Raw genomic sequence first — 53,935 nt, 5'->3', positions numbered from 1 at the left:
GCTCGCTGCCCGCTACAGCCTGCAGCGGCAGCGGTTCGCCGGTGAGGCCCGACACATCCACCGCCGAGGCTCCCTCCAGCACCACACCGTCCACCGGCACGCGATCGCCGGGCAGCAGCTGAACGCGATCACCGGGACGCAGGCCGCCCACCCGCACCGGCCGGGGCGGCCCCTCGCCCAACAGCAGCAAGGCGGTGTCGGGTTGCAGCTCGGCCAGCTCTTCGAGGGCGCGGCCCGTGCGGAAGCGGGCCCGTTCCTCCAGGAAGCGACCCAGCAGCACGAAGCCCAGCAGCATCACGGGCTCGTTGAAGAAGCAGGGCCAACCTCCTTGGGGCCAGAGAAAAGCCACCAGGCTGGCCAGATAGGCGCTCAGCACCCCCAGCCCCACCAGGGTGTCCATGCTGGGCAGCCCCGCCAAGGCCGCCTGGACGCCCCGCACCAGGATCGAGCGCCCCGGCCCGGCCAAGGCCAACGTGGCCACCAGGGCATGAATCCACAGGGCATCCAACCCGGTGCCGGGCAGATGGCCCAACCCCGAAACCAGCAGCAGCACCAGGGCTACCACCAGCTGGCGCCAGTGCTGCCACCAGGTTTGGGTCTGCAGCCGCTCCCGCCGCGACGACAACGCGCCATCGCTGGGGCGCAGCCGGGCCTCAAACCCCAGACCCGCCAGGGCCGCTAGCAAAGCGGCCTGGTCGGCCTCGGCGGAGGCGAGGTCAACCCAGGCCGTACGGGTGAGCAGGTTGACGCTGGCCTGGCGCACGCCGGGCTGATCGAGCAGCCGTTGTTCGACGGCCCGCACGCAGCCACCGCACTTCATGCCCTCTATTTCCAGCAGGAGGGGCTCCAGCGGGAGAGGTTCCAGCGGGAGAGGCTCCTGGAGCGGGGACAAGGCCTGAAGGGGTTAACGATCGGCTCACGTTAGGCAGATCCGCCAGGATGGGATCCACGCCGCTCACCGACGTCACCGTGCCCCGCAGCCAACGCAACGACAACTTCATCGACAAGAGCTTCACGGTGATGGCTGACCTGATCCTCAAGGTGCTGCCCACCAACCGGCGCGCCAAGGAGGCCTTCGCCTACTACCGCGATGGCATGAGCGCCCAGGCTGACGGCGAATACGCCGAGGCGCTGGAGAACTACGAGGAAGCCCTCAAACTCGAGGACGACCCCAACGACAAAGCCTTCATCCTCTACAACATGGCCCTGGTATTCGCCAGCAACGGCGAGCACGCCAAGGCCCTCGACTTCTACAGCCAGGCCCTGGATCTCAACAGCAAGATGCCCCAGGCCCTCAACAACATGGCGGTGATCCACCACCACCTGGGCTCGATCGCCGAGGAGCGCGGCGACGCCGATGAGGCCGACCGCTGCTTCGACCAGGCCGCCGACTTCTGGGGCAAGGCAATTCGCCTGGCCCCCAACAACTACATCGAAGCCCAGAACTGGCTCAAGACCAGCGGCCGCGGCAGCGTCGACGTGTATTTCTGAGACGCAAACCTGTATTCCCGAGGTCCAAACATCAAAATTCTGAACCAGCCAACTGGTAGCAAGCGTTGAACAGCGTCCAGAGCATTGAGTTACTTCAGATTGCCGTTCTTGCGGCTGCAAGCCTAATTTTTCTGTCCACAGCCTTGAACCACCGCAATCCCTGGCGCCTGTGGACACTCATGCTCGCCATGGCCTGCATGGCAGGCGCGTTGATGAACTCGACCCAGATCTGTACGATCAGCCAACTGTTGTGCTCATCACCCAGATCGGCCGCAAGGTGCTCTACCGCCTGACCATCGCCTCAGCCATTGGTCTTCTGATCGCTGCACTCCTCCGCGAATCGCAGGGTCTGAAAGCGCTGCTCAGACCGTCGCTGATCGGAAGCTGGATCGCAGCCATCGTGTTGATGGCCGTCGGCTCACTGTTTGAGAAGCAGGGTCTGATGCTGCTGGAAGAACTATTTGAGCTGGCTGGCCAGAGCCTTGTATTGCTTAGTGCCTGGCTGCACCGGAACGCCATGCTTCCATCCAGGGCCTAGAAGCAAGCTTGGTCTCAGTTCCGATCATCCGCCGGGTTCACCCCCAGCGCCGCCACCAGCGCTTCGGCCACGGCACCGGCCTCAAGCAGCTGCAGGCCCAGCCCAGCAGCCGCCTTGGCCAGGCCGGAGCCCTTGGGCACCACCGCCCGGGTGAAGCCCAGCCGGGCCGCCTCCTGCAGCCGCAGCTCCAGCTGCCCCACGGGCCGCAGCTGGCCGCCCAGGCCCAGCTCCCCCACCAGCACCGTGCCGGGCGGCAGGGTGAGATCGCGGTAGCTGGCCACCACCGCCGCGGCCACGCCCAGATCCGCCGCCGGCTCCTCCACCTCCAGTCCCCCGGCCACCGCCAGGTAGCAGTCGAAGCGCGACAGGGGCAGGCCCAGGTGCTTTTCCAGCACCGCCAGGATCTGGTGCAGGCGATTGGCGGCGATGCCGGTGGCACTGCGGCGCGGGCTGGCGTAGCTGGTGGTGCTCACCAGGGCCTGGAGCTCCACCACCAGGGGGCGGGTGCCCTCGCAGGCCACGATCGTGGCGGTGCCGGCACTGGGCTCGTCGCTGCCGAGAAACAGCTCGCTGGGATTGGTCACCTCGGCCAGACCCCGATCGCGCATCTCAAACACCCCCAGCTCGTGGGTGGCGCCGAAGCGGTTTTTGACGGCCCGCAGCAGCCGGTGGCTGGCGAAGCGGTCCCCCTCGAAGGTGAGCACCGCATCCACCAGGTGTTCGAGCACCTTGGGGCCCGCCAGGGCACCCTCTTTGGTCACGTGGCCCACCAGCAGCAGGGCCGTGTCCTGGCGCTTGGCGATGCGGGCCAGGGCGGCGGCACATTCCCGCACCTGGGACACCGAACCGGGGGCACTACCCAGTTCGGCATCGTGCAGGGCCTGGATGCTGTCAATGATCGCCACCGCGGGCCGCAGGGCCTCCAGCTCCTGCAGCACCAGCTCCAGGTCGGTTTCCGAGAGCAGCTGAAAATCGGCCCCTGCTTCGGGCTCGCCGCCTGCATCAGACTCGTTTGAGGCAACCTGGGCCAGCCGGCGCCAGCGCAGCTTCACCTGCTGGGCCGATTCCTCCGCACTCACATAGAGCACGGACGCCCGGCTGGCCATGGCGCGGGCGCTCTGCAGCAGCAAGGTGCTCTTGCCGATGCCCGGATCACCGCCCACCAGCACCAGCGACCCCGGCACCAGCCCGCCGCCCAGCACCCGATCCAGCTCGCCGTAGCCGCTGCTGAGCCGCTGCAAAGGCCGCTCCCCCACCGCCTGGATCGGCTCGGAGCGCCGCGGCTGGCCGGCGGCGGCCGCCAGCCCCGCGGACGACTCCGCCAACGGCCGGCGGCGCCGGCTATCGGCAGCCGGCGCCGCCTTCTGCTCCACCAGGGTGTTCCAGCTGCCACAGCTGGCGCACTTGCCAAAAAACTGGCGCGCCTGGGCCCCACAGCTGGTGCACACAAAAACGGAGCTGGGCTTGGCCACGGGCAGGGCTGCGAGGAAGGGCTGGGAAGAGGGGCTGTATGAAGAAAGGTGGCGTTGATTGAAAAGTTTGCCCCTCTGGCCTTTTCAGTAGGGGCTATCTGATGTAGCAGCCCGGCTGCAGTGATGACGGCTTCCGCCCCCTCCACCATCTCCGGAACCCACCACGGCAAAGAGACCATCCTGGTCGTCGATGACGAAGCCAGCATCCGGCGGATTCTGGAAACCCGGCTTTCGATGATCGGCTACCAGGTGGTCACCGCCAGCGATGGCGTCGAAGCCCTGGAGCTGTTCAAGACCACCCAGCCCGACCTGGTGGTGCTCGACGTGATGATGCCCAAGCTCGATGGCTACGGCGTCTGCCAGGAGCTGCGCAAGGAATCGGATGTGCCGATCGTGATGCTCACGGCCCTAGGCGATGTGGCCGACCGCATCACCGGCCTGGAACTCGGGGCCGACGACTATGTGGTGAAGCCCTTCAGCCCCAAGGAGCTGGAAGCCCGCATCCGCTGCGTGCTGCGCCGCGTGGAGAAGGAAGCCGTGGCCGGCATCCCCAATTCCGGCGTGATTGCCGTAGGCGACCTGCGGATCGACACCAACAAACGCCAGGTGTACCGAGGCGACGAGCGCATTCGGCTCACCGGCATGGAGTTCAGCCTGCTGGAGCTGCTGGTGAGCCGCAGTGGCGAACCCTTCAGCCGCGGCGAAATCCTCAAGGACGTCTGGGGCTACACCCCTGAGCGCCATGTGGACACCAGGGTCGTGGATGTCCATATCTCCCGGCTGCGCTCCAAACTGGAAGACGATCCGGCCAACCCCGAGCTGATCCTCACGGCTCGCGGCACCGGCTATCTGTTCCAACGCATCGTTGACGCCGTTGCCTCCGAAGGAACCTGACAAGCGCGCCAAGCCCAGTCGGGCCATCCGCCGGCTGGTGATCTGGTATCGCCGCAACGCGGCGGTCACCAGCCTGGTGGACACCGCCGCCACCGCCGCCACCTCTGCCGCCAGCACCGCCGGGAGCATGGCGGGGACGATGGCCGGCAGCATGGCCGGAGCAGCCGGGGCCGCCACCAGCGCGGCAGGTAGCATAGCCAACACGGTGCTGCAGCCGTTGGTGTTTGATCCGCTGCGGCGCCTGCAGCGGGGGCTGGGCGGACCCGATGAGGACAAACCGATCAACGACGCCGACCGCCTCTGGGTGGCCGTCGACGGCATGGGAGGCGACTACGCCCCCGGACCGATCCTGGAAGGCTGCCTGAGGGCGGTGGAGCTGCTGCCCCTGCGGGTGCGGTTCGTGGCCGAAACAGACCGGCTGGACGCCGCCATGGCCGAAATGGGCCTCCAGGAGCAGCTCGATGCGGCCGTGGCGAGAGGCCTGATCCAGCTAGTGCCGAGCGGCCCCTCGGTGGGCATGGACGAGGAGGCCACGGTGGTGCGCAAAAAGCGCGACGCCAGCATCAACATGGCCATGGACCTGGTCAAACAGGGCCAGGCCACCGCGGTCTACTCCGCCGGCAACTCCGGCGCCGTGATGGCGTCGGCAATCTTCCGGCTCGGCCGGCTCAAAAGCATCGATCGCCCGGCCATCGGCGCCCTGTTCCCCACCAAGGACACCGAACAACAGGTGCTGGTGCTGGATGTGGGCGCCAACATGGATTGCAAGCCCAGTTACCTGCACCAGTGGGCCCTGCTGGGTCACATCTACAGCCGCGATGTGCTGCAGGTGGCCCGCCCCCGCATCGGCCTGGTGAACATCGGCGAAGAGGAGTGCAAGGGCAACGAGCTCTGCCTGCGCACCTACCCGCTGCTGGCGGAGGAGCAGCGTTTTGACTTCGCCGGCAACTGCGAAGGCCGCGACATCCTTTCAGGCAACTTCGATGTGGTGGTGTGCGATGGCTTCACCGGCAACGTGCTGCTGAAATTCCTCGAGAGCGTCGGGAGTGTGCTGCTGGATGTGATCAAGGAGGAGCTGCCCCGGGGCCGCCGCGGCAAGGTGGGCTCAGCCTTTCTGATCAACAACCTGCGCCGCATCAAAAAGCGCCTCGACCACGCCGAGCACGGCGGCGCTCTGCTCCTGGGCGTTGACGGAGTGTGCGTGATCGGCCACGGCAGCAGCAAGGCCCTCTCGGTGCTGAGCGCCCTGCGCCTGGCCCACTCCGCCGCCAGCCATGGCGTGATGGCCAACCTGCATGCCCTCTGTACAGCTGTGGTTGACTGACCCCACTGTGGGCTGATCCCGGTGTCGCTCGGCGGAGTCAACACATCAGCGGGGCTGGGCGGCATGGCCCTGGTGGGCTCCGGCAGCGCCGTGCCGGCAGCCAGCATCAGCAATCAGCAACTCAGCGAGCGGGTTGACACCAACGACGACTGGATCCGCACCCGCACCGGCATCGGCGCCCGTCGGGTCGCCGGCCCTGGCGAATCCCTCACCTGCCTAGCCACCCGTGCCGCCCAGGCCGCCCTCGACCACGCCGGCTGGGCACCGGAGGATCTCGACCTGATCCTGCTGGCCACCTCCAGCCCCGACGATCTATTCGGCACGGCGCCGCGGGTGCAGGGGGCCCTGGGGGCCACCAACGCCGTGGCCTTTGATCTCACCGCTGCCTGCAGCGGCTTTCTGTTTGCGCTGATCACCGCTGGCCAATACCTGGGCAGCGGCGCGATGCGACGGGCCCTGGTGATTGGCGCCGACCAATTGAGCCGCTGGGTCGACTGGGACGACCGCACCACCTGCGTGCTCTTCGGTGATGGAGCCGCAGCGGTGGCCGTGGAGGCCTGCGCGGCGAGCGACACGGGCCTGCTGGGCTTCCGCATGCGCTCAGACGGCAGCCGCAATGCCTGCCTCACCCTGGCCCAGGTGAATCGGCATGCCCCCCTGCTCGGCGGTCTCACGGCCCAACAGGGCGGCTTCGCCCCGATCCAGATGAACGGGCAGGAGGTCTACAAATTCGCGGTGCGCGAAGTGCCGGCGATCCTCAGCGAGCTGCTGGAGGCCACCGGCACCGCCCCAGAGCAGCTCAACTGGCTGCTGTTGCACCAGGCCAACCAGCGCATCCTTGATGCGGTGGCCGACCGCTTCGCCATGCCCCATGCCCAGGTGCTCAGCAACCTGGCCCACTACGGCAACACCTCAGCCGCCACCATCCCGCTGATGCTGGATGAGGCGGTCAAAGACGGCCGGGTGCAGCCGGGCCATCTGCTGGCCAGCAGCGGCTTTGGCGCCGGCCTCAGCTGGGGCGCGGCCCTGCTGCGCTGGGGTGGGCCACAACCCTGACAAGGAGCGACGGGTGGCCGAGACCTAATCTCCAGCCGTCTTCCTCGGAGAGCGGCAGCATGGGCATTGCCTGGGTGTTTCCTGGCCAGGGCTCACAAAAAATCGGCATGGCTGAGGCCGTGCTGGAGCTTCCTGGAGCCCAGCAGCGCTTCGAGCAGGCGTCAGCCCTGCTGGGCCGCGACCTGCTGGCCATCTGCGCGGGCACGGCAGACGGGTCATCCGAGGGCGAGCCATCCGACCTCAACGACACCCGCAACACCCAGCCGGCCCTGTGCGTAATCGAAAGCCTGCTGGCTGATGGGCTCAAGGCCCAGGGGCGCACGGCCCAGGTGGTGGCAGGCCACAGCCTCGGCGAGCTGGTGGCTTTGCACGTGGCCGGGGTGTTTGACTTCGCCACCGGCCTGGCGCTGATGAAAACCCGCAGCACCTTGATGGCCGCCGCGGGCGGCGGCGCCATGACGGCCGTGATGGGCTTCGATCGCGGCGAGCTGGAGGCCCTGGTGGCCGCTAACGATGGCGTGGTGATCGCCAACGACAACAGCAGCGCCCAGGTGGTGCTCTCCGGCAGCCCGGAAGCGGTGGCGGCCGTGAGTGGCCAGCTCCAGTGCAAGCGGGCCATTCCCTTGGCGGTGAGCGGCGCCTTCCATTCCCCCTTCATGGCTGATGCAGCCGCCGCCTTTGCCGCCGAGCTGGAGGCGGTGCCCTTCGCCGATGCGGCGATCCCGGTGCTCAGCAACACCGATCCCACCCCGGAAACCAGCGGCCCAGCCCTCAAGGCCCGCCTGATTCACCAGATGACCACCGGCGTGCGCTGGCGCGAAACCATGGAGCAGTTCAGCGCCCTGGGCATCAGCACCGCTGTGGAGATCGGCCCCGGCGCCGTGCTCAGCGGGCTGATCAAGCGCAGCTGCGACGGCATCACCACCGCCCAGATCGGCGGCGGCGCTGACCTGGGGCTGGGAATCGGCCTGTGAATCGCCCTGTCGCTGCCGTTAGGCGGGCCCTGCGCCGCCGCAAACCGGCAGAGCCGCCGGCCCTGATCCGCACACCCCGGCCCAGCCTCACCTACCGGCTGATCAGCTACCTGCTGGTGTTTCCGGTGTACCGGTTGCTGTTCCGGGGCCGCACCGCTGGCAACGCCAACGTGCCGATGGAAGGCGCCTTGGTGGTGGTGGCCAACCACGGTTCTCACCTCGATCCACCGCTGCTGGGCCATGCCCTCGGCCGTCCCGTGGCTTTCATGGCCAAGGCTGAGCTGTTTCGGGTGCCGATCCTGGGGCCGATCATCCGCGCCTGCGGGGCCTATCCGGTGTCCCGCGGCGCCAGCGACCGCGAGGCGATCCGCACCGCCACCGACCGACTGCTGGAGGGTTGGGCCACCGGCGTGTTCATCGACGGCAGCCGCCAGAGCAACGGCCGGGTCAACGATCCCCAGGCCGGTGCAGCCCTGCTGGCAGCCCGGGCCGGTGTGCCCCTGCTGCCGGTGGCGATCATCAACAGCCACCGGGCTCTCGGCCCAGGCCAGAAGGGCGCCCGCCTGGTGCCGATCCACATCCGCATCGGCACGCCGATCCCACCACCCGCCTCGCGTCGCCGCCCCGACCTCGACGCCGCCACCGCCGCCTGCCAGGCCCAGATCAATGCCCTCCTGGATCAGGGCCTGATCAGCGGGCGGCAGCTGGCCCCAGGCCTGGAACGCGCTGCGTTGCCGCCCAGCTCTTGAGGTCGCGGCCACTCAGCACCCACAGGGCCGCCCGAAGCCCATCGCCCCAGATCTTGCGGCGCCCCTCAGGCTGACAGCGATCGGCGCAGTCGACGGACTCGGGCGTGAGGTGAATGCCGCGGCTGCCCGCCACAATCCGGCCCACCAGCAGGGCCCGATCCATGTGGTCGCTGCTGGTCACCAGCAGGGCATGACGGATGCGGGCGCGGCGAAGATCGTCCACCAGAGAGGTAAAGTTGGAGAGGGTGTCGCGGGCGCGGTAGTCGAGTTGCACCTGGCTGGGCGGCAGCCCCTGGCGTTGCTCAAACAACCAGCGGGCGTACTCAGGATTGCTGCCGCCACTCACCACCACCGGCAGGCCCTGACGGGCTGCCAGGGCCGCAGCCCGCTGCTCCCGCGCCACATCGCCGCCGAGCACCAGGATCATCTGGGGTGGCGGCGGGGCCGGCCTCCACCATCCGCGGGATAGCCAGATCAGGCCTCCCGCCAGCAGCAGCACCACCCCCACCCGGGGCCGGAGGAGCGGCCGACTGGAACGGCGGTGGCGCCGAGGCCGTTGGGGTGCTCGCCCCATCAGAGCCCGGCCACCGGCGAGGTGGGATAGAGCGGCAACACGGGCTGCCAGGGGGCCTCCAGACCCTGGACGTGGGCCCGCACGCTGAGCTCCAGCAGCTGCGCCACATCGTCGGGCAGCTGGGCGGCGGATGGCAGCTGCGGGCCCGGCGGCACGGGCGTGCCCGGGGCGAACAACCGCGGCGCCTCCAACTCGAGGCAGCCCGCCCCGGCACCGCCGGGCGCTGGGGCATAGAGGCCCGCCACCACACCGCGACGGGGCAGCTCCTGCACCAGCCAGGTGGGCTCCCTGATCCCCAGGCGCTGGGCCACCAGCAGAAAACTGCCCACCCCATCGAGGGGAAGCTGCAGCTGCTGGGCCAGGGTGCGGGCCAGCACCACGGTGAGCCGGGTGCCGGTGAAGCCCCCGGGCCCCGTGGCCACTGCCAGGCGGGTGAGCTGGGGCCACTGGTGGGCCGGCAACACCTGCTCGACGCAGCTGAGCAGCTGGTTGGAGAGGCCGCGACCGAGCGGGAAGGCACGCACCTCGCCGCCGCCCGAGCCAGCATCAAGCCAGCGCACCCCCACGCCGAGCACGTCGCTGGAACTGTGCAAAGCCAAGACAGCACCCATCAGCAGCACCTCATCGGGGCAGGGCAGCGCCCGGGCATAACCGCTGCCAGCGGCCGGCATCGCGCTGGAAGCTGGCGCAGGCCCGCACATCCCATTCCACGCCCACGCCGCCCTGGGGCAAATCCTGCACCTGGACGTGGATCCGCGGCTCCTCGGGCGTGAAATCGGGCTGGAGGGCAAGGTGGGGCACACCGTGCTGCCGCTCCACCGCGTGGTAGGCCTGACAGCGGTCGACCCAGTGGCAATCCACGCAGATGCACATGCTGCCCAGGCCGAGCCAGGCGCCCATTGTGACGGCTGACCGTTCTGCCGGCGAGGTGGCTCACCAGCTGTGGCAGCGCCTGCTGGCCGAGCCCTGGCCGCTGCCGCTGGCGGCGCTGCCACCAGGCACAGCCCTGGTGGGGGGCGCCATCCGGGATGCCCTGCTGGGCCGCCTCGCGCCCCAACCCGACCTCGACTTCGTGGTGGAGGGCGATGCCATCACCCTGGCCCGCCAGCTGGCCCGGCACCACGGCGGCAGCGCCGTGGTGCTCGATGCCGACCATGGCATCGCCCGGCTCGTGGTGAAGGGCTGGAACATCGACCTGGCCCAGCGGGACGGCGCGACCCTGGAGGCCGACCTGGGTCGCCGGGATTACACCGTCAATGCCATGGCCCTGCCCCTGCCCGCCGGCGCAGGCAGCCCAGCCGGCTTGGTGGATCCCACCGGTGGCCTCGCTCACCTGCAGCGCCACCAACTGGTGGCCGTGAGCGAAGCCAACCTGCTGGCCGACCCCCTGCGGCTGCTGCGGGGCATCCGCCTGGCCTGCAGCCTCGAGTTCAGCCTGGAGCCCACCAGCCAAGCCTGGATTGAGCGCCATGCGAGCCAGCTGAGCGCAGTGGCCGGCGAGCGGGTGCTGGCGGAGCTGGAGAAGCTGGCCGAGGCCCCCGCAGGAGAGCGGGGCTTGGTGCTCGCCCTGCGCTGCGGACTGGTGCAGGGCTGGCGCGCCGATGCCGCCGCCGCCCCGGCCTTGAGCGCCCTCAGCCAGGAGCAGGCGCAGCGGCAGGGGCTGCTGGACGCCGAAGTGGCCTGGGCCCTGCCGCTGGCGCGGCTCAGCGCCCTGCTACCCCCCGAGGCCCTGATGGCACTGCGCAGCAGCCGAAAGCTGCAGCAGCGCTGCCGGGCCCTGCGGCGCTGGCGTGGGGAACTGGAGGATGCCGGCGGCTGGACTGCGCTGGCGGAGCCCAACCGCGTGGCACTGCATCGGGACCTGGACGGCGATCTGCCCGCCCTGCTGTTGCTGCTGACCCAGCCCCCCGGCAACCTGTTGGAACGCTGGCGCAACCCCCACGATCCGCTGCTGCATCCACGCCCGCCGCTGGATGGCCGCCAACTCCAACAGCAGTTGGGGATCCCGGCCGGACCCGAGCTGGGGCGGCTGCTGGATCACCTCACCCTGGAGCGGGCCTTCGGCCGACTGGGAGACGGCCCGAAGGAGCGCTCCACGGCCCTGGCGGCAGCACAACGCTGGTGGATGCAGCAGAAAGGGAGCGACGGGCTGGACAGCCGGCGTGATTAACTTTCTGAGCAAAGGCGCATCGAGAGGCTTCTCCTCGCCTGCAGAAAGTTTTTCCTACCCCTTCCCCATGAGCATTCGCCTCTACGTCGGCAACCTGCCGCAGACCTTCGATGCCAAGGAGCTTGAGGCTCTGTTCAGCGCCGTGGGCGAAGGGGTGCGCTTCAAGGCCGTCAACGATCGTGACACAGGCGCTTGCCGTGGTTTCGGCTTTGCCAACGTTGACGATCAGAAGCTGGCCGACACCGTGATCGAGCAGCTCAACGGCAAGGATTTCGGCGGCAACGCCCTGCGGATCGAGGTCTCTGAGCGCAAGGACAGCCGCAGCGCAACCCCCAGCGAGCGCCGCAACGGCAGCGCTCCCACCGCAGCCCGCAAGGCCGTCAACAAGGTGGTGCATGCCGACAACGTCGATAGCGAAGCCCCCGATCCCCGCTGGGCCGGCGAACTGGCCAAGCTCAAGTCACTGCTGGCCAACCAAACGGCCGCAGTCTGACCACCCCCATCCCCTGGACCTGGCAAGACCACAGGATTCACTTGGTGGAGGCCGGCGATCCCGGCAACAGCACCAAGGTGCTGTTGATCCATGGCTTCGGCGCCTCCGTGGGTCACTGGCGTCACAACGTGCCGGCATTGGCGCGCCAGGCCCATGTTCTGGCGGTTGATCTGCTGGGCTTCGGTGCCAGTGACAAACCACGCTCCCGGCTGGCCGACGAACCCGAGCAGCCGGGCGCCGTGCAGTACAACTTCGACCTCTGGGGTCAGCTGGTGGCCGATCTGGTGCGCGAGCGGTTGCTTCCGCACGGGGCAGGTACAGCCCCACGCGTGCACCTGGTGGGCAACTCGATCGGCGCCATGGTTGCTCTGACGGCCGCCAGAGTGCTGTTGCGCGAGGGCACCCCACCGGCCCAGGTGGTGTTGATCGACTGCGCCCAGCGCACCCTCGACGACAAACGGGCCGCCCAACTCCCAGGCTGGGAGCGGGCCAGTCGCCCCCTGGTGAAAAGCCTGGTGCGGCAACGCTGGGTGATCGCCCCCCTGTTTCGCCTGCTGGCCAAGCCGGCTTTTATCCGCAGCGTGCTGGCGCGGGCCTACCCCAGCGGAGCCAACATTGACGACGCACTGGTGACCCTGCTGCATCGCCCCAGCACCGATCCCGGGGCCACCGAAAGCTTCCGAGGCTTCGTCAACCTGTTCAACGACCACCTGGCCCCGCAGCTGCTCGCCGATCTCACTGCCGCCGACCCACCAGTGCCGGTACGGATGCTCTGGGGCGAAGCCGACCCCTGGGAAGATCCCGCCGAAGCCAGCCGCTGGGCTGACAGCTTTGCCTGCATCCAAGAGCTGAACGTGCTGCCAGGGCTGGGCCACTGCCCCCACGATGAAGCGCCTGAGCAGGTGAATCCAATCCTGCTCAACTGGATTGGCCAAGCCTGATCAGCTCAGCGCGCCTGTGCGATCACAAACGACCGCGGCAGATCCAGAAATTTGCCTGAGGTGGGCACATAGGCCCGGTGGTTGAACACGTCGTAATCCAGTTCCTCGATCACATCGAGGATGCCGCGATACAGGCGCAGCGATGCCCAAACCGGCCAGCGGGCATCGGGCGCCAGCCAGCGCACGCCTGCCTCTGAACGGGCGAACCAGTCGCGGGCGCGGGCAAGCTGAAACCGCATCAATTCACGCCAGCTGTCGTTGAGGGTGCCGGCCATCAGCTCAGCCTCGCTGTAGCCGAAACGGGTGAGGTCCTCCTGGGGCAGATAGATGCGGCCGCGGCCGCGATCTTCACCCACATCGCGCAGGATGTTGGTGAGCTGATTGGCGATCCCCAGCGCCACAGCGGCCTCGCTGGTGTCGGGCCGCGCACTCCATGGAGCTGAGGTGTAGGCGGGGTCCACGCCCATTACCTCCTGGGTCATCAGGCCCACGGTGCCCGCAACCCGATAGCAATAAAGCTTGAGCTGCTCAAACGTGGCGTAGCGGCTGGTGGTGAGGTCCATCCGCATCCCCTCGATCATGTCGAGATAGGGCTGGATCGGTTGGGGGTAGCGCTCGATCGTGTCAACCATCACCCGATCCAGGCCATCCCGCACCTTGCCCGCGAACAGTTCCCGGGTGCGCCGCTCCCAGCTGTCCAACCGGGCCGCCAGCTCCTCCACCGGGCGAGCCATCGCCTCCGGGCTGTCCATCAGCTCATCCGTGCGGCGGCACCACACGTAAATCGCCCAGATCGCCCGCCGCTTGGGAGAGGGCATCAGCAGGGTGCCCAGATAAAAGGTTTTGGCCCACTCCGCCGTCTCGCGGCGGCAGGCCTCATAGGCCTCCTCCAGGTTTAGAACCGAGGAAACAACCACGCTCAGACCGCCACCGGGACCCCTGCCGCCGACTGGGCCACGGGGGACGTGGCGATCGCCTGGGCGCACTGCTTACCGCTGAGCACCGCTCCTTCCATCGACGCCAGGTAGCGCTGCATCGTATAGCAGCCGGCCAGAAAGAAGTTGGGGATTGGCGACGCCTGGTCGGGCCTGAGCTGCTGGCAACCCGGCACGGTTTTGTAAACCGACAGGGGCGTTTTCACCACGATCGACTTGCGCAGCTGGGCCTGGTTGTCTCCGGTGAAGTGCATCGGGAACAGGCGCTTCAGCTCCTCCATGGTGGCGGCCACGATTTCCTCATCGGGGCGACCGATCCAATCCTTGGCCGGGGCAAACACCAACTCCAACATGGAACGCTCAGGGTCTTCATATTCCTTGCAGGTGTTGCTCATGTCGGCATAAACGCTCAGCAGCGGGCTGCGGCTGAACAGCAGATGATCGATCTCGGTGAGCTTGCGGTCAAACCAGAGGTGGATGTTAATCACCGGCACACCATTGAGGCCATCGAGCTTCTTGAAATAAGGAATTTCCTTCCAGGGCTCGGGCAGCAGCAGCTTGAAGGGATCCACCGGCATGGCACTCACATAGGCATCCGCCGTGAGCGTGCGCGGCTCCTGGCCCTTGATGCCACCGATCTGGAACGCCTTCACGCTGCCGTCGGCATTGAGCTCGATCTGGCGCAGGGGGGCATTGAGGTGCACCTCCCCGCCACGGGCCTCGATGTAGTCGACGATCGGCTGGCACAGCCGCTGGGGCGGATTGCCATCGAGAAACGCCATCTTGGAGCCATCGCTCTCCTGCAGGAAGCGGTTGAGGGCAGTCAGCACCACCGTGCTGGAGATCTCCTCAGGATCGATGAAGTTCAGCGCCTTGGCCATGGCGATGAACACCTCGTCATTCACCCGCTCGGGGATGTTGTGCAGCCGCAGCCACTCGGTCCAGGAGTATTGATCGCACTCCTCCACGTACTGCTGACCGCGCAGCATCGCCGGCACGAGGCCGAGGCCGAAGGAGATCTTCTCGGGCCAGGTGAGCAAGTCGTTGTTGCCGAGGATCGCGGCCACCCCATTGAAAGGGGCTGGGATATCAGGAAAGTCGAAGCGGCTGTAGGTGCCGGGGGTTTCCTTCTGGTTGAAGATCATCGAGTGGCTCTTCCACTGCAGACGGTCTTCGATGTCCAGCTCCTTAAACAGCTGGCGCATGTTGCGGTAGGCGCCGAAAAAGATGTGCAGACCGGTCTCGTACCAGTCGCCGTCTTCGTCCTGCCAGGCCGCAACCTTGCCGCCCAGCACATCTCGAGCCTCCACCACCACCGGGGTGTGGCCGGCATCACAGAGGTATTTGGCACACGACAACCCGGCCAGTCCTGCTCCGGCGATGACGACGCGCATACCCATCCTTGAATCCAATGACAACCTTAAAGGGGGGCTTCCGACCTTCGCGGCCTGGAGGGTTTCTAGAGTTGGCTGATCGGGTGCCCGCAACTGCTTCCCCATGGCCGACTTAAGCCCTGCCGACCCTCTCACTGCTGCAGCTCCGAACGCAGAGACCCTGCTGAAGTCCACAACCCGTCACGTGCGGCTGTTCACAGCCCGGGTTGACAACGGCAATTTGGTGGCGGATCCCAGCCAGCTCACCATGGATGTGGATCCAGACAACGAATTCCTCTGGGACGCCCCGGTGCTGGCCAAGGTGCAGGAGCGCTTCCGGGAGCTGGTGGCAGCCCAGGCCGGCGCCGACCTCACGGAATACACCCTGCGCCAGATCGGCTCAGAGCTCGAAGGCCTGATCCGCCAGCTGCTGCAGGCCGGGGAGCTTCGCTACAACTCGGATGCCCGCGTGCTCAACTACTCCATGGGCCTGCCCCGCAGCACCGAAACCCTGTGAGCCGCTCCCGCCCGTCCGACTACGGCAATGGCCGCTCCGGCGGCAGTCGATCCAGCAGCGGTCGCTACGCCGAGGAGCGTTTTGACGACGACCGCTATGGCCCTGGGTCCTATGGGCGAGGAGAACCGCGGCGGCCAGCAGGGCGCAGCGGGGGTGGGGGCAAGGGCGCTCCAGGGGGCGGCCCCGGTGGCAACGGACCTGGTGGCAACGGCCCCTTTCAATTCAACGTAGGAACCCTGGCGATCCTGGCCGGCGTGCTGGTGGTGGGCATCGGCATCGGCACTGCGATCTCCAGCACCACCCAGGGCGACCAGGGCAACATCGCCAGCTCCCAGCAGCTCGACTTGGCTGTGCCCGATCCGGAATTCTGCAAGCAGTGGGGCGCCAGCGCCTTCGTGATGGACATCGAGCTCTACACGACCATGAACCCCAGCTCGAGTTTTGTGACCCAGCCGGCACTCAAGCCGGGCTGCGTGATCCGCCGGGAGAACTGGAGCGTGCTGCAGAAGGAAGGGGCCGTTACCGCCGAGCAGATGCGGCAGTGCAAGCAGCGGATGAACACCTTCGCCTACATCGGCTCGGTCAAGGACAAACCGATCGTGCGCTGCGTGTATCAGACCGACATCAGCGAGAACAAATTCCTCACCAAGGGCGTCGCTGACGACACCGTGGGCATCACCCCTGAAGCCGATCAGTTCTGAGTGGCAGCGGCAGGGGTCTCCTGCTGCAGCGGCCGGCGCAGGGGGCTATCGGGGCTGGCGAACACCGGCAGCACCTCCTTGCGGAAGGCATCGGCGGCCCGTGAGCAATAACGGGCCGGGTGGGTGATCAACTTCAACTGGCGGCGCACCAGCAGATCAGCCACCTGGGGGCGGTGCAGCGTGCCGGCCGAAAGCTCCCGCTCGATCGACACCACCGGCAGGAACGCAGCCCCCAAGCCCGACTGCACGGCGTTTTTGATCGCCTCAAAGGAGTTGAGCTCCATCTCGATCTTGAGGCGGCCCACATCGAGGCCGGAGCGGGCCAGCAGCTGGTCGACCATCTTGCGGGTCGTCGACTGGGCATCAAGACAGACAAAGCCCAGTCGGTAGAGGTCGTCCTTGGTGAGCTCGGGCAGGCGGGCCAGGGGGTGCTTCACCGGCAGCACCAGGGCCAGTTCGTCGCTGGCATAGGGCACCACCTGCAGCAGCTCACCGAGCTCGGTGGGCAGCTCGCCGCCGATGATGGCCAGATCAACCTGGCCATTGGCCACGCTCCAGCCCGTGCGACGGGTGCTGTGCACCTGCAGCTGCACGGCCACCTCCGGGTATTTCTGGCGGAACAGGCCAATCATCCGCGGCATCAGATAGGTGCCGGTGGTCTGGCTGGCGCCCACGATCAACGAGCCACCGCGAAGATTGTGCAGGTCTTCCAGGGCTCGACAGGCCTCCTGGCACTGGCTGAGGATCCGGTCGCAGTAGCTGAGCAGCAGGTGGCCGGCCTCGGTGAGCTGGGCCTTGCGCCCACCGCGATCAAACAGGCTGACGCTCAGCTGCTTCTCCAGGTTCTGGATCTGCAGACTCACCGCCGGCTGGGTGACGTACAAACTGTCGGCGGCCTTCTTGAAGCTGCCCTCCGAGGCGATAGCCCGCAGGATGCGGAGCTGATCAAGGGTGAAAGGCAGATCTGCCATCGGGTTGCCTGGGTGGGCCTGGGCCTGCCGGCTGGCGAGGAGAAAACTCTAGGGGGGAAGTTGGGCAGCGAGAATCAGAAACTTCACAACTCCCCACCCGGCCTGTGCCCCCCAGCTCTCTCCACAACAGCAGTTGGGTGATGCTCGGCCTGCTGCTGGCCTTCGCCGTGATCCACAGCGGGGGCGCCTCGCTGCGGGCCTGGGGCGTGGAGCGCATCGGTGAGCGGGCCTGGCGGCTGTTGTTTGCCGCCGTGAGCATTCCCTCGGCAGTGGTGGTAATCGGCTACTTCCTGGCCCACCGCTACGACGGCATCCGCCTCTGGAACCTGCAAGACCAGCCTTGGATCGTGCCGCTGGTGTGGACCGGCACCGCCATCAGCTTCCTGTTTCTGTATCCAGCCACCTACAACCTGCTGGAGATCCCGGCGGTGCTCAAACCCCAGGTGCGGCTCTACGCCACGGGAATCATCCGCATCAGCCGCCACCCCCAGGCCGTCGGACAGATCCTCTGGTGCGTCACCCACCTGCTCTGGATCGGCAGCAGCTTCATGGTGGCCACTTGCGCCGGCCTGATCGCCCACCACCTGTTTGCGGTGTGGAATGGCGACCGTCGCCTGGCCAACCGCTTCGGGGCTGCCTTCGAGGAACTCAAGGCCAGCACCTCGGTGCTTCCCTTCAAGGCCGTGCTCGATGGCCGCCAGCAGCTGGTGCTCTCCGAATTCCTGCGGCCGGCCCAGCTGGGCATCGGCATTGCCGTGGCGGTGTTCTGGTGGGCCCACCGCTACATCGGCCTTGGAGCCACCGCCTTCTCCCGGTCGGCCCTGGGCCACTGGCTGGCCTGAGGGTTGGCCTGATGGGCGCCCCCGCACAGGGCAGAGGCCCAACCTGAACGGCTGCCTACACTTCCCCCAACCAGCCTGCGCCGCATGCCGTCAGCCGCCGAACTCGCCTGGTTGATCCCGGTGCTGCCCCTGGCCGGAGCCTGTCTGACGGGCCTGGGGCTGATCAGCTTTAACCGCACCGTCAATCGGCTGCGCAAACCCGTGGCCTGGCTGCTGATCAGCTGCGTTGGCGCCGCGGCGGTGCTCAGCTATGCCGTGCTGGCCCAGCAGCTGGCCGGAGCCGGCCCCACCGAGGTGCTGTTCAACTGGGCCAGCGCCGGCACGTTCAACCTGCAGATGGGCTTCCGGGTGGATGCCCTCGGAGCGGTGATGCTGTCGCTGGTCACCACCATCGCCGTGCTGGTGATGGTCTATTCCGATGGCTACATGGCCCACGACAAGGGCTACGTGCGCTTCTTCACCTATCTGGCCCTGTTCAGCAGCTCGATGCTGGGCCTGGTGATCAGCCCCAACCTGCTGGAGATTTACGTGTTCTGGGAGCTGGTGGGCATGTGCTCCTACCTGCTCGTGGGCTTCTGGTACGACCGCGACGGCGCCGCCAATGCCGCCCAGAAAGCCTTCGTGGTGAACCGTGTGGGCGACTTCGGCCTACTGCTGGGGATCCTCGGCCTGTTCTGGGCCACCGGCAGCTTCGGCTTTGAAGAGATCGGCAGCCGGCTGCAGGAGGCCGTGGCCGGCGGCAGTCTCTCCAACGCTGCGGCAATCCTGCTGTGCCTGCTGGTGTTCATGGGCCCGATGGCCAAATCGGCCCAGTTCCCCCTGCATGTGTGGCTGCCCGATGCCATGGAGGGCCCGACGCCGATCTCAGCCCTGATCCACGCCGCCACGATGGTGGCCGCCGGCGTGTTCCTGGTGGCCCGGTTGCAGCCGGTGTACGAGCCCTTCCCGGCGGTGCAGGCCACGATTGCGGTGATTGGCACGATCACCCTGTTTCTGGGGGCCTCGATCGCCCTCACCCAGATGGACCTCAAGAAGGGGTTGGCCTACAGCACCGTCTCCCAGCTCGGTTACATGATGCTGGCGATGGGTTGCGGCGCCCCGGTGGCGGGCATGTTCCACCTCGTCACCCACGCCTTCTTCAAGGCGATGCTGTTTTTAGGCTCCGGCTCGGTGATCCACGCCATGGAAGAGGTGGTGGGCCATGAGCCGGTGCTGGCCCAGGACATGCGCCTGATGGGCGGCCTGCGCAAGTTCATGCCGATCACCAGCACCACCTTCTTCATCGGCTGCATTGCCATCAGCGGCATTCCGCCCTTGGCAGGCTTCTGGAGCAAGGACGAAATCCTGGGGGTGGCCTTCGGCCAGTTCCCGATCCTGTGGGTGGCCGGTTTCGTCACCGCCGGCATGACGGCGTTCTACATGTTCCGGCTGTACTTCCTCACCTTTGAGGGCGAGTTCCGCGGCGGCGACAAGGCGATGGCAGCCCAACTGATGGCGGCTGCCGGTAAAACCGCTGAGGACCACGGCGATGACCATGGCCACAGCGACGACCGTGGTCACAGCCAAGCCAAGCACCCCCACGAATCCGGCTGGCAGATGGCCATGCCCCTGGCGGTGCTGGCGGTGCCGTCGGCGCTGATCGGCCTGCTCGGCACCCCGTGGAACAGCCGCTTCGGCAATCTGCTGGATCCCCAGGAGGCCGCCGAAGTGGCCGAGCACTTCAGCTGGGGGGAGTTTCTGCCCCTCGCCGGAGCCTCGGTCGGCATCTCCGTGGCCGGCATCAGCGTGGCGGTGCTGGCCTACGCCCTGCACAAACTCGATCTGGGCACCGCGGTGGCGGCCCGCTTCCCGGCCGTCAACGCCTTCCTGGCCAACAAGTGGTATCTCGATGCCATCAACGACAAGTTGTTCGTGCAGGGCAGCCGAAAGCTGGCCCGCCAGGTGCTGGAGGTGGACTCGAAGGTGGTGGATGGGGTCGTCAACCTCACCGGCCTGGTGACCCTCGGCAGCGGCGAGGGTCTCAAGTACTTCGAAACCGGCCGGGCCCAGTTCTATGCCCTGATCGTGTTTGGCGGTGTCATCGCTCTGGTGGTGTTGTTCGGCTCGCTGGGCTGAGCGCAACCGCTCAGCCCAGCGAGCCGAACACCGCCGAGGGGCCGGCTCTCTAGCCAACCAGCACCCTCCCTCCAGCGCACAGAGCCCTCTCCCCCAGCTTTGCGCGCCCTTGGCCGTGCAGGCGGCGTGAGCGCGCAGCGCGTGACGCCAGCACGGCCAAGGGCGCGCAAAAAACCAACGGTCTGTGTGACTCCCCGCATCACAACAGGGACAGGCCGGCTGGAATTTCTACACTCCGCCAAACGGTGAGGCCTGGTTCGTGCCCTTCCCCTGGTTGAGCGCGTCGATCCTGTTCCCGATCGCCGCCGCCCTGCTCATCCCCTTCATTCCAGATGCCGGCGATGGCAAGCGTGTGCGCTGGTATGCCCTCGGCGTCGCACTGACCACCTTCCTGCTCACGGTGGGGGGCTACCTCAACGGCTACGACCCCTCGGTGGAGGGGCTGCAACTGGTGGAACGGGTGCAGTGGCTACCCAGCCTGGGTCTGGCCTGGTCGGTGGGGGCCGACGGCATCTCGATGCCGCTGATCTTGCTCACCAGCTTCATCACGGCCTTGGCGGCCCTGGCGGCCTGGCCGGTGACGTTCAAGCCGAAACTCTTCTTTTTCCTGCTGCTGGCCATGGATGGCGGCCAGATCGCGGTGTTCGCGGTGCAGGACATGCTGCTGTTCTTCCTGGCCTGGGAGCTGGAGCTGCTGCCGGTGTATCTGCTGCTGGCCATCTGGGGCGGCAAGAAGCGCCAGTACGCCGCCACCAAGTTCATCCTCTATACGGCCGGCAGCTCGCTGTTCATCCTGGTGGTGGGCCTGGCGATGGCCTTCTACGGCGGGGGCACTCCCAGCTTCGAGTACACGGTCCTGATGGCCAAGGACTTCTCGACGAAGTTCCAGCTCTTTGCCTATGCCGGCCTGCTGATCGCCTTCGGGGTGAAGCTGCCGATCGTGCCGCTGCACACCTGGCTTCCCGATGCCCACGGCGAGGCCACGGCGCCGGTGCACATGCTTCTGGCCGGCATCCTGCTCAAAATGGGCGGTTACGCCCTGCTGCGCTTCAACGTGCAGCTGCTGCCGGAAGGCCACGCCCAGTTTGCGCCGCTGCTGGTGGTGCTGGGGGTGGTGAACATCATCTATGCCGCGCTCACCTCGTTTGCCCAGCGCAACCTCAAACGCAAGATCGCCTACAGCTCGATCAGCCACATGGGCTTCGTGCTGATCGGCATCGGCAGCTTCAGTGCCCTCGGCACCAGCGGCGCCATGCTGCAGATGATCAGCCACGGCCTGATCGGGGCCAGCCTCTTCTTCCTGGTGGGCGCCACCTACGACCGCACCCACACCCTGCAGCTCGACGAGATGGGCGGCGTCGGCCAGACGATGCGCAAGATGTTTGCTCTCTGGACCATCTGCTCCCTGGCCTCCCTGGCCCTCCCAGGCATGAGCGGCTTCGTGAGCGAGCTGATGGTGTTCACCGGCTTCGTCACCAGTGAGGCCTATTCCCTCAGCTTCCGCATCGTCATGGCGGCGCTGGCGGCGGTGGGGGTGATCCTCACGCCGGTCTACCTGCTCTCGATGCTGCGGGAAATCTTCTTCGGCAAGGAAAACGCCGAGCTGGCATCCCACACCCACCTGGTGGATGCCGAACCGCGCGAGATCTACGTGGTGAGCTGCCTGCTGGTGCCGATCGTGGGCATCGGCCTCTATCCCCGGATCATGACCGACACCTACCGCGCCTCCATCGAAGCGCTGGTGCAACGGGAAACCACGGCGCTGGCCAAGGTGATCCAGCCCCCGCCGGGCGATCTGATCCGCCAGCCACTGCTGGTGGCCCCGCCCCTGCCGGCCTGACCCACCAACACCGGAGGGCGGTAACAAAACTGTGCAGATCGACGCCAGGACATGCCACCCCCGGCTGCCCTCCTTACGCTCCTGCTCAGCTCTGGAGCTCCGCGCCACCCGCCTCTCCACCGCGACGCCCCTGGGAGACCCCGCGATGAAACAGCTGAACTTCCTGCTGATCTTCAGCTTCGGCCTGGCCACGGTGATGTTCACCCTGGAAAACACGGCCCCCACCACGGTCCACTTCTTGCCCGGACTGAGCGGCACCCTGCCCTTGGCGGCGCTGCTGTTGCTGGTGGGCGGCGTCGGCGCTGCTGCCGCCTGGGTGTTTGCCGTGTGGACCGGCGTGGTGCGCAAGGTGGAAACACTGCAGAACCAGAGCGAATTTGCCGCCCAGCAGGTGCGGATCCAGGAGCTGGAAAACGACCTCCAGCGCTATCGGGCCACCGTCGATGCCCAATTAGGACTGTTGCCCGCCGCTGGCGAGAGCTCGGCTCCCAGTGATCCTGGCCAGGCTGAAGAGGCCGCCCGCAGCGAGTCGATGACGGTGTCGGTGAGCTGAAGGGCCCAGCCCAGCGCAGGCACCACCGGTAGTGGCCGGACGGCGCCGCTAGCCCGGTTCAGGCAATACCGGTAGCGTATCCATCATTCACATTGGATTGAAAGAGCGGATTGGCTGAAGGAGGCGCCAGGCTGGCCATCCGTCTGCTGCAAGACGCAGCGGAGCGGGGCGAACTCGACCCGTGGGACGTGGACGTGATCGCCGTGGTGGATGGCTTCCTCGACCAACTGCGCCAGCGCATCGAAGTGCCGCGCCTGGTGGCCGCGGCAGGGGCGAGCCGGGGCGGCAGCTACGAGCAGGATCTGGCCGAAACCAGCGAGGCCTTCCTGGCCGCTTCGGTGCTGGTGAGCCTCAAGGCCGAGGTGCTCGAGGCGGCCACCTTCCCGCCGGAACCCCTCGACGATCAGGACTTCGGCTTTGACTTCGACGCCGATGGCCAGGGCTGGCTGGTGAGCCCGGGGATGGAACTGCCGCAGCGTCCGGAACGGCACCTCTGGCGCCGCCCTGTGGCGCCCCCGCCCCTGCAGCGCCCCGTGACCCTGGGGGAGTTGATCCGCCAGCTGGAGGACATCGCCGAGCGGCTGGAGCAGGACGAGGGCCGCACCCGGCAGCGCCATCGCCCCAAGCGCTACAGCGAACGGGCCGCGATCGAACAGGTGGCCGCCCTGGCCCACCGCGAAAAACTGCCGGAAACCACCGCCGCGCTCAGCCAGTTCTTGCTCGGCTGGGAACCGGCCCATGACTGGGCTGCCTTCAACGACCTCGTGCAGGATTGGGCTGCCAACGTGGAGTCGCGGCGCGCCGATGCCGACTTAGACCGCGATCGGGTGGGCGTGTTCTGGGCCCTGCTGTTTCTCTGCCACCAGGGCAAGGTGGACCTCGACCAACAGGGTGGGCTGTTTGGGCCGCTGCGGCTCAGGCGCCTGCTTAGCGCCGGCGAAAGCCGCCAGCTGCCCCTCGTGCCAGAGATCGGGGCGGCGGAAACGCTGATGGCAGCCTGAGCAAGCCGACTAGGCTGGTTGCTCCGACCGATGTGAGCAAACGCCGATGAAGGCGATGATCCTGGCGGCCGGCAAGGGAACACGGGTGCGTCCCATCACGCACACCATTCCCAAGCCGATGATCCCCATCCTGCAGAAACCCGTGATGGAGTTTCTGCTGGAGCTGCTGCGGGAGCACGGCTTCACCGAGATCATGGTGAACGTCTCCCACCTCGCCGAGGAGATCGAAAACTACTTCCGCGATGGCCAGCGCTTCGGCGTGGAGATTGCCTACAGCTTCGAAGGTCGGATTGAAGATGGCGAGCTGATCGGCGACGCCCTGGGCTCAGCCGGAGGCCTCAAGAAGATTCAGAACTTCCAGCACTTCTTCGACGACACCTTTGTGGTGCTCTGCGGCGATGCCTTGATCGACCTGGATCTCAGCGAAGCGGTACGCCGCCACAAGGCCAAGGGAGCCATGGCCAGCCTGATCACCAAACGGGTCCCCAAAGACCAGGTGAGCAGCTACGGCGTGGTGGTCACCGACGACGACGGTCGGGTGCGCTCCTTCCAGGAAAAGCCGGCGGTGGATGAAGCCGCCAGCGACATGATCAACACCGGCATCTACATCTTTGAGCCCGAAGTGCTCGACTTTGTGCCGAGTGACCAGCCCTTCGACATCGGCTCCGACCTCTTCCCCAAGCTGGTGCAAGCAGGGGCGGCCTTCTACGCCCTGCCGATGGAGTTTGAGTGGGTGGATATCGGCAAGGTGCCCGACTATTGGCAGGCGATCCGCAGCGTGTTGCAGGGCCAGGTGCGCCAGGTGCAGATTCCGGGCAAGGAAGTGCGACCGGGGGTGTTTGCCGGCCTCAACGTGGCGGCTGACTGGGACCAGATCAAGGTGACCGGCCCCATCTATGTGGGCGGCATGACCCGCATCGAGAACGGTGCCACGATCATTGGCCCGGCGATGATCGGCCCCAACTGCCACATCTGCGAGGGAGCCACGATCGACAACTCGATCATCTTTGACTACTCGCGCATCGGAGCGGGGGTGCGGCTGGTGGAGAAGCTGGTGTTTGGCCGCTACTGCGTCGACCGCAACGGCGACCACTTCGACCTGCAGGAAGCGGCGCTCGACTGGCTGATCACCGACGTGCGCCGTCAGGACGTGGTGGCTCCTTCACCCCAGCAGAAGGCCATGGCCGAGCTGCTCGGCACCGACCTGGCCCTGAGCAACGCCAGCTAAGCAGGCTGCAGGGGGGCCAGGCCGGCCTGCTGCAGGATCGCCGGAATCTTTTCCTCGGCCTTGATGGCCATCAGGTGCACCCCCTGGGCGATCTGCAGATAGTCCGCCACCTGTTCCGCCGCAATCGCCACACCCTCAGCCGCCGGATCCGCCGCCGCAGCCAGCCTGTCGATCACGGCCTGGGGAATGTTGGCCCCTGGCACCACCCGGTTGATGAAGGCCGCATTGCGGGCCGACTTGAGCAGAAACACCCCGGCCAACACCGGCAGCTCCAAGGGGGCCGCGAGCTCGCCCACAAAGCGCTTGAGGGCTTCGGCGTCCATCACCATCTGGGTTTGCACGAAGCGCGCTCCAGCCTGCTTCTTTCGCGCCAGGCGGCTCTTGAGGCCACTCCAGCTGGGCGACTGGGGATCGGCCGCAGCACCGGCAAACAGGGCGGTGGGCCCATCGGGCAACAGTCCCTGCACCGGATCCTCGCCCGCGTTGAACTGCTGCACCAACTGCAGCAGCCGCACCGCCTCCAGCTCATTCACCGGACGGGCTCCAGGCTGATCCCCGGCCCGCACCGGATCACCGGTGAGACAGAGCACATTGCGCACACCCAGGGCATGGGCGCCCAGCAGATCGGCCTGCAGGGCAATGCGGTTGCGATCGCGGCAGGCCAGCTGCAGCACGGGCTCGATCCCCGCATCCAGCAGCAGTCGACACAGGGCCAGGCTGCTCATCCGCATCACGGCGCGGCTGCCGTCGGTGACGTTGACAGCATGCACCCAGCCCCGCAGGGCCCCAGCGGCCTCCAGGGCACGGGATGGGTCTGCGCCTCGAGGCGGCATCACCTCGGCGGTGAGGGCTGGTTCACCGCTGGCCAGGGCCTGTTGAAACAGCAAGCCAAACCGTTCTTCTCGGACCCATCATGGAACAACGCCCTGCCTACAGTGGGGTTCAGCCTGCGGCCTGGGCCAATGGATTCCGATCGCTCCACGGCTGGCTCACTGGGCCAGGGCCGCCATGACCTCTCGGAGCGGGAAATCGAAATCATCGAGCTGGTAGCCCAGGGGCTCACCAACCAGGAGATCGCCGCTACGCTCACCATCAGCAAGCGCACCGTGGACAACCACGTGAGCAACATTTTCACCAAAACCGGCGCCAAAAATCGCGTAGCCCTGCTGAATTGGGCCATGGATCACGGCAAGATCTGCCGGGATGGCTTCAATTGCTGCGCAATCGACGGCAGAAAGGCTCAGGCCAACTGACGGTTAGGCAGCCCGGGCCGCCTCCAAGGGAGTGGATCCATCATCGGCAAGCGCCGCCAGGCTGTAGCCATCAGTCCCGAGCCCGAACAACTCGGCATAGGCCAGGCAGTCGGCTTGATCACGCCCAGTAAAACGCAGCATGCCCTGGTTGTCGTAGAGACCGGTCACGCAGCGTCTTTGGAATTTCTTCGGATTTATCTTACGGCCTCAAGCAGCTCTCGCCGTTGAGCCTCAGGCCAATGGGCCAGGGGGGAGCGCGCCAGGGCCGCATTGCTGAGTTCGTGGCGGCCGGTCAGTTCACGGACGCACCAGGCAGGGGGCTCCAGCTCCACCAGGCTGCGCTCCCATGTGGCGGGCGCCAGCTCCACTTCTGCCACCACGAGCGGGGCATTCTCCGCCTCAAACACATCCAGCACCCACTCACCGCCAGGCAGATCCAGCCCGTAGCGCCACTTGCTGAGCCGCTGGGGAGCCAGGGCCAGCAGAGCCTCGGCATCGCCGGCGGGAATGGGGTACTCGAATTCGTGGCGCACCAGGCCCTCCGGCAACGCAACCGCCGCCGCGGGCAGCCCCCCTGGTCGCGCCTTGAGGGTGAGCCAGGCTCCTGCCACGGCGGGCACCCCACTGGCGCTGCGCACCCGCACGGTGACGCCATCGGCCGCCGCCACCAGGTAGCCCTGCTGCAGCCAGGCCTGCCAGCGGATGTGCTGGCGCCAGTCGTCACCCTGAACCAGAAAGCGCCGTTCGATTTCCAGGGCCATGGCACACCTCAGCAGGGGGCCTAATTGTGGGAGGGCTCGACAGCCGTAAGGCTGCCGGCCCAATGCAGCTTGTGGGTGAGGGTGCGGTAATACGACGGGCTCTGCTCCAGCAGCACCTGCAGTGCGGGATGGGGACTGCGCTCCACCACGGCCCGATCCCCCGGCTCCAGCACCGTGGCATGGGCGCCGTCTTTCCAGAGCTTCACCCGGCGGCTGGTTTCCCCCAGGGGCCACACCGAAAGCTGGGCCCGCGGCGGCACCACCACAGCGCGGCTGGAGAGGCTCATCGGGCAGATCGGATTGACCACGATCGCCTCGATACCGGGGTGGAGGATGGGCCCGCCAGCCGCCATCGAATAGCCGGTGGAGCCGGTGGGGGTGGCAATGATCAAGCCGTCGCCGCGGTATTGATCCACCACTTCGCCGTCGATCTCCAGCTCGAGCACGCAAGTGGGAGACACCTCATCGAGGCAGGGCCGAAAATAGAAATCGTTGAGGGCCAGGTGGGGGCCATCGGCCTGGTCCACCCCATCACCGCGGTCGATGTGGGCTTGCAGCATCATCCGGCGCTCAAGAGCAAACCGGTCGTTGCGCAGACGCTCCCAGAGGCTCTCCTCCTCCGACTTGCCGGCATCAGCGCTGAGGCGCAGGAAGCGGCGGTCGTGGGTCAGAAAACCCAGGTGGCCACCGACATTGAAGCTGAGGATCGGCACATCCAGGGGGGCCAAATGACGGGCGGCACCAAGCACGGTGCCATCACCGCCCAGCACCAGGGCCAGATCGGGCAGATGGGCTTCGGTGGCCAGCAGGCCGGGAAAGGGGTTGCGGGCCAGGCCACTGGAGGCCACCACCACATGCACCCCCTGGGCCGCCAGGTCTTCGGCGCAGCGCTTGGCCTGGCGATGGGCAGCCTGGCTGCCCGACCGTGAAATCAACCAGACCCTCTCAAGCCGCATCGGGGAAGGGCCGGGTTACCAACGCAGCAGATTGAAGCGCTCCATGTCAACCGTCTCCCGGTTGCGGTAGAGGGAGAGCAGGATTGCCAGACCCACAGCCGCCTCCGCCGCCGCCACGGTGATCACGAAGATGGCAAACACCTGACCGCGAATCAGCTGGCCATCGAGATAGCTGGAGAAGGCCATCAGATTGATGTTCACCGCATTGAGCATCAGCTCAATGCTCATCAACACCCGCACCGCATTGCGGCTGTTGATCAAACCCCAGACTCCCGTGCAGAACAACACGGCAGCCAGGGCCAGATAGGCCTGCAGGGGGATGGTGCTGGGAAGGGTGATCTCCATGGAGCTGGGGGGGATGAGCAGATGGGTCGGTGGGGACTGGATCAAGCAGACGGGGGATCAAACGCCCCCTCAACGGGGAGACTTTTCCAGCAGCAACGGAGTGCGCTCCTTCTCGATCAGGCCCTGATCCGCCGCTTCGCCGGTGATCACATCGCTGCTGAGCACATCGCGGCGCGCCAGCACGATCGCACCGATCATCGACATCAACAGCAGCACCGAGGCCAGCTCAAAGGGCAGCAGATAGTCGCTGAACAGGTGTTCGCCGATCCGGATGGTCGCCTCCTCACCAACCGGCTCGGGTCCAGGCAGGGCCCAGGGCGTGGTGAAGGCCACCCGGATCAGCAACACAAACAGACCACCGCAGACGGCGCCCGACAACAGACGACGCACCCCCAGGCCTGGAATGGCCGCGAGGTTTTCCTTCTTGTTCACGAGCATGATCGCGAACAGGATCAACACGTTGACAGCGCCCACATAGACGAGCACCTGGGCAGCTGCCACGAAGCTGGCATTGAGCAGCAGGTACAGACCCGCGACCGACAGAAACACCCCGCCCAGCAGAAAGGCGGAGTAGACGATGTTGGGCAGCAAAACCACCCCAAGGGCCCCGAGCACAAGCGTGGCGGAGAGGGCCACGAAACAGATCAGCTGGGTGGTGGAGGCGATGGTCATGACGCGTCTCCGCTGGGCTGGGAGGGAGCTTTGGGCTCGGCTTTCGGCAGGGTTTCGAGCACCTGCTCCGGCAGTTTGCCGGCGCGGGGGGCTGTGTCGGGCACGCCGTGGGGATCCATCACTCCCTTGGGCAGGTAGACCAACTCCCGCAATGGCACCACCGCAGGGTCGCTGGTCACGCTGGTGGGCAGACGACCCAAGGCAATGTTGTCGTAGTTGAGGCTGTGGCGGTCGAAGGTGGACAGCTCGTATTCCTCGGTCATCGATAGGCAGTTGGTGGGGCAGTACTCCACACAATTGCCGCAGAAGATGCACACCCCGAAATCGATCGAATAGTTGCGCAGCTCCTTCTTCTTGGTGGCCTTGTTCATCACCCAATCCACCACCGGCAGATTGATCGGGCAGACCCGCACACACACCTCGCAGGCGATGCACTTGTCGAATTCGTAGTGGATCCGGCCGCGGTAGCGCTCCGAGGGGATCAGCTTCTCGTAGGGGTACTGGACGGTGACCGGCCGGCGCCGTAGGTGGTCAAAGGTCACCGCCAGACCCTGGGTCATGTACTGGGCCGCACCCACAGCATCGCGGGTGTAGTCGCCGACTTTCTTGAGGAACCCAAACATGGAGCTGGCTCTGAGGGGGAATGCGGTCGGAGAGTGTCAGCCCATGATGGCTGGTCTGGAGTGGGGCCGGGCCGGAGGCCTGCCGAAACAGGGGGTCAACCGCCGAAGGCCATCGGGAAGGCGAGCTTGAGGGCCGCGGTGATCAGCAGGTTGACGAGGGCAATCGGCAGCAGAAACTTCCAGCCCAAGTCGAGCAGCTGGTCGATCCGCACCCGCGGTGTGGTCCAGCGCAGCAGGATGGCCAGAAACACCAGCAGGTAGGCCTTGAGCACGGTCATGACGATGCCCACGGAGCCGGTGATCAGCTGCACCAAGGGCGCATCGATCGGCTGACCCAGCCAACCGGCCAGCCACTCCACCGGAATCGGGAAGCCCCAGCCACCCAGGTAGAGCACCGACACCAGCAGGGCCGAGAGCACCAGGTTGATGTAGCTGCCCAGATAGAAGAGGGCGAACTTCATGCCGGAGTACTCGGTCTGGTAGCCAGCCACCAGCTCCTCTTCGGCCTCCGGTAGGTCGAAGGGAAGGCGCTCGCATTCAGCCAGGGCGCAGATCCAGAAGATCACGAAGCCCACCGGCTGGCGCCAGATGTTCCAGCTGAGGATGCCGGCCCCGGTCTGCTGGTTGACGATGTCAACGGTGCTGAGCGAGTTGCTCATCATCACCACCGCCAGCACGGCCAGGGCCAGGGGGATCTCGTAGCTGATCGACTGGGCAGCGGCTCGCAGGCCACCTAAAAGGGAGTACTTGTTGTTTGAGGCATAGCCGCTCATCAGCAGGCCGATCGGCTGAATGCTGCTGAGCGAGATCCACAGGAAAATGCCGATCCCCACGTTGCTGATCAGCAGGTGCTGCCCGAAGGGCACCACCAGCCAGCTGAGGATCACCGGGATCAGCACCAGCACTGGCCCCAGAGTGAACAGCAGGCCATCAGCCTTGGCCGGGATGATGTCTTCCTTGAAGACGAGCTTGATGCCGTCAGCGATCGGCTGCAGCACACCGAGGGCACCGGCATATTCCGGGCCGATGCGCTGCTGCACGGCGGCGGAGATCTTGCGCTCCAGCCACACGTTCACCAGCACACCCACCACAGCGGCGACCAGCACCAGCACCATCGGCAGCGGCAGCCAGAGCATGTGGGCCGCAGCCGGGCTCAGCCCTAGCCCTTGCAGGGCCTGCTCAAAGCTGGCTTCCAGATCCAGGCCTGGAGCCGTGTTGGTCAGCATGGCGGCAGCTCAGATGGGGGCAACTTAGCGGGCACCAATGGGCTGCCAGTCTCTCCCAGCCTCACCGGTATAAATCTGGGAGGGTCGATAGATGCGGTTGGCACCCAGCTGCTCCTTCCAATGGGCCAGCCAACCAGCTGTGCGGGCAATGGCGAAAATCGGCGTGAACAGGTCTTCCGGGATGCCGAGCTTGCGATACACCAGGCCTGAATAGAAGTCGACGTTGGGGAAGATGCCCTTGGGTCCCAGGCGCTGGGTGGCGGCCTCCTCGAGCTTGCGGGCCAGGTCGTACATCGGGTCGTGGCCGAAGCGATCGAACAGCTCCTCAGCCAGTTTCTGCAGGATCACGGCCCTGGGATCCTTGACCTTGTACTCACGGTGGCCGAAACCCATGATCTTCTGCTTGCCAGCGATCGCCCGATCCAGCCAGGGCTCCACCTGATCTTCCGTGCCGATGCTCTCCAGCATCTCCAGCACGTCTTCGTTGGCTCCGCCGTGCAGGGGGCCCGCCAGGGTGCCCACCGCCGAGGCCACCACGGCGTAGGGGTCGGTGAGGGTGCTGGCCGTCACCCGGGCGCTGAAGGTGCTGGCATTGAGGCTGTGCTCGGCGTGCAGGATCAGGCAGGCATCAAAGATGCGGGCCGCCAGGGGGTCGGGTTCCCGCTCCGTGAGCATGTAGAGAAAATTGGCCGCATAGGCCAGGTCGTCGCGGGGCTGGATCGGGTCCTGGCCCTTACGGATCAGCTGGAACGCCGCCACCATCGTCGGGATCTTGGCGATCAGCCGCACCACCGCCGAAACGATGTATTCGGGGTTGTCCAGAGCGCGCCTGGAATAAAAGAGCCCCAACGACGCCGCACTGCTCTGCAGGGCATCCATCGGATGTCCGCCTGAGGGGAAGCACTTCATCATGTCGCGGATGCGGAAGCTCACCCGCCGGTGCATCTGCACCTCGTGCTCAAACTCCCGCAACTGATCCGCCGTGGGCAGCTCACCCCAGATCAGCAGATAGGCCGTTTCCAGGAAGGTGCTCTGAGAGGCCAGCTCATCCACGCGGTAGCCGCGGTAGGTCAACACCCCCAGCTGGCCGTCGATGTCGCAGATCGACGACTGGGTGGCCGGCACCCCTTCCAACCCAGGGCGAAAAAGGCTCGGGGCCTGAGCTCCGCTTGCTGCCATGCGCGACGCGATCGATGCTGCGAACCTACGGCGACCGGCGCGACGACTGCCGTAGCCGCAGCAACCGAGGGCCGATCAGGGCCTCCAGGCGGGCACCAGCCGCCCCGAGCCTGATCAGCACGATGCCGGCCTTGCGGAGGGTGAGCGTGCCCGCCGGTACCCCCAGCAGGCTGGAGGCCAGGTGGCCCAGATCCGGCTCATGGCCCACCAGGCCCAACCGCCGCCAGGCGCCTGGCTGCAGCAGCGGCCGCGGATCGCCCCCTGGGGCCAGGCTGGCCTCCACCACGAAACCGGCGGCCAGGCCAGCTGCCACGCCCAGCTCCGCGGTCTGCACCGCCCGCCGCAGGGGACTGCTCAGCAGCTGATCGCAATCGAGCTGCAGCCGGTGCAGCTGCTCCGCCACCGCCGCCGTGCGGCGGATCCCCTCGGGCGTGAGGGCCCTCGCGCTATCCGGGAGGTCGGGGTGACGCTCCTCGGCCAGGCCATGGCGCCAAAGCAGCAGTTCGCGCTCAGCCAAAACCCAGGCGCGCCTTGAGGTGCACACCGGCTCCCCCGTCGGGGGGGGCATCTGGGGCCGCGGCGAGGCCGAGGCTGAGCCCCTGCACCCCCGGAGCCAGGGGATGGCCCGCCAAGCCCGAGAGCAGCTGCCAGGTGCTCCAGCGCTGCAACAGAGACCGGGCCCGCTCACCACCCATCGCCCATTGCAGCGGCGCCTGGGGCAGATCGAGAGCGGCAACTTGCTCCAGCCGCAACCGGGGAGGCTGGCGGGAGTCGCGCTGCTCCTGAAGCACCGCCAGGGTCTGCCCCCACCAAGCCAGGCGCCCCTGGCTGGAGCGGGCACCGGCCAGGCTCGCCTGGAGCTGGTCTGACTCGGCCCGCGTCGCACGACGACCGCCCTGCGGCGCCTCCAAGCGGGTCCAGACCCGAACGCTGGTGTCACCCTCCACAGGCAGGGGGGCAGCAATCAAGCCCTCAGCGGCCAGGGCCCCATCGAGCACGGCGGGATCGGGTTGGTCGGCGGCGGTGCCGAGCAACCAGCCCTGGCGGCTCTGGCTCCACAGCAGCGGGCCGGCATCGGCCGCCGCCACCTGCGCTGGCAAGGATCCCTCGGGCACCTGGAGCACCGCCGCCAGCAGCGGTTGCCAGAGCGCGGGCCAGGCCGCGGGCTGTTGCACGAGCGCCAGGCTGTCGGAAGGGGCCTGCAGGGCCTCCAGCAGGGCGGCACCGGTGGCAGCGCCTGCAGCGGGGACGGGCAGAAGAGCCTTGGGCTCAACATCCGGGCCGACCTGCAGCCAACCATCCAGCACCAGTGAGCGGCCATCGGGGCGCAGGCTGGCCACCAGCTCCTGCACGGCTCCCGGCGCCGTGAATGCAGGAGGCAGGCCCAGCCAGGACCCCAGGGCCTCCGGGCGGGCCGTGAGCAGGGCAGCACCCTGGCCCAGGCGCTGGACGGCCTGGCGGAAGCGGGGGCTGGCGGCCTGGTTGAGTTCGTCGATCTGGGACACGTCGAGGGCCTGCTCGAGCACGCCGCGGCCGGAGGCGATCAGCACCAGGTCGTCGTTGATCAGCGCGGTGGCGATCGGCACCGGCGTGGTGCCCACCAGGGCGCCGCGGCCACTGATCAGCCCCATGCCGCGGTAGCTACTGATCTGCAGATCGGTGCCGGCCAGGCTGCGGGTCTGCCAGAAGCGCTGCAGGAAGCGGCGGGCCCCATCGGCATCGCGGCTGCGCAGCGACAACAACCAACCATCGGGGGCCGCACCAGGCTCGGAGGCCAACAGGGCCAGGCCCAGTTCGCGGCCCAGCCAGGGGGCCAGCTCGCCGGGGTAATTCAGGCCTGCCGCCGCGAAGGCGCCGTCCCGCAGGCCTGCTACCGCCGCCACAGCCGCCCGCCGCTCGCGGGTGGGCGCCACCGCCCGGGCGTAGGCCACAGGTTGCTCCCCATCGGTGAGCAGGTAGAGGCTCAGCGCGGCCTGCCGGGGCACGAATCGGGCCGCCTGCGGCGGAACCAGGGCCTGATGCTGCAACTGCAACGGGGAGCGCTGCAGCACCAGCCACCAGCCGCCGGCCGCCAGGCTCAGCAACAGCAACGCTACCGCCAGCACGACCGCCAGAAACGGGCGGGCCTTCATGCGCCCCACGCAGGATGGGCCCATCTTGACCCCAACCCACCCCCCGTGCCCGAGATGCACCATCCAGACCGCCCCGAGGCCGGCACGCCGCAGACCATCCGGGCGCGCGAGCTGCAGGCCCGACTGGAGCAGGGCGAGCCGATCCAGCTGGTGGATGTGCGCGAAGACGCCGAACTGGAGTTGGCCCAACTGGCTTGCCCCGTGGTGCACCTCCCCCTGAGCCGCTCCGCCGACTGGATCGGCAACCTCCACCAGCTGCTCGACCGCGACCGCCCCGTGGCGGTGCTCTGCCATGCGGGCGTGCGCAGTTGGCACCTGGGCTGCTGGCTGATCCAGGAACACGGCTACGGCGCAGTGTGGAACGTTCAGGGGGGCATCGATGCCTGGAGCATCGAAGTGGATCCCGGCGTGCCCCGCTACTGAGACCAGCAGTGTCTGCCTACGATCGCCGCACCCCTGCAGCGTTCGCTTGCAGTCTCCGTCCCCCCGCCCCTTGCCTCTTCGGCAGCAGGAGGTGCTCCAGCTCGCCGTGCGGCACTACGTGGACACCATGGAACCGGTGGGCAGCCAAACCCTGGTGCGGCGCTTTGGGCTGCAAGCCAGTCCGGCGACAGTGCGCTCGGCGATGGGGGCCCTGGAGCAACGCGGCCTGCTCACCCAGCCCCACACCTCCGCCGGCCGGATCCCCAGCCAGCAGGGCTACCGCACCTATGTCGACCAGCTGCTGCCCGCCCCCGGCGCAGCGGCCCTGCAGCTCGAGCGAGAGCTCACCGGGCTGAGCCTGCAGTGGGCGGCCCTCGACGACCTGTTGCTGCACCTGAGCCGGCGCCTGGCCGATCTCACCGGCCTGCTCAGCCTGATCACCCGCCCCCAACGCCACCAACCCCAGCTGCAGGCGCTGCGGCTGGTGGCCAGTGGCGAGCGGTTGTTGGTGTTTCTGGTGGAGGGGGGCGCGACCGCCAGCAGCCTCAACCTGCGGCTGCCCGCCCAGGCCGTAGCCGAGCTGGCCGCCCTGGAGCGCTGGGTCAGCGCCCAGCTCCAGGGCGGGGCGATCGACTGGGGCACCTTGCCGTCCCATCTGCGCAGCAGCGGCGCCGTGCTGCGCCAGGCCTTGACCAGCCATGGGCAATCGCGGCAGCTGGAGGGTGAAAGCGCCGTCACCACTGGCCTGGCGGGCCTGCTGGCGCAACCGGAATTCAGCCAGACCCTCAGCCTGCGGCCCCTGGTGGAGCTGGTGGAGGATGCCCCCCAACAGCTCCTGCCCCAACCGGGCATCTGGATTGGCGCCGAGCATCCGCACCGGGCCCTGCATCAGTGCGCGGTGGTGCAGGCCGACTACCGCAGCGGCGATGGCGGCATCGGCCAGGTGGCCCTGGTGGGTCCGATGCGGATGGCCTATGCCACTGCCCGGGCCGCGGTGCAGTCGGTGGCCCAGGTGCTGGAACGGCTGTTGGGTTAGCCCCCCATCTGATCACCGAGCTTCTCGGCCACGGTGTTCACGTCCTTGTCGCCGCGACCCGACAGGTTGAGCACCACCTCGGTGCCGGGGGCCAGGGTGGGGCAGAGCTTCTCCAGCCAGGCGAAGGCGTGGGCCGTTTCCAGGGCCGGGATGATGCCCTCCAGGCGGCACAGAAGTTGCAGGGCCTCGAGGGCCTCCGCATCGGTGACGGCGCCGTATTCGGCGCGGCCGATGGTTTTCAGGTAGCTGTGCTCCGGGCCCACCCCGGGGTAATCGAGGCCGGCGCTGATCGAGTGGGCCTCCTGCACCTGGCCCTCCTCGTCCTGCAGCAACAGGCTCATGGCGCCGTGCAACACGCCCACCCGCCCCTCGGTGATGGTGGCGGCGTGGCGGCCGGTGGCCACACCATCGCCGGCCGCTTCCACGCCCACCAGCCGCACGGATGTGTCGGGCACGAAGGGGTGGAACAGACCCATGGCATTGGAGCCACCGCCCACGCAGGCCACCAGCACATCGGGATTGCGGCCGAAGGCCTCGTGGCACTGGCGCTTGGTTTCCTCACCGATCACGGCGTGGAAATCGCGCACCAGCATCGGGAAGGGGTGGGGGCCCGCCACCGAGCCGAGGATGTAGTGGGTGGTCTCCACGTTGGTCACCCAGTCGCGGATCGCCTCACTGGTGGCGTCCTTCAGGGTGGCGGTGCCGGCCGTCACGGGTTGCACCCTGGCCCCCAGCAGGCGCATGCGGAACACGTTGAGGGCCTGACGGCGCATGTCTTCGGCGCCCATGTACACCACGCAATCCAGGCCGAAGCGGGCGCACACGGTGGCGGTGGCCACGCCGTGCTGGCCGGCGCCGGTTTCGGCAATGATCCGCTTCTTGCCCATGCGCAGAGCCAGCAGCGCCTGCCCGAGGGCGTTGTTGATCTTGTGGGCACCGGTGTGGTTGAGGTCTTCGCGCTTCAGCCAGATGCGTGGGCCGCCCTCGGCGCGGCGGTAGTGCTCGCTGAGCCGCTCCGCTTCATAAAGAGGATTGGGCCGCCCCACATAGGTGCGCAAGAGGTGGTTGAGCCGGTCGGTGAAAGCCGGATCCTTCCAGGCCTCGGCAGCGGCCTGCTCCAGCTCCGCCAGGGCAGGGATCAGGGTTTCCGGCACGTACTGACCGCCAAACTGGCCATAGCGACCCAGGCCATTGGGGCGGGCGGCGAGCTCGAGGGCGGCGGGATCGGGGCCGGTAGCCGAAGACAGGCCGCCAGCAGACGACACGGGGGGGACGGTGCTGGTCACCAGCGGCGGAGCAAGATCAGTGCAGCGTAAGAAGCAGCCATGGCCAAGGGCGGCTGGCAGGAATTCAGCAAGCCGGAAAGCCTGCAACGCGCCGCGGCCGGCAGTGCCGCTGGCGGGCCCAACCCCAAGGCCCAGCAGCGGGTGCGGGTGCAGCGCACCAAGGCGGGCAAGGGCGGAAAACTGGTGACGGCGATCACCGGACTGGAGGCGCTGGAAGCCGAACTCAAGACCCTGCTCAAGCAGCTCAAGGCTGCCGCCGGCACGGGCGGCACCGTGAAAGACGGGGTGATTGAGCTCCAGGGCGACCAGGTGGCGCCGGCCCTGGCCGCCCTGGAGAAGGCCGGCTACCGACCCAAGCAGGCGGGAGGCTGAGCACTCGGGCCCGCGCCGGCAGCGGGGGATACTTGGCCAATCAGCCTGCAGCAGAGCGCGATGGCCGCCTCCCCAATCCCGCCAACGGTCCCCTACGGCGAACTCACCAACCAGGGAGCCTCCACCAACATCGCCTGGCACCACACCTCCGTGGACCGGGCTGCCAGGGCCGAGCAGCGGGGCCACCGCAGCGCCATTCTCTGGTTCACCGGCCTCAGCGGCGCCGGCAAGAGCACCCTGGCCAATGCCGTGAATTCGGCCCTGTTTGAGCGGGGGCTGGCCTGCTACGTGCTGGATGGCGACAACATCCGCCACGGCCTCTGCAAAGACCTGGGCTTCTCCGACGCCGACCGGGAGGAGAACATCCGCCGCATCGGCGAGGTCAGCAAGCTGTTTCTGGATGCGGGCGTGGTGGTGCTGACGGCGTTCGTGTCACCGTTCAAGGCCGACCGTGACAAGGCCCGTGACCTGGTGGACGCCGGCGACTTCATCGAGATCCACTGCGCCGCCAACCTGGACGTGTGCGAGCAGCGCGACACCAAGGGGCTCTACGCCAAAGCGCGGGCCGGCGAGATCAAGGAGTTCACCGGCATCTCCAGCCCCTATGAGGCCCCCGAGCAGCCCGAGCTGCGGGTGGACACCGGCAGCCAGAGCCTGGAGGACTCGGTGGCGCAGGTGCTCAGTTACCTGGCAAGCCAGGGCGTGATTCCCCAGGCGGGCTGAGCGACTCCCCAGCCCGCAGCTGGTCGCCCCAGGCATCGAGGAAAGTCTTGGCGCAGCTGGCCGTGGGCACCGCCAGCAGCAGGCCCAGTAGATCGCCCAGCCCCAGCAGGCTGCCCAACCGGGCCCCCACCGGCAGGCTGATCAGCAGCCAGGCCGGCTGCAGGCCAACGATCAGTCCCATCAGCCGGGGCTGGATCACCTGATCGACCACCTGGCCCACACTGATGGCGGCCGCCAGCACCTCCAGGCCGGTGCGGGGATCGTCAAGGGCCAGGAGCAGGCTGACCACCACGATCGTCAGGGCGCTGGCGTAGGGCACCAGAGTGGTGAAGCCGATCGCCACCGCAAACAGCACGCCATAGGGAATGCCCAGCAGCGTGAACACCACGATCTGGGCGGCGCTGAGGATCAACGCCAGCACCACCTGGCCGGCGAAGTATCCCCGGAAGGTGCGATTGAGGGTGGTTACCACCAGCTCCCGCACCTTTGGCGGCAGCCACTGGGCGAGGCCCGCACTGATGCCCTCCCCGCCCAACAGCAGAAACACCGCCAACACCAGCACGATCACGGTGTTCACCGTGAGACCCACGGTGGCGCCGAGCAATCCGAGCAGCTGCTGACTGACCTGACGGGCCAGCAGGCTGGTGCGCGTGAGCAATTCGCTGCTGAGGTCGCCGAAATCTGTGGGCAGCCCCCGGGTGCCAGCCCAGGCCTGCAATTGCTGCAGCAGCGTTTCGCCCTGGGCCAACCAGCCGGGCAAGGCCGTGATCAGCTCGCCCAGCTGCTCAATCAGCCGCGGCACCAGCCAGACAGCCGCCAAAGCAAGCAGCCCGAAACTGAGACCCACCACCAAGGCGGTGGCCAGCCAGCGCGGCAGACCGCGGCCCATTAGCCAGCGGCTGGGTAAATCGAGCAGGAAGGCGATCAGGGCGGCTCCCACAAACAGCGCCGGGAAGGGGGCGAGGGGTAGCAGCAGCTGACGCAGCACCCAGAGGTTGAGCACCAGCAGGGGCAGGGCCAGGCCGGCCTTCAACCAGGGGGGCAGGACAAGGCGCTCGAGCATCAGCCCATCTGCTCCAGGTAGGCGCGGCTGCCGAGCTCCACCAGGCGGCGGTCCTTGCTGGTGACCTGGGCGTGCAGCTCAGCGCGATAGGCCGCGATGGCGGCCGCCAGGCGTTCGTCAGCGGTGGCCAGGATCTGCACAGCCAGCAGGCCGGCGTTGGTGCCGTTGCCGATGGCCACCGTGGCCACGGGGATGCCCGCCGGCATCTGCACGATCGAGTGGAGCGAATCCACCCCGGCGAGCGCCCGGCTCTGCACGGGCACGCCGATCACCGGCAGGGTGGTGAGCGCGGCCACCATCCCGGGCAGGTGGGCGGCCCCACCCGCGCCGGCAACGATGACTTTCAGGCCGCGGCCAGCGGCCTGCTGGGCAAAATCCATCATCTCGAGCGGCGTGCGATGGGCCGAGAGCACCCGCACTTCCACCACCACCCCGAAGCGCTCCAGCACCTCCACCGCCGGCTGCATGGTGGGCAGGTCGGAATCGCTGCCCATCACCACCGCCACGCGGGGGGCGGGATCCGGCGCAGACGATCCAGGGGAAGGAAGCGCAACCACGCAGGCGCAGGCAGAGAATGGCATTGTCACGTCTGACCGCCCAGACGCCACACCTGCGCTCCTCTGCCCATGCACTGGCTCAGCAACGTTCGCCTGCCCCAGGCTCGGCGCTGCAGCCACGGCGCCGAGCAGCGCTGGCGCATCGGCCTCGACGACGACAACCTGATCGCCCTGGTGGAACCCCTGCCGGATGGCAGCCGGGCCACCGGTGACGACTGGGGCGGCGACTGGCTCAGCCCGGCCGGGGTGGACCTGCAGATCAACGGCGGCCTGGGGCTGGCCTTCCCGGAACTCACCGCCACCGATCTACCTCAGCTGGAGCAGCTGCTGGAGCTGCTCTGGCGCGATGGCGTCGAAGCGATCTGTCCCACCCTGGTGACCTGCGGCGTGGCGCCGCTGCGCCAGGCCCTCACCGTGCTGGCCGAAGCACGCGCGCGGCATCGCCCGGGCCGCTGCCAGCTGCTGGGGGCCCATCTGGAAGGCCCCTTCCTGGAGCCAACGCGGCGCGGCGCCCATCCCGCCCAGCACCTGGCCGCCCCGAGCCTGGCGGCGCTGCTGGAGCGCATCGACGGCTTCGAGGACGACATCGATCTGGTGACCCTCGCCCCGGAGCTCGACGGAGCCGAAGCGGTGATCGCCGCCACGGCCGAGCGAGGCATCGTGGTGAGCCTGGGCCACAGCGCCGCCAGCGAAACCCAGGCCGAAGAGGCCTTTGCGCGCGGGGTGACGATGCTCACCCACGCCTTCAATGCCATGCCCGGCATGCACCACCGGGCACCGGGGCCGGTGGCGGCGGCCGCCCTGCGGGGCGACGTGGCGATCGGCCTGATCGCCGATGGGGTGCACGTGACCCCCACCATGGCGGTGCTGCTGCAGCGGCTGGCCCCGGAGCAGGTGGTGCTGGTGAGCGATGCCCTGGCCCCCTACGGTCTGGGGGAGGGACAGCACCGCTGGGATGAGCGGCTGCTGATCGTGCAGGACGGCAGTTGCCGGCTGCAGGACGGCACCCTGGCCGGGGTCACCCTGCCGCTGCTGGAGGGGGTGCGGCGTCTGGCGCAGTGGACCGGCGAACCCGGCCGCGCCATCGCCGCGGCCACCGTGCTGCCGCGCCGGGTGCTGGGGGATGACCGCAGCCTGCCCCAGCTGCTGCTGGGCACGCCCCTGGTCGAGGCCCTGCGCTGGCATGCGGGGGCTGAGGGTCTGGTGTGGCAGCGGGCCGTGGCCGCCTCCATCTAGGCGCTGCAGTCCTTCCTACGGATTCATGGCATCAGCGATGCCTCGATGGCGCTGGCCTGACGGAGGTGGCGGCCATGCAGGCCAGCTCGAGGGGTGTTGCAGTACGAGCAAAGCGTGGATAGGACAGGACAGCCGACGACCAACCGGGCACCATGGCGTTTCACGATCTGGCTTCCCTGCCACCCGCTGCGGTGCGGGCCGTTGCCCAAACCTGTGAGGCCCTGATCAGCGCCGAGGGGAAAGAGCGCCCAACGGAGCGGGAGCGCGAACTGCTGGCGACGCTGTTCCCCTCCTTGTTGGGCCAACCCTGGCCCAAAGATCCAGCCGCCACCACCCCAGTGGGGTTATCGGGGCTGGTGCTCAGCCGCCGCCAGCGGCAGGAGGTGATGCAACTGCTCACGCTGCTGGCCTTCCTGGAGCCTCGGCTCGATCAGGCCAAGGTGCAGCTCCTGATGCGCATCGCCGTCGAGCTCCAGGTGGAGCCCGAAACGATGGCCGATCTGGAGGAGGTGTGCCGCGGGCACGTGCTCAAGAGCTTCGGCGACATGTACCGCCGCACCTTCCATGCGCTCAACAACGATGGCGTGGTGCAGGGCTATGCCCGCTTCATCCTGCCAATGCTGGGCGTGGGCATCGATCGGGAACACGAAAGCCGCTACGCCGCCCTGAATGCGGCACCAGCCGGCAGCTTGGGGGCAGGCCTGCACGCTTACTACATCGACAACAACTTCCCTTACCCCGGGAGTCGCAGGGGCCTTCCTTACGCCTATGTGGCCATCCACGACCTGCACCATGTGATCGGCGGGTACGCCACCAATCCCAACGGCGAACTGCAGGTGCTGGGCTTCACGATGGGCTTGTTCCCGGACCACGCCCTGCTGATTGGCCTGCCAGCACTGTTGCAGTTCCAGATGGGCATCGCCGATCCCCTGGCGGGAAGCGTTGCACCAAAACTGAAAGATCAGCTCGATGCCCCTACCTTCGCGCAGGCCCTGCAGCGCGGCGGCGCTACAACCGGGCCGATCCGCGATTTCCATTGGGACTTCTGGCCCTGGATCGAACGCCCCTTGGCAGACGTGCGGCGTGAACTCCAGGTGCTCTGAGAAGGGGTAGCTCCCTAGGATCCGGCCCATCCAGAGGCCCATTGCCCCGCTCGATGCATACCGCAGCCAAAACAGCAGCCGAAAAAGCCGAGGTGAAGGGCTATTTCGAAACCACCGGTTTCGACCGCTGGAACCGCATCTACAGCGAGTCCGAGGACGTCAACCGGGTGCAGCGCAACATCCGCATCGGCCACCAGAAAACGGTGGACAACGTGCTGGCCTGGCTGCAGGAGCAGGGCAACCTGGGCGAGCGCAGCTTCTGCGACGCCGGCTGTGGCGTGGGCAGCCTGACCCTGCCCCTGGCCCAGCTGGGGGCAGGATCGATCGCCGCCTCCGACCTCTCGGCCGCCATGGTGCAGGAAGCCGAGCGTCGCGGCGTCCAAGCCGGCATCGCCCCGGGCCGCATCCACTTCCTGGCCTCCGATCTGGAGAGCCTCAGCGGCCGCTACGACACGGTGATCTGCCTGGATGTGTTCATCCACTACCCGCAGGCCCCGGCCGAGGAGATGGTGCGCCATCTGGCTGGCATGGCGGAGCAGCACCTGATCGTGAGCTTTGCCCCCTACACGCCGCTGCTGGCGCTGCTCAAGGGCATCGGCCAGCTGTTCCCGGGCCCCAGCAAAACCACCCGGGCCTACACCCTGCGCGAGGCGGGCATCGTGGCCGCCGCCGCCGAGGCCGGCTTCCGGCCCGTGCGCCGCAGCCTCAACAAGGCGCCCTTCTATTTCTCCCGCCTGATCGCCTTCGAACGGGCCTGATCAGACCTGCGCGCCTGAGCGCACCACCCGAAAGGTGAGATTGAGACGCTCCTGCTCCAACCGCAGGCGCTTGGGCAGGGCGTGCTGCCACCACAACTGGGTGGGGGGTTCCATCAACAGCAGATCGCCGTTGTGCAACGCGATGTTGAACGGCGCGCAGGGGTCGCCTTGCCTGATGCCCTCCTCGCCATACCCCTCGGGCAGCGGAGCACCAGGCGGCCGGCGGGGGCTGGGCCGGGGCCGCAGGCGGAAGTCGCGGGGGGCCCCGAAGCTGAGCGAGGCGATCGGCGCAGCGGGATCGAGCTCGGGTTCGTCGTCGGCATGCCAGCCCATGGCATCGCGGCCGTCGCGGTAGCGGTTGAGCAGCAGGGAGTTGAAGCGCCAGCCGGTGAGCTCCTGCAGGGCCTGGCGCAGCTCAGCGGCGGCCGGGCACCAGCTCTCGATCGCATTGGCCAGGCCGCTGTAGCGGTAGCCGCAGCCCGGATCAGCCATCCAGCAGGTGAGCCGCGGCAGCAGGTGACGGCGGCCATAGAGCGTGATCGCCTCCTGCTTCCACGGCACCTCGGCCTGCAGCGCCGCCAGGAGCTCGGCCGCCCGGGCCGGCGGCAGCCAGGCCGGCCAGTGGCGCAGGTGCAGACCAGGGCGTTCAACAGTCTGTTCAACAAGCCCCGAATGCAAAAACTCAACCATCGGCGGCACCGCGCAGGGCCTCGGGCAATGGCGCCTCCAACTCGAGCAGGCCGCCATCGGGGCAGGCCAACTGCAGCCGATGGGCATGCAGGTGGTAGCTCCCATCCCCCGGCAGGGCCCCCGCCTGGGCGCCACCGCCAGGGCCATAGAGCGGATCGCCCAGCAGCGGGGCCCCGGCGGCGGCGGTGTGGATGCGGATCTGGTGGGGGCGGCCGGTGGCGATCGTGACCTCCACCGACCAGGCCCGCTCGCGCCGCTCCAGCAGGCGCAGCACGCTCAAGGCCGGCAGTGCGGCGGGATCCGCAGGGGCGGCAGGGGCGGCAGCCCAGATGGTGCCCAGGCTCCCATGGGCACAGCGACCGATCGGGGTGGTGAGGCTGAGCAGCTCGCCGGGCTCCAGCGCCAGCAGAGGCGAGCCGGGGGCGGGTGGCTGCAGCAGGGCCCGGTAGGTCTTGCGGCAGGGGCTCACCAATGTGGTCACAGTTGTGGAGCTTTTTTGAAGGCGCTGTTGTTGTGCCGTGCTCTCCCGCAGCTGGGCGCTAAGCCAGGCGCGGGTGGCGCTGCGGCGGGCGCAGATCAGCAGCCCCGAGGTGAAGCGTCCCAGACGGTGCACGGGCCGAGCGTCAGGCCAGCGGGCCTGCAGCTGGGCCAGCAGGGTGTGCTCCAGAAAGCCACCGGCCGGCAGCACCGGCAGGCCACTGGGTTTGTCGAACACCAGCAGGTCGCCGTCGTCGAACAAGGGGCCGGGCAACACCGGCACGGCGGCTTCCTGCCAGGGGGGCCGATGCCAGATCAGCCCATCCCCGGCTGCGAGGGCGACATCGGCCTGGAGCTGTTGGTTGTTCCTGCAGATCTCGCCGGCGGCGAGCCGTTGTCGCCACACCGCCGCACTGGAATGGGGGTAGCGGGCTGCGTAAAACGCGCTCAACAACTGGCCCCCGTCGCGGGGAGTCACGCGATCGCGGTAGGCGTGGCCCCGGTTGAACGCCGCTGGCAGCTCAATCCACAAGACGGTTCAGTCCACAAGACCGTGCTCGAGGGCGTAGCGCACCAGCTCGGTGCGGCTGGCCGTGCCGGTTTTGATGAACAGGCGGCTGACGTACTTCTCGACATTTCGGATCGAGGTTTCCAGGCGCCGGGCGATCTCCTTGTTCATCATTCCCTCGGCCACCAGCTGCAGCACGCTGGCCTCCCGCGGCGTGAACACATGCTCCGAAGTGGTGGCCGGCTTCTTGGTGCCACCGGTGGCGAGCAACGAGCGGATCTCGGTGATCTGCTTGGAGAGCTGGCCGATGTCGGCGTCGGCGAAGCGGGCGGCCTCGGCCAGCAGACGCTGCTGACGGTTCACCACGTTGTGAACCCGGGCCACCAGCTCGTCGGGATCGAAGGGCTTGGGGATGTAGTCGTCGCAGCCGGCCTGGAAGCCAGCGATGCGATCGGCGGTCATGCCCTTGGCGGTGAGGAAGATCACCGGCGTGCCCCCCAGGCGCTCATCGGCCCGCAGCTTCTTGAGCAGGCCGTAGCCGTCGCAGCGCGGCATCATCACGTCGCTTAGGATCACATCGGGCAGCAGCTCCTGGGCCACCGTCCAGCCCTCCTCGCCGTCGTTGGCGGTGGTGACCGCGAAGCCCACATCTTCCAGATAGGCCTTCACGGCGGTGCGCAGGCCGGGCTCGTCGTCGACCAGCAGCAGGCGCACGGGCGTGGCCGGGGTTTCCGGAGCCGCGGTGGCCTGGGTGGGATCGGATTCAAGGTTCATGGCCGCAAGTCTGCAGGCGCTCAGCGGGGCCGTCCAGGCAACACCTGCTCGGATTCCCGAAGCATGCCGCTGTAGCCCAGCTGGAGCGCCAGAGCCGCCAGGCCGGCCGGATCCTTGCCCGCCTGCTCGGGGAAGCAGGTGGCCCACCACACCAGGTGGTCGATGCGGTTGGCCGGGGTGATTGGGCCGCCGGGGTTGAGTTCGCGCAGGAAGAGGTAGGCCCCATTGCTGGTGACCCGCATCGGTGCGGCCGGGCTGCAGCGGACCGTTTCGCTGCGCACCTTCACATCCTTGGGCTGCTCGTCCCAAAACTTGATGCGCCACAGGCCGGGGCTGCTGGGATCGGCCACGACATTGTAGATGCCGACCGCCTGCATGCCGCCCAGGCCGGGGCGCTCCTGCAGCAGGATCAGCCCCGGCGGCCGGGCGTCCTGAGGCCGCACCCCACCGCCCTCCGCCCAGGCAGGCGATGCCAGCAAAGCGGCCAGGGCCACCAGGGTGAGGGTTCTGGTTGGCACCATGGAGCTCTAGAAGCACCTCCATGCTCGCCTACCTCGACCACCACGCCACCACGCCCTGCGATCCGGCGGTGGTGGCGGCGATGGCGCCCTGGTGGAGCGAGCACTGCGCCAACCCCGACAGCCGGCTCTACCGCCCGGCCCTGGAGGCCGCTGCCGCCGTGGAGAGGGCCCGCGGCCAGCTGGCCCGCGCCCTGGGCGCCGCCCCGGAGGCGGTGATCTTCACCAGCGGTGCCACCGAAGCCAACAACCTGGCCCTCAAGGGGGTGTGCGAGGCGGCTCTGGAGCAGGGCCATCCCCGCCGGCGGCTGCTGAGCCTGGTGAGCGAGCACCGGGCCGTGCTGGATCCGCTGGCCTATCTGGGACGCCATGGCTTTCCGGTGCAGCTGCTGCCGGTGGGCCCCGATGGCCTGGTGGATCTCGCCCAGCTCGAAGCCGCCCTTGGCGACGACGTGCTGCTGCTCAGCGTGATGGCCGCCAACAACGAGATCGGCGTGCTTCAGCCCCTAGCCGCCATCGGCGAGTTGTGCCGCCAGCGGGGGGTGCTGCTGCATGTGGACGCCGCCCAGGCCGCCGGCCACATCCCCCTGGCCATGGACGCCCTGGGCATCGACCTGCTGAGCCTGAGCGGCCACAAGCTCTACGGCCCCAAGGGCGTGGGGGCCCTGCTGGTGAGGCCGGGGTTGCGGCTGGCACCCCAACTGCACGGCGGCGGTCAACAGGACGGGCGCCGGGCCGGCACCCTGCCGGTGCCCCTGATCGTGGGACTGGGGGAGGCGCTGACGCAGGCGGAGGCCGACCGGGAGGAGCGGGCCGGGCGGCTCGGGGCCCTGCGGGACCAGCTCTGGGAGGGCCTGCAGGCCCTCGGGGGCATCGAGCTCAACGGAGGCCTGACGCCCCGGCTTCCCCACAACCTCAACGTGACGGTGCAGGGCGTCGACGGCCAGCGGCTGCACCGGCTGCTGCGCGGGCGGATCGCCGTGAGCAGCGGCTCGGCCTGCAGCCAGGGGTCGCCCTCGCATGTGCTGGCGGCCTTGGGCCGCAGTCGCGCCCAGGCCGCCGCCTCGATTCGCTTCGGATTGGGCCGGGAAACCAGCGCGACCGACATCACCCTGGCAATCGACGCGGTGGCAGCGGCAGTGCGGGAGCTGCGCTGAGGAGCGCTACTTCCATCAAAGCTTCACAAAGCGGATGCGCCCTTGTGTGTCCATCGCTACCGTCCGGGCCATCTGCCCTTGGTCATGGCCCTCACCCCCTCCGACAACAGCCGCCTGCACATTCTCCAAGCCGTTGAAGACGGGTGGGGCGCCTTCTGCCGGGCTCCCTGGGCCTTCCTGCTGTTTCAGGCCCTGGCGGGCCTGATCCTGCTGCCCTTTGCCGCCCTGACCGCCGTCGGTGCCGCCCGCCTGGCCAAGGTGGAGGAGCTGATGGTCGTGCACCCCGTGGGTGGCTGGATCGCGCTGATCGCGGGCGTGATCGGCTACGTGATCGTGGCCCTGTGGACCGTGGTGGGCCTCACCCGTGGTGCCTGGCTGAGCCTGGAGGGCCGCAAGCCCTGCTTCGCCGACTTCACCCGCTGGGACCGTCCCGCCAGCGCCCGGCTGCTGGGCTCGGCAGTTCTGCTGGCGATTGTGGTGGCCGTAGCCGGCGCCATCGCTGCCCTGATCGGTGCTGGCCTTGGCAAGCTCAATGAAGCCCTCTCCGTCATCCCGATGATCGTGGTGGCGATCTTTTATGTGTGGCTGCTGGTCACCCAGAAGTTCCTGATCCAGGTGTCGCTGCTGGGCACCTCCAAGGCCACCAACACGCTTGGATCAGGCGTGAACGTGGTGAACCCCAGCTGGTGGATGGTGCTGTGGCTGGGCATTGTCGAAGGTGTGATCCACGCCATCGGCGGCCTGTTCAGCTACGGCGGCCTGCTGGTGGTGGTGCCGGTGGTGCTGTGCATCTCCACCGCCGCCTACCGCCAGCTGTTCGGCGCCGAAGACCGCACCGGCCTGCTCAGCTGAGCCGCCGCGCAATCCGCAAGCGGGCGCTGCGGCTGCGGGGGTTGGCCTCCGCTTCCTCAGGGCTGGCCTGAATCGCCTTGCGCGTGACCCGCTCCAGCCGCTCATCGGCCAGAAAGGCCGTCTTCACCCGACGGTCTTCAAGGGAGTGAAAGCTGATGATCGCCAAAAGCCCCCCAGGCACCAACCAGTCCGGGGCGCTGTGCAACAACTTGTCCAACACACCCAGCTCGTCGTTCACGGCAATGCGCAGGGCCTGAAACGTGCGCGTGGCGGGATGAATGCGGCCCCGGCGGGCCTGGGGTGGGTAACAGCCGGCCACCAGATAGGCCAGCTCAGCGGTATCCCGCGGGGCCCACGGGCCCTGCTCTTTGACGCGCCGAGCGATGCGGCGCGAGAGCCGCTCCTCGCCGTAGGCGTAGATCAGATCGGCCAGCGCCGTCTCGTCGAGCCGATCGATCAGCTCACCAGCGGTCTCACCGGCCGTGGGATTCATGCGCATGTCGAGCGGGCCGGCCAGCCGGAAGCTGAAGCCCCGCGCCGCCACATCCAGCTGCGGACTGCTCACCCCCAGGTCGGCCAGCACCGCCACAGCCAGCTCAGCTGGCACGTAATCGGCGAAGTTGGTGGCCACGATCGTGGCGCGATCGCCAAACGGGGCGAGGCGCTCGGCGGCGGCGGCACGGGCGCTTGGATCCTGGTCCAGCCCCACCACGCGCAAGCCGGGATGGGCCTGCAGCAGCAACGCACTGTGGCCGCCGCCGCCGAGGGTGCAGTCGATCAGCGTGCCGCCGCCACCCGGCAGCGCCGCCAGCAGCGGCTCGGCCAGCACGGGCACGTGGGCGAAGGCCCCAGGGGAATCGAACAAGCGGGAAGCCGGGAACGGCGGGCGCTTCCTTCCTAAGATCCCGGCATTCGACCTCTTAGGCCACGGCCCCATGACGCAGCTGGAGACGCGCACGGAGCCGATGGTGGTCAACTTCGGCCCCCACCACCCCTCGATGCACGGGGTGTTGCGGCTGGTGGTGACCCTCGACGGCGAGGACGTGGTGGACTGCGAGCCGGTGATCGGCTACCTCCACCGCGGCCTGGAGAAGATCGCCGAAAACCGCACGAACGTGATGTTCGTGCCCTATGTGAGCCGCATGGACTATGCGGCCGGCATGTTCTACGAAGCGATCGTGGTCAACGCCCCCGAGCGGCTGGCCGATGTGCCGGTGCCGAAGCGCGCCAGCTACATCCGCGTGCTGATGCTGGAGCTCAACCGCATCGCCAACCACCTGCTCTGGCTTGGCCCCTTCCTGGCGGATGTGGGCGCCCAGACGCCGTTCTTCTACATCTTCCGCGAGCGGGAGATGATCTACGACCTGTGGGAAGCGGCCACCGGCCAGCGGCTGATCAACAACAACTACTTCCGCATCGGTGGCGTGGCGGCGGATCTGCCCTACGGCTGGCTGGAGAAGTGCCTCGACTTCTGCGATTGGTTCGGCCCCAAGATTGACGAATACGAGAAGCTGATCACCAACAACCCGATCTTCCGCCGCCGGATCGAGGGACTGGGCGTGATCAGCCGCGAGATGGCGATCAACTGGAGTCTTTCGGGCCCGATGTTGCGCGCCTCCGGCGTGCCCTGGGACCTGCGCAAGGTGGACCACTACGAGTGCTACGACGACTTCGACTGGGCCGTGGCCTGGGAGAAAGAGGGCGACTGCTTCGCCCGCTACCGGGTGCGCGTTCAGGAGATGCGCGAATCCCTCAAGATCGTGCGCCAGGCCTGCCAGATGATCCCGGGCGGCCCCACCGAAAACCTGGAAGCCCAACGGATGGCCGAAGGCAAGGGGGGGCCTTCCTCGGCCTTCGATCTGCAGTATGTGGCCAAGAAAGTGGCCCCCACCTTCAAGATCCCCGAGGGTGAGCTCTACACCCGCCTGGAATCCGGCAAGGGCGAGATCGGCGTGTACATCCAGGGCAACAACGATGTCACCCCCTGGCGCTTCAAGATTCGCGCCGCCGACTTCAACAATCTGCAGATCCTGCCCCACATCCTCAAGGGGGCCAAGGTGGCCGACATCATGGCCATCCTCGGCTCCATCGACGTGATCATGGGGTCGGTTGATCGCTGATTCAAGCGCCTGGTTGCTGCTCTGCCGCACGGTGCGCTTTGGCGACACCGATGCCGCTGGGGTGATGCACTTCCAGCAGCTGCTGCGCTGGTGCCACGAGGCCTACGAAGAGAGCCTGGAACGGTTCGGTCTTGCGGCCGCCGATGTCTTCCCGCGGCCGGGGCACACGCCCGCCGTAGCCCTGCCCATCGTGCATTGCAGCGCCGACTTCCTCGCCCCTCTGGCCTGCGGCGATCCCCTGGCCATCCAACTGGAGCCTCAGCGCCTCGATCCCGGGGCCTTTGAAGTGCGCTACAGCTTCCAGAGCGGTGATCGCAGCGTGGCGCTGGGGCTGACCCGGCATCTGGCCATCAGCGCCGGCAGTCGTCAGCGCTGCCCTTTGCCCGAACCCATCAACCGCTGGCTGGAGGCCTCGAGCCTGGGACAGGGCATTCAGCCGCTTTAGGGCCGGCGGAACACGTAGAGCAGCGCCGCCAGCTGGAGCGGCAACAGGGCTGCCATGAGGGCCATCGGATGCAGGCCATCGTGGGGAATGCTGCCGGCCGCAACAAAGCTGATAGCCCCGGCAAGGGCCAACAAAACAACGAGCGTCAGCCGTTGGGCCGACGACTCAGAACCAGTCTTTCTCAGCATCGAGATACTCAACTCGAAATTCGTCGTTTGATTTGGCGAGATAAATGATCCCCTCAATAATGCCAATCACCTGAAAAACGAAATAACCCACTCCGCAGGTCAACAGCGACACCACCAACATGATGATGGCCGGCTTGTTGTAGCCCAGCACAAACTTGTGCACACCAAAGGCACCCAGGAAGATGCCGGTGAGTCCCGCCGCCAGCTTCTTGTTGCTGATTTCGGTGTCAGAGAGGGTCGACATCGGCCGATGTGGGTCGGGACTTCTGATTTGCTTCTAGCTCATCCATCCAATCCCGCCAACGGCTGCGTTGCCATTTGCCCAGCGCGGTGGGGGCCAGCTCGGGGCAGCACAGCCAACGCGTCGGGCGCTCGGCCGGCGCCCAGGGCTCACACAGCTGCTGCAGCTGGCGCTGTAGATCCGGCCAGGGCTGCATCCCCTCAGCCCGCACCAAGGCCACCAGGCGCTGGCCCCACTCGGGATCATGCATAGGCAGCAGCAGCAGCGCCTGCACGGGCAGACCGGCCGCCTGGGCCAGCGCCAGCAGCTGGGCCTCCAAAGGCTCAGGAAAGACGGTTTCACCACCGCTGTGGATGGCGCTATCGAGACGCCCCACCACGACCAGGCCCGCCGGCCCCAGGCGGCCGGCATCACCGCTGCGCCACCACCCGTCGGCGGAGCGGGGCAGGGGTTGCAACTGGCCGTTCGCCAGCCAACCCGGGCTGAGCCGCCCGCTGCGCACCCCCACGGCCCCATCCGGGCCCAATCGCAGCTCCACATCCACCAGGGGCGCACCGCAACCGGCTGCAGCCGCCAGAAAGCGCTTGGGGGGGAGGGCACACACCATGGCAGCCGTTTCCGTGGCGCCATAGCAAGGGGCAAGCCGCAGCCCCGCCTGACGCGCCCGCACTGCGAGCTGGGGAGGCAGCGGCGCCCCGCCCACCCAGATCAGCCCCAACTGCTGCAGCCAGGCCACACCCTCTGGAGCCGCCATCAAGCGCTGCAGCTGGGTGGGCACCAACGACAGCAGGGCGGGGCGAGTCGGATCCACGGGCGCAGCGGCCGCCAACAGGGCCGGATCGCGCAGCCAGGCCGGCTGCAGGTGCCGGTGGGCAGCGCCCCACTGCTGCGCCCGCAGCCAGGGCAGCAGGCCGCTGACATGGTGCAGCGGCAGGGGGTTGAGATGCAGGCAAGCCGCCGGGTTCAGCCCCTGCTGCTCCAGCCACGAGCCCGTGGCCGTGGCGGAGGCTTGCAGGTGAGCCAGGGGTTGGAGGCACCAGCGCCTCCCGCCGCTACTGCCGCCGCTGCCCAGCACCACTCCAGGGCCCCACTGCCGCTGCAAGGGATCCAGCCCCTGGGGCCCGATCGCCGCGGCCAGCGCCTCCTGATCGCGCGGAGCAGGGCCCGCCAGCGCCACGATCTGGCCGGCCGCCCAAGCCTGCTGCAGCTGCTCGAATCTCATCGAGCCTCCACTCCAGCAGACGGCCCTGCGGCGGCCCACACCGTTTCAGGATCGGCACTGGCGAGGCCCCCCGGCGCCTGCCAGCCCGGCGCCAGACCCGGCGCCACGGGCGTGGGGCCCTCGGCCTGCAGGGCCGCCAGATGGTCGAGCCAGCGCCGACCGATGCCGGTTTCAAAGGCGGTGCTCAGCATCAGCCGCGGGGCACCCCGCTCCAGGGCCGCCAGCAGCTTCCGAGGATCTCCCTCCTGGCTGGGCCGGCGCACCTGCCAGCCGGGCCAGCTCTGGCGCAGGGCTGGCTGGCATTGCAGCGATTCATCGAGGGCCACCGGCAGGCGATCGGCCAGGGCCGCCAGACCGGCCTGGTCGGCGGGATCGAGGGGCTGCTCCAGCCACTGCAGCCGCGGCTCGCGGGACAGCCGCTCGGCCCAAGCGGCCGCGGTGGGCCGGTCCCAGCCGCCATTGGCATCGAGGCGCAACCGCGCCGCTGCCGGCAGCCGCTGAAGCAGCTGCTCCAGCAGCTCCCGCTCGAGGGGATCAGCAAACACGGCCACCTTCCACTTGAACACGGTCGCCGGGGCGCCGCGATCGAGGGCCTCCAACACCGCCGGCCCGGCCGGCAGCAGCTGGGCCGATGCCGGCGCCGCCAGCCAGCGGCGCTGCGGCAGTCCATCGAGCTCCGCCAGGGCTGCTCCCAGGGCGAAGGCAAGGGCCGCTGGCAGATCGCCGGCCGTCAGCGCTGCCTCCAGGCCGTCGCGGGGATGGCTGGATCCGAGGGCCTCGATCACCGCGGCCACCGGCTCCAGCTGCCCATCCAATGGGGCCGCCTCGCCCCAGCCTGCGCTCCCCTGCTCCCCCTGCAGCCGCAGCAGCCAGCCGCGCCGCTGGTGCACCGTGCCCGCCGCCGTGGCCAGGGGCTGGGGCAGGGCAAAGCCAAAGGGCCGCCACTGCAGGCGGATCAAGCCGGCCACCAGCGCCCCAGGGCCAGACCCAAGGCCAACCCCAACCCATTGAGCGCCTGGAAGCGCAGGGCAAGAAACTTGCTGCCGGCGATGCGCTCCGGGTGGCGATGCTGCTGCTGCAGCAGGCGAATCAGATCCCGGGCCGGCGGCAGACCCACCACCCCCAGCAGGGCCGTGAGGGGCCACTGGCCCACCAGCACCGGCGCCCATTGCAAGGCCAGGGCACCGGCCACAAACCAGGGCACCAGTGCCGCCGCAAGGCCCGTGCCCAGGTGCACCACGGGCGAGCGCTTGCCGTTGGCATCGTCCTCCTCCACCTGGTGGAAATGAGAGCAGAACAGCACCAGGGTGGTGGCCAGGGCGGGACCGCTGCCCAACAGCAGGGCCGTGCCCCAGGGAATGGCCAGGGTGCTGGCAGCGCCAGACGGCGCCAAAGCGAGCAGGGCGGCGGCGGTGGCCAGCGGACCGAAGGCGATCCAGCAGAGGGGCTCCCCGAGGCCGCGGTAGCCCAGGCGAAAGGGCGGCCCCTGATACACATACCCAAGCCCGCAGCAGGCCAGCACCAGGGCCAGCACCGCCGGCGTGCTGCGCCAGGCCACCAGGGCCATCAGGGCCAGGCCCAGCAGCAGGCAGCCGTTGGCCAGCAGGGCCACCCGATCCCGCCGCCCGGTGAGATTCACCACCGAATGGGGTTTGCCGTGGGTGTCGACGCCGGTGTCGGCATCAAACACATCGTTGGCCAGGTTTTCCCAGACCAGTAGCAGCACTGCCGCCAGCAGGAACAGCAGCAGCTGCTCGACGCGCACCGGCTCTCCCCGGCCAAAGCGCCAGCCGGCGGCCAGCAGCACCGGCATCACCGCCACGGCATACATGGGCCATTTGATCGCCGCCTTCCAAAGCAGGCGTCGATCCGGGTGGCTGGCGTAACGGCTTGCGACGACCTTGGACACAGGGATGGGGGCCGCAGGCGGCAGCCGCTGCAGGACCCATACATTTGAGCAGCTCTTCGTCGCGGCAACGGCCCCTTCTGGTGCAGGCCTCCCCTTCCTTCACCGATTCCTCGGGTGATTCGTTCACCCAGCTGCTGGCCCTCGCCAACGAACAGGCACGCCAGCTGGAGGAGGACGGCGTGCTCAGCCTGGCGCTGCCCCTGGCCGGCGGCGACCCGATGCTGCTGCTGCCCCACCTCGAACCCACCGGTGGCGACGGCTTCCGCTTTCTCTGGGATGGCGCTCCCGGGCTCTGCATCGCCGCCGCCGGCCGCACCAACAGCCTGGAGCTGAGCGGGCCCCGACGCTTCGAGCTGGCCCAACGCTTTGCCAGTGCCA

63 protein-coding genes (2 of these 63 only partly in view) are annotated in these 53,935 nt (G+C 67.9%); 31 read left to right on the top strand and 32 right to left on the bottom strand.

From position 1 onward, the window contains the following. A protein-coding gene (locus KBY65_RS07625; protein ID WP_409996634.1) for a heavy metal translocating P-type ATPase crosses the window boundary here: on the bottom strand, window positions 1-892 show its beginning. It extends 1,439 nt beyond the left edge of the window; 892 of the gene's 2,331 nt are visible here — the first part of the coding sequence; it begins with the start codon at window positions 890-892; its stop codon lies off the left edge, out of view. A gap of 77 nt (window positions 893-969) precedes the next feature. Here KBY65_RS07625 and KBY65_RS07620 point away from each other — a divergent pair, with 77 nt between their 5' ends. Next, complete coding sequence (locus tag KBY65_RS07620; protein ID WP_094560902.1) at window positions 970-1,491, top strand: photosystem I assembly protein Ycf3; 522 nt, start codon at window positions 970-972, stop codon at window positions 1,489-1,491. 169 nt (window positions 1,492-1,660) lie between these two features. Next, window positions 1,661-2,029 carry a hypothetical protein gene (locus KBY65_RS07615; RefSeq protein ID WP_255001078.1) on the top strand — a complete coding sequence of 123 codons (369 nt, stop codon included), beginning with the start codon at window positions 1,661-1,663 and terminating at the stop codon, window positions 2,027-2,029. A gap of 14 nt (window positions 2,030-2,043) precedes the next feature. Here KBY65_RS07615 and radA read toward each other — a convergent pair whose 3' ends face one another. After that, window positions 2,044-3,501 (bottom strand): DNA repair protein RadA, encoded by a 1,458-nt coding sequence (gene radA / locus KBY65_RS07610; protein WP_255001077.1) that lies wholly within the window; start codon window positions 3,499-3,501, stop codon window positions 2,044-2,046. A gap of 123 nt (window positions 3,502-3,624) precedes the next feature. Between radA and rpaB the strand changes: the two genes are divergently transcribed. From rpaB to KBY65_RS07585, 5 genes are all read left to right on the top strand, one after another. After that, window positions 3,625-4,395, top strand: coding sequence for a response regulator transcription factor RpaB (gene rpaB, locus KBY65_RS07605; RefSeq protein ID WP_094560710.1), 771 nt, complete (start codon window positions 3,625-3,627; stop codon window positions 4,393-4,395). Then, the gene (gene plsX / locus KBY65_RS07600; RefSeq protein WP_255001147.1) at window positions 4,376-5,719 is read left to right on the top strand and encodes a phosphate acyltransferase PlsX; all 1,344 of its coding nucleotides are present in this window, start codon (window positions 4,376-4,378) and stop codon (window positions 5,717-5,719) included. Before rpaB ends, plsX begins: the two co-directional genes overlap by 20 nt. Before the next feature lie 63 nt (window positions 5,720-5,782). After that, the gene (locus KBY65_RS07595; RefSeq protein WP_255001145.1) at window positions 5,783-6,775 is read left to right on the top strand and encodes a beta-ketoacyl-ACP synthase III; all 993 of its coding nucleotides are present in this window, start codon (window positions 5,783-5,785) and stop codon (window positions 6,773-6,775) included. Window positions 6,776-6,834: 59 nt separating this feature from the next. Further along, window positions 6,835-7,749, top strand: coding sequence for an ACP S-malonyltransferase (gene fabD, locus KBY65_RS07590; RefSeq protein WP_254988140.1), 915 nt, complete (start codon window positions 6,835-6,837; stop codon window positions 7,747-7,749). After that, entirely contained in the window at window positions 7,746-8,498 is a 753-nt protein-coding gene (locus tag KBY65_RS07585; protein WP_254988138.1) for a lysophospholipid acyltransferase family protein, read from the top strand. The genes fabD and KBY65_RS07585 overlap by 4 nt, the downstream gene beginning before the upstream one ends. Here KBY65_RS07585 and KBY65_RS07580 read toward each other — a convergent pair. From KBY65_RS07580 to KBY65_RS07570, 3 genes are read right to left on the bottom strand one after another with little or no spacing between them, the layout of a single operon-like run. Next, window positions 8,440-9,072, bottom strand: coding sequence for a YdcF family protein (locus tag KBY65_RS07580; protein ID WP_094560720.1), 633 nt, complete (start codon window positions 9,070-9,072; stop codon window positions 8,440-8,442). The genes KBY65_RS07585 and KBY65_RS07580 overlap by 59 nt on opposite strands. Next, window positions 9,072-9,743, bottom strand: coding sequence for a tRNA (adenosine(37)-N6)-threonylcarbamoyltransferase complex dimerization subunit type 1 TsaB (tsaB, locus tag KBY65_RS07575; RefSeq protein WP_315859712.1), 672 nt, complete (start codon window positions 9,741-9,743; stop codon window positions 9,072-9,074). Before tsaB ends, KBY65_RS07580 begins: the two co-directional genes overlap by 1 nt. Continuing rightward, on the bottom strand, window positions 9,694-9,945 hold the full coding sequence (locus KBY65_RS07570) for a Ycf34 family protein (protein WP_254988167.1): 252 nt from the start codon (window positions 9,943-9,945) through the stop codon (window positions 9,694-9,696). The genes tsaB and KBY65_RS07570 overlap by 50 nt, the downstream gene beginning before the upstream one ends. Window positions 9,946-9,973: 28 nt before the next feature. On the opposite strand from KBY65_RS07570, the gene KBY65_RS07565 reads away from it, so the two are divergent. From KBY65_RS07565 to KBY65_RS07555, 3 genes are all read left to right on the top strand, one after another. Then, entirely contained in the window at window positions 9,974-11,242 is a 1,269-nt protein-coding gene (locus tag KBY65_RS07565; RefSeq protein ID WP_255001071.1) for a CCA tRNA nucleotidyltransferase, read from the top strand. 67 nt (window positions 11,243-11,309) lie between these two features. Next, window positions 11,310-11,735 carry an RNA recognition motif domain-containing protein gene (locus KBY65_RS07560; RefSeq protein WP_255001070.1) on the top strand — a complete coding sequence of 142 codons (426 nt, stop codon included), beginning with the start codon at window positions 11,310-11,312 and terminating at the stop codon, window positions 11,733-11,735. 44 nt (window positions 11,736-11,779) lie between these two features. Next, complete coding sequence (locus KBY65_RS07555; RefSeq protein ID WP_233128617.1) at window positions 11,780-12,676, top strand: alpha/beta fold hydrolase; 897 nt, start codon at window positions 11,780-11,782, stop codon at window positions 12,674-12,676. Window positions 12,677-12,681: 5 nt separating this feature from the next. Here KBY65_RS07555 and KBY65_RS07550 read toward each other — a convergent pair whose 3' ends face one another. Beyond that, entirely contained in the window at window positions 12,682-13,593 is a 912-nt protein-coding gene (locus KBY65_RS07550) for a phytoene synthase (protein ID WP_409996633.1), read from the bottom strand. Between the two features lie 2 nt (window positions 13,594-13,595). Beyond that, a complete protein-coding gene (gene pds / locus KBY65_RS07545; protein WP_094560728.1) occupies window positions 13,596-15,005 on the bottom strand; it encodes a 15-cis-phytoene desaturase in 1,410 nt (469 codons plus the stop codon). 103 nt (window positions 15,006-15,108) lie between these two features. On the opposite strand from pds, the gene KBY65_RS07540 reads away from it, so the two are divergent. Further along, complete coding sequence (locus KBY65_RS07540) at window positions 15,109-15,501, top strand: NAD(P)H-quinone oxidoreductase subunit M (RefSeq protein WP_094560730.1); 393 nt, start codon at window positions 15,109-15,111, stop codon at window positions 15,499-15,501. After that, window positions 15,498-16,202 (top strand): DUF3172 domain-containing protein, encoded by a 705-nt coding sequence (locus KBY65_RS07535; RefSeq protein ID WP_094560732.1) that lies wholly within the window; start codon window positions 15,498-15,500, stop codon window positions 16,200-16,202. Before KBY65_RS07540 ends, KBY65_RS07535 begins: the two co-directional genes overlap by 4 nt. Here the strand turns inward: KBY65_RS07535 and KBY65_RS07530 are convergent. After that, window positions 16,193-17,173 carry a LysR family transcriptional regulator gene (locus tag KBY65_RS07530; RefSeq protein ID WP_094560734.1) on the bottom strand — a complete coding sequence of 327 codons (981 nt, stop codon included), beginning with the start codon at window positions 17,171-17,173 and terminating at the stop codon, window positions 16,193-16,195. The genes KBY65_RS07535 and KBY65_RS07530 overlap by 10 nt on opposite strands. A 140-nt stretch (window positions 17,174-17,313) precedes the next feature. Between KBY65_RS07530 and KBY65_RS07525 the strand changes: the two genes are divergently transcribed. From KBY65_RS07525 to KBY65_RS07500, 6 genes are all read left to right on the top strand, one after another. Next, window positions 17,314-18,015, top strand: a complete 702-nt coding sequence (locus tag KBY65_RS07525; RefSeq protein ID WP_255001142.1) for an NnrU family protein — start codon at window positions 17,314-17,316, stop codon at window positions 18,013-18,015. Between the two features lie 84 nt (window positions 18,016-18,099). Beyond that, window positions 18,100-20,130, top strand: coding sequence for an NAD(P)H-quinone oxidoreductase subunit 5 (locus KBY65_RS07520; RefSeq protein WP_254988133.1), 2,031 nt, complete (start codon window positions 18,100-18,102; stop codon window positions 20,128-20,130). 259 nt (window positions 20,131-20,389) lie between these two features. After that, window positions 20,390-21,970 (top strand): NAD(P)H-quinone oxidoreductase subunit 4, encoded by a 1,581-nt coding sequence (locus KBY65_RS07515; protein ID WP_094560738.1) that lies wholly within the window; start codon window positions 20,390-20,392, stop codon window positions 21,968-21,970. A gap of 145 nt (window positions 21,971-22,115) precedes the next feature. Further along, the gene (locus KBY65_RS07510; RefSeq protein WP_094560741.1) at window positions 22,116-22,523 is read left to right on the top strand and encodes a lipopolysaccharide assembly protein LapA domain-containing protein; all 408 of its coding nucleotides are present in this window, start codon (window positions 22,116-22,118) and stop codon (window positions 22,521-22,523) included. A 110-nt stretch (window positions 22,524-22,633) separates the two neighbouring features. Further along, on the top strand, window positions 22,634-23,524 hold the full coding sequence (locus KBY65_RS07505; RefSeq protein ID WP_094560743.1) for a segregation/condensation protein A: 891 nt from the start codon (window positions 22,634-22,636) through the stop codon (window positions 23,522-23,524). Window positions 23,525-23,570: 46 nt separating this feature from the next. Beyond that, window positions 23,571-24,752, top strand: coding sequence for an NDP-sugar synthase (locus KBY65_RS07500; RefSeq protein WP_094560745.1), 1,182 nt, complete (start codon window positions 23,571-23,573; stop codon window positions 24,750-24,752). Here KBY65_RS07500 and KBY65_RS07495 read toward each other — a convergent pair. Continuing rightward, entirely contained in the window at window positions 24,749-25,585 is an 837-nt protein-coding gene (locus KBY65_RS07495; protein WP_233128626.1) for a methylenetetrahydrofolate reductase, read from the bottom strand. The two genes, KBY65_RS07500 and KBY65_RS07495, sit on opposite strands and share 4 nt — an antisense overlap. 129 nt (window positions 25,586-25,714) lie before the next feature. On the opposite strand from KBY65_RS07495, the gene KBY65_RS07490 reads away from it, so the two are divergent. After that, window positions 25,715-26,005: a helix-turn-helix domain-containing protein gene (locus tag KBY65_RS07490; RefSeq protein ID WP_255001068.1), complete on the top strand. Its 291-nt coding sequence runs from the start codon at window positions 25,715-25,717 to the stop codon at window positions 26,003-26,005. A 3-nt stretch (window positions 26,006-26,008) separates the two neighbouring features. On the opposite strand, the gene KBY65_RS07485 is transcribed toward KBY65_RS07490, so the two are convergent. From KBY65_RS07485 to KBY65_RS07440, 10 genes are all read right to left on the bottom strand, one after another. Beyond that, a complete protein-coding gene (locus KBY65_RS07485) occupies window positions 26,009-26,173 on the bottom strand; it encodes a hypothetical protein (protein ID WP_255001067.1) in 165 nt (54 codons plus the stop codon). 26 nt (window positions 26,174-26,199) lie between these two features. Next, complete coding sequence (locus tag KBY65_RS07480; protein WP_094560751.1) at window positions 26,200-26,766, bottom strand: CYTH domain-containing protein; 567 nt, start codon at window positions 26,764-26,766, stop codon at window positions 26,200-26,202. Window positions 26,767-26,786: 20 nt separating this feature from the next. Continuing rightward, window positions 26,787-27,722 carry an NAD(+) kinase gene (locus KBY65_RS07475; protein WP_094560753.1) on the bottom strand — a complete coding sequence of 312 codons (936 nt, stop codon included), beginning with the start codon at window positions 27,720-27,722 and terminating at the stop codon, window positions 26,787-26,789. A gap of 15 nt (window positions 27,723-27,737) precedes the next feature. Continuing rightward, complete coding sequence (gene nuoK, locus KBY65_RS07470; RefSeq protein WP_094560755.1) at window positions 27,738-28,067, bottom strand: NADH-quinone oxidoreductase subunit NuoK; 330 nt, start codon at window positions 28,065-28,067, stop codon at window positions 27,738-27,740. Window positions 28,068-28,136: 69 nt separating this feature from the next. After that, window positions 28,137-28,739 (bottom strand): NADH-quinone oxidoreductase subunit J, encoded by a 603-nt coding sequence (locus tag KBY65_RS07465; protein WP_094560757.1) that lies wholly within the window; start codon window positions 28,737-28,739, stop codon window positions 28,137-28,139. Next, the gene (ndhI, locus tag KBY65_RS07460; protein ID WP_094560759.1) at window positions 28,736-29,362 is read right to left on the bottom strand and encodes an NAD(P)H-quinone oxidoreductase subunit I; all 627 of its coding nucleotides are present in this window, start codon (window positions 29,360-29,362) and stop codon (window positions 28,736-28,738) included. Before ndhI ends, KBY65_RS07465 begins: the two co-directional genes overlap by 4 nt. A 95-nt stretch (window positions 29,363-29,457) precedes the next feature. Further along, entirely contained in the window at window positions 29,458-30,588 is a 1,131-nt protein-coding gene (gene nuoH / locus KBY65_RS07455) for an NADH-quinone oxidoreductase subunit NuoH (protein ID WP_094560761.1), read from the bottom strand. Window positions 30,589-30,612: 24 nt separating this feature from the next. Beyond that, window positions 30,613-31,767 (bottom strand): citrate synthase, encoded by a 1,155-nt coding sequence (locus KBY65_RS07450; RefSeq protein WP_255001064.1) that lies wholly within the window; start codon window positions 31,765-31,767, stop codon window positions 30,613-30,615. A gap of 25 nt (window positions 31,768-31,792) precedes the next feature. After that, a complete protein-coding gene (locus KBY65_RS07445) occupies window positions 31,793-32,284 on the bottom strand; it encodes a SixA phosphatase family protein (protein ID WP_255001061.1) in 492 nt (163 codons plus the stop codon). Next, window positions 32,277-33,899 carry a DUF3352 domain-containing protein gene (locus KBY65_RS07440; RefSeq protein WP_255001060.1) on the bottom strand — a complete coding sequence of 541 codons (1,623 nt, stop codon included), beginning with the start codon at window positions 33,897-33,899 and terminating at the stop codon, window positions 32,277-32,279. The genes KBY65_RS07445 and KBY65_RS07440 overlap by 8 nt, the downstream gene beginning before the upstream one ends. Window positions 33,900-33,953: 54 nt before the next feature. On the opposite strand from KBY65_RS07440, the gene KBY65_RS07435 reads away from it, so the two are divergent. Together KBY65_RS07435 and KBY65_RS07430 are read left to right on the top strand one after the other, a co-directional pair. Then, window positions 33,954-34,322, top strand: coding sequence for a rhodanese-like domain-containing protein (locus tag KBY65_RS07435; RefSeq protein ID WP_094560912.1), 369 nt, complete (start codon window positions 33,954-33,956; stop codon window positions 34,320-34,322). 127 nt (window positions 34,323-34,449) lie between these two features. After that, window positions 34,450-35,358, top strand: a complete 909-nt coding sequence (locus tag KBY65_RS07430) for an HrcA family transcriptional regulator (RefSeq protein ID WP_233128627.1) — start codon at window positions 34,450-34,452, stop codon at window positions 35,356-35,358. On the opposite strand, the gene trpB is transcribed toward KBY65_RS07430, so the two are convergent. Then, window positions 35,355-36,605, bottom strand: coding sequence for a tryptophan synthase subunit beta (gene trpB / locus KBY65_RS07425; RefSeq protein WP_094560914.1), 1,251 nt, complete (start codon window positions 36,603-36,605; stop codon window positions 35,355-35,357). The two genes, KBY65_RS07430 and trpB, sit on opposite strands and share 4 nt — an antisense overlap. A gap of 78 nt (window positions 36,606-36,683) precedes the next feature. On the opposite strand from trpB, the gene KBY65_RS07420 reads away from it, so the two are divergent. Both KBY65_RS07420 and cysC read left to right on the top strand, forming a co-directional pair. Next, window positions 36,684-37,016, top strand: coding sequence for a translation initiation factor (locus KBY65_RS07420; protein ID WP_094560771.1), 333 nt, complete (start codon window positions 36,684-36,686; stop codon window positions 37,014-37,016). Window positions 37,017-37,076: 60 nt separating this feature from the next. Further along, window positions 37,077-37,739, top strand: coding sequence for an adenylyl-sulfate kinase (gene cysC, locus KBY65_RS07415; RefSeq protein ID WP_094560773.1), 663 nt, complete (start codon window positions 37,077-37,079; stop codon window positions 37,737-37,739). Here cysC and KBY65_RS07410 read toward each other — a convergent pair. Continuing rightward, window positions 37,696-38,802 (bottom strand): AI-2E family transporter, encoded by a 1,107-nt coding sequence (locus KBY65_RS07410; RefSeq protein ID WP_094560775.1) that lies wholly within the window; start codon window positions 38,800-38,802, stop codon window positions 37,696-37,698. The two genes, cysC and KBY65_RS07410, sit on opposite strands and share 44 nt — an antisense overlap. Then, on the bottom strand, window positions 38,802-39,359 hold the full coding sequence (purE, locus tag KBY65_RS07405) for a 5-(carboxyamino)imidazole ribonucleotide mutase (protein ID WP_254988117.1): 558 nt from the start codon (window positions 39,357-39,359) through the stop codon (window positions 38,802-38,804). Before purE ends, KBY65_RS07410 begins: the two co-directional genes overlap by 1 nt. A 69-nt stretch (window positions 39,360-39,428) precedes the next feature. Here purE and KBY65_RS07400 point away from each other — a divergent pair, with 69 nt between their 5' ends. The 3 genes from KBY65_RS07400 to bchM all read left to right on the top strand — a co-directional run bounded on the left by KBY65_RS07400 (window position 39,429) and on the right by bchM (window position 42,456). Next, window positions 39,429-40,595: an N-acetylglucosamine-6-phosphate deacetylase gene (locus KBY65_RS07400; protein ID WP_255001058.1), complete on the top strand. Its 1,167-nt coding sequence runs from the start codon at window positions 39,429-39,431 to the stop codon at window positions 40,593-40,595. Window positions 40,596-40,747: 152 nt separating this feature from the next. Next, window positions 40,748-41,698, top strand: coding sequence for a hypothetical protein (locus KBY65_RS07395; RefSeq protein WP_255001056.1), 951 nt, complete (start codon window positions 40,748-40,750; stop codon window positions 41,696-41,698). Window positions 41,699-41,751: 53 nt separating this feature from the next. Continuing rightward, a complete protein-coding gene (gene bchM, locus KBY65_RS07390; protein ID WP_255001055.1) occupies window positions 41,752-42,456 on the top strand; it encodes a magnesium protoporphyrin IX methyltransferase in 705 nt (234 codons plus the stop codon). Here the strand turns inward: bchM and KBY65_RS07385 are convergent, their stop codons facing one another. From KBY65_RS07385 to KBY65_RS07370, 4 genes are read right to left on the bottom strand one after another with little or no spacing between them, the layout of a single operon-like run. After that, on the bottom strand, window positions 42,457-43,146 hold the full coding sequence (locus tag KBY65_RS07385) for an alpha-ketoglutarate-dependent dioxygenase AlkB family protein (RefSeq protein ID WP_255001054.1): 690 nt from the start codon (window positions 43,144-43,146) through the stop codon (window positions 42,457-42,459). After that, entirely contained in the window at window positions 43,139-44,155 is a 1,017-nt protein-coding gene (locus KBY65_RS07380) for a pseudouridine synthase (RefSeq protein WP_261357830.1), read from the bottom strand. Before KBY65_RS07380 ends, KBY65_RS07385 begins: the two co-directional genes overlap by 8 nt. Window positions 44,156-44,161: 6 nt before the next feature. Then, complete coding sequence (locus tag KBY65_RS07375; protein WP_094560787.1) at window positions 44,162-44,905, bottom strand: response regulator transcription factor; 744 nt, start codon at window positions 44,903-44,905, stop codon at window positions 44,162-44,164. A 20-nt stretch (window positions 44,906-44,925) separates the two neighbouring features. Further along, window positions 44,926-45,426: a hypothetical protein gene (locus KBY65_RS07370; protein ID WP_094560789.1), complete on the bottom strand. Its 501-nt coding sequence runs from the start codon at window positions 45,424-45,426 to the stop codon at window positions 44,926-44,928. Between the two features lie 20 nt (window positions 45,427-45,446). On the opposite strand from KBY65_RS07370, the gene KBY65_RS07365 reads away from it, so the two are divergent. Both KBY65_RS07365 and KBY65_RS07360 read left to right on the top strand, forming a co-directional pair. Continuing rightward, window positions 45,447-46,580, top strand: coding sequence for a cysteine desulfurase family protein (locus KBY65_RS07365; RefSeq protein ID WP_255001052.1), 1,134 nt, complete (start codon window positions 45,447-45,449; stop codon window positions 46,578-46,580). Window positions 46,581-46,664: 84 nt separating this feature from the next. Continuing rightward, a complete protein-coding gene (locus tag KBY65_RS07360; RefSeq protein ID WP_094560793.1) occupies window positions 46,665-47,432 on the top strand; it encodes a hypothetical protein in 768 nt (255 codons plus the stop codon). On the opposite strand, the gene rsmH is transcribed toward KBY65_RS07360, so the two are convergent. Continuing rightward, complete coding sequence (gene rsmH, locus KBY65_RS07355) at window positions 47,425-48,297, bottom strand: 16S rRNA (cytosine(1402)-N(4))-methyltransferase RsmH (protein WP_233128619.1); 873 nt, start codon at window positions 48,295-48,297, stop codon at window positions 47,425-47,427. The genes KBY65_RS07360 and rsmH overlap by 8 nt on opposite strands. Before the next feature lie 70 nt (window positions 48,298-48,367). On the opposite strand from rsmH, the gene KBY65_RS07350 reads away from it, so the two are divergent. Together KBY65_RS07350 and KBY65_RS07345 are read left to right on the top strand one after the other, a co-directional pair. Next, entirely contained in the window at window positions 48,368-49,552 is a 1,185-nt protein-coding gene (locus KBY65_RS07350) for an NAD(P)H-quinone oxidoreductase subunit H (protein WP_254988106.1), read from the top strand. Then, window positions 49,542-49,997: an acyl-CoA thioesterase gene (locus KBY65_RS07345; RefSeq protein WP_094560799.1), complete on the top strand. Its 456-nt coding sequence runs from the start codon at window positions 49,542-49,544 to the stop codon at window positions 49,995-49,997. The genes KBY65_RS07350 and KBY65_RS07345 overlap by 11 nt, the downstream gene beginning before the upstream one ends. Here KBY65_RS07345 and KBY65_RS07340 read toward each other — a convergent pair. Genes KBY65_RS07340 through menA form a run of 5 tightly spaced genes read right to left on the bottom strand, consistent with a single transcriptional unit; the run spans window position 49,994 to window position 53,479 of the window. After that, entirely contained in the window at window positions 49,994-50,131 is a 138-nt protein-coding gene (locus tag KBY65_RS07340; RefSeq protein WP_255001051.1) for a hypothetical protein, read from the bottom strand. The two genes, KBY65_RS07345 and KBY65_RS07340, sit on opposite strands and share 4 nt — an antisense overlap. Window positions 50,132-50,162: 31 nt before the next feature. Beyond that, the gene (locus KBY65_RS07335) at window positions 50,163-50,429 is read right to left on the bottom strand and encodes a TM2 domain-containing protein (RefSeq protein ID WP_255001050.1); all 267 of its coding nucleotides are present in this window, start codon (window positions 50,427-50,429) and stop codon (window positions 50,163-50,165) included. Then, a complete protein-coding gene (locus KBY65_RS07330; protein ID WP_255001049.1) occupies window positions 50,413-51,648 on the bottom strand; it encodes an AMP-binding protein in 1,236 nt (411 codons plus the stop codon). The genes KBY65_RS07335 and KBY65_RS07330 overlap by 17 nt, the downstream gene beginning before the upstream one ends. After that, complete coding sequence (gene menC / locus KBY65_RS07325; RefSeq protein ID WP_255001048.1) at window positions 51,645-52,616, bottom strand: o-succinylbenzoate synthase; 972 nt, start codon at window positions 52,614-52,616, stop codon at window positions 51,645-51,647. The genes KBY65_RS07330 and menC overlap by 4 nt, the downstream gene beginning before the upstream one ends. Then, window positions 52,604-53,479, bottom strand: a complete 876-nt coding sequence (gene menA / locus KBY65_RS07320) for a 2-carboxy-1,4-naphthoquinone phytyltransferase (RefSeq protein WP_409996635.1) — start codon at window positions 53,477-53,479, stop codon at window positions 52,604-52,606. The genes menC and menA overlap by 13 nt, the downstream gene beginning before the upstream one ends. A gap of 158 nt (window positions 53,480-53,637) precedes the next feature. Between menA and KBY65_RS07315 the strand changes: the two genes are divergently transcribed. After that, window positions 53,638-53,935: the start of an isochorismate synthase MenF gene (locus KBY65_RS07315; RefSeq protein WP_094560807.1), read on the top strand. It continues 1,136 nt past the right edge of the window; the window shows 298 of its 1,434 coding nt (coding positions 1-298); the start codon lies at window positions 53,638-53,640; its stop codon lies off the right edge, out of view.

It is taken from the genome of Cyanobium sp. Alchichica 3B3-8F6, from assembly GCF_024346435.1.
GTDB lineage: Bacteria > Cyanobacteriota > Cyanobacteriia > PCC-6307 > Cyanobiaceae > Cyanobium_A.
Note: the sequence above shows the minus strand (reverse complement) of the source record. Positions and strands in the feature narration are given on the sequence as shown.

Coding starts and splice junctions, on each gene's coding strand:
- menA (WP_409996635.1), bottom strand. CDS start 53,479: ATGTATGCCGTGGCGGTGATGCCGGTGCTGCTGGCCGCCGGCTGGCGC.
- KBY65_RS07335 (WP_255001050.1), bottom strand. CDS start 50,429: ATGTCGACCCTCTCTGACACCGAAATCAGCAACAAGAAGCTGGCGGCG.
- KBY65_RS07370 (WP_094560789.1), bottom strand. CDS start 45,426: ATGGTGCCAACCAGAACCCTCACCCTGGTGGCCCTGGCCGCTTTGCTG.
- KBY65_RS07465 (WP_094560757.1), bottom strand. CDS start 28,739: ATGACCATCGCCTCCACCACCCAGCTGATCTGTTTCGTGGCCCTCTCC.
- KBY65_RS07375 (WP_094560787.1), bottom strand. CDS start 44,905: ATGAACCTTGAATCCGATCCCACCCAGGCCACCGCGGCTCCGGAAACC.
- ndhI (WP_094560759.1), bottom strand. CDS start 29,362: ATGTTTGGGTTCCTCAAGAAAGTCGGCGACTACACCCGCGATGCTGTG.
- KBY65_RS07490 (WP_255001068.1), top strand. CDS start 25,715: ATGGATTCCGATCGCTCCACGGCTGGCTCACTGGGCCAGGGCCGCCAT.
- KBY65_RS07360 (WP_094560793.1), top strand. CDS start 46,665: ATGGCCCTCACCCCCTCCGACAACAGCCGCCTGCACATTCTCCAAGCC.
- KBY65_RS07530 (WP_094560734.1), bottom strand. CDS start 17,173: ATGGCAGATCTGCCTTTCACCCTTGATCAGCTCCGCATCCTGCGGGCT.
- KBY65_RS07410 (WP_094560775.1), bottom strand. CDS start 38,802: ATGCTCGAGCGCCTTGTCCTGCCCCCCTGGTTGAAGGCCGGCCTGGCC.
- KBY65_RS07570 (WP_254988167.1), bottom strand. CDS start 9,945: ATGTGCATCTGCGTGGATTGCCACTGGGTCGACCGCTGTCAGGCCTAC.
- nuoK (WP_094560755.1), bottom strand. CDS start 28,067: ATGGAGATCACCCTTCCCAGCACCATCCCCCTGCAGGCCTATCTGGCC.
- pds (WP_094560728.1), bottom strand. CDS start 15,005: ATGCGCGTCGTCATCGCCGGAGCAGGACTGGCCGGGTTGTCGTGTGCC.
- KBY65_RS07440 (WP_255001060.1), bottom strand. CDS start 33,899: ATGAAGGCCCGCCCGTTTCTGGCGGTCGTGCTGGCGGTAGCGTTGCTG.
- KBY65_RS07420 (WP_094560771.1), top strand. CDS start 36,684: ATGGCCAAGGGCGGCTGGCAGGAATTCAGCAAGCCGGAAAGCCTGCAA.
- KBY65_RS07400 (WP_255001058.1), top strand. CDS start 39,429: ATGCACTGGCTCAGCAACGTTCGCCTGCCCCAGGCTCGGCGCTGCAGC.
- cysC (WP_094560773.1), top strand. CDS start 37,077: ATGGCCGCCTCCCCAATCCCGCCAACGGTCCCCTACGGCGAACTCACC.
- KBY65_RS07450 (WP_255001064.1), bottom strand. CDS start 31,767: ATGGCAGCAAGCGGAGCTCAGGCCCCGAGCCTTTTTCGCCCTGGGTTG.
- KBY65_RS07430 (WP_233128627.1), top strand. CDS start 34,450: ATGGAACCGGTGGGCAGCCAAACCCTGGTGCGGCGCTTTGGGCTGCAA.
- bchM (WP_255001055.1), top strand. CDS start 41,752: ATGCATACCGCAGCCAAAACAGCAGCCGAAAAAGCCGAGGTGAAGGGC.
- KBY65_RS07395 (WP_255001056.1), top strand. CDS start 40,748: ATGGCGTTTCACGATCTGGCTTCCCTGCCACCCGCTGCGGTGCGGGCC.
- KBY65_RS07495 (WP_233128626.1), bottom strand. CDS start 25,585: ATGCCGCCTCGAGGCGCAGACCCATCCCGTGCCCTGGAGGCCGCTGGG.
- KBY65_RS07525 (WP_255001142.1), top strand. CDS start 17,314: ATGCTCGGCCTGCTGCTGGCCTTCGCCGTGATCCACAGCGGGGGCGCC.
- KBY65_RS07350 (WP_254988106.1), top strand. CDS start 48,368: ATGACGCAGCTGGAGACGCGCACGGAGCCGATGGTGGTCAACTTCGGC.
- KBY65_RS07475 (WP_094560753.1), bottom strand. CDS start 27,722: ATGCGGCTTGAGAGGGTCTGGTTGATTTCACGGTCGGGCAGCCAGGCT.
- nuoH (WP_094560761.1), bottom strand. CDS start 30,588: ATGCTGACCAACACGGCTCCAGGCCTGGATCTGGAAGCCAGCTTTGAG.
- rpaB (WP_094560710.1), top strand. CDS start 3,625: ATGACGGCTTCCGCCCCCTCCACCATCTCCGGAACCCACCACGGCAAA.
- KBY65_RS07580 (WP_094560720.1), bottom strand. CDS start 9,072: ATGGGGCGAGCACCCCAACGGCCTCGGCGCCACCGCCGTTCCAGTCGG.
- KBY65_RS07330 (WP_255001049.1), bottom strand. CDS start 51,648: ATGAGATTCGAGCAGCTGCAGCAGGCTTGGGCGGCCGGCCAGATCGTG.
- KBY65_RS07560 (WP_255001070.1), top strand. CDS start 11,310: ATGAGCATTCGCCTCTACGTCGGCAACCTGCCGCAGACCTTCGATGCC.
- KBY65_RS07480 (WP_094560751.1), bottom strand. CDS start 26,766: ATGGCCCTGGAAATCGAACGGCGCTTTCTGGTTCAGGGTGACGACTGG.
- KBY65_RS07595 (WP_255001145.1), top strand. CDS start 5,783: ATGGCCCTGGTGGGCTCCGGCAGCGCCGTGCCGGCAGCCAGCATCAGC.
- tsaB (WP_315859712.1), bottom strand. CDS start 9,743: ATGCCGGCCGCTGGCAGCGGTTATGCCCGGGCGCTGCCCTGCCCCGAT.
- fabD (WP_254988140.1), top strand. CDS start 6,835: ATGGGCATTGCCTGGGTGTTTCCTGGCCAGGGCTCACAAAAAATCGGC.
- KBY65_RS07540 (WP_094560730.1), top strand. CDS start 15,109: ATGGCCGACTTAAGCCCTGCCGACCCTCTCACTGCTGCAGCTCCGAAC.
- KBY65_RS07435 (WP_094560912.1), top strand. CDS start 33,954: ATGCACCATCCAGACCGCCCCGAGGCCGGCACGCCGCAGACCATCCGG.
- KBY65_RS07500 (WP_094560745.1), top strand. CDS start 23,571: ATGAAGGCGATGATCCTGGCGGCCGGCAAGGGAACACGGGTGCGTCCC.
- KBY65_RS07510 (WP_094560741.1), top strand. CDS start 22,116: ATGAAACAGCTGAACTTCCTGCTGATCTTCAGCTTCGGCCTGGCCACG.
- KBY65_RS07520 (WP_254988133.1), top strand. CDS start 18,100: ATGCCGTCAGCCGCCGAACTCGCCTGGTTGATCCCGGTGCTGCCCCTG.
- KBY65_RS07385 (WP_255001054.1), bottom strand. CDS start 43,146: ATGGTTGAGTTTTTGCATTCGGGGCTTGTTGAACAGACTGTTGAACGC.
- KBY65_RS07365 (WP_255001052.1), top strand. CDS start 45,447: ATGCTCGCCTACCTCGACCACCACGCCACCACGCCCTGCGATCCGGCG.